General features: G+C 43.8%; 50 protein-coding genes and 1 tRNA gene (2 of these 51 cut by a window edge). 27 read left to right on the forward strand and 24 right to left on the reverse strand.

Features of this window, described 5'->3' with window-relative positions; translation table 11 throughout:
• From KXQ82_RS08490 to KXQ82_RS08515, 6 genes are all read left to right on the forward strand, one after another.
• Positions 1 to 776, forward strand: the 3' portion of a protein-coding gene (locus KXQ82_RS08490) for a family 43 glycosylhydrolase (RefSeq protein WP_219487754.1). Its footprint begins 229 nt before the window's first position; the window shows 776 of its 1,005 coding nt (coding positions 230-1,005); its start codon lies off the left edge, out of view; the stop codon is at positions 774 to 776.
• A 72-nt stretch (positions 777 to 848) separates the two neighbouring features.
• Positions 849 to 2,333, forward strand: coding sequence for a glycosyl hydrolase family 28 protein (locus KXQ82_RS08495; RefSeq protein ID WP_219487755.1), 1,485 nt, complete (start codon positions 849 to 851; stop codon positions 2,331 to 2,333).
• A gap of 219 nt (positions 2,334 to 2,552) precedes the next feature.
• The gene (locus KXQ82_RS08500; protein ID WP_219487756.1) at positions 2,553 to 5,882 is read left to right on the forward strand and encodes a SusC/RagA family TonB-linked outer membrane protein; all 3,330 of its coding nucleotides are present in this window, start codon (positions 2,553 to 2,555) and stop codon (positions 5,880 to 5,882) included.
• Positions 5,883 to 5,891: 9 nt separating this feature from the next.
• On the forward strand, positions 5,892 to 7,703 hold the full coding sequence (locus KXQ82_RS08505; RefSeq protein ID WP_219487757.1) for a RagB/SusD family nutrient uptake outer membrane protein: 1,812 nt from the start codon (positions 5,892 to 5,894) through the stop codon (positions 7,701 to 7,703).
• Between the two features lie 480 nt (positions 7,704 to 8,183).
• A complete protein-coding gene (locus KXQ82_RS08510) occupies positions 8,184 to 9,023 on the forward strand; it encodes a glycoside hydrolase family 16 protein (RefSeq protein WP_219487758.1) in 840 nt (279 codons plus the stop codon).
• A 297-nt stretch (positions 9,024 to 9,320) separates the two neighbouring features.
• Positions 9,321 to 15,485 carry a glycosyl hydrolase gene (locus KXQ82_RS08515; protein ID WP_219487759.1) on the forward strand — a complete coding sequence of 2,055 codons (6,165 nt, stop codon included), beginning with the start codon at positions 9,321 to 9,323 and terminating at the stop codon, positions 15,483 to 15,485.
• A gap of 269 nt (positions 15,486 to 15,754) precedes the next feature.
• Here KXQ82_RS08515 and KXQ82_RS08520 read toward each other — a convergent pair whose 3' ends face one another.
• The 4 genes from KXQ82_RS08520 to KXQ82_RS08535 form a co-directional block, all read right to left on the reverse strand.
• On the reverse strand, positions 15,755 to 17,695 hold the full coding sequence (locus KXQ82_RS08520; RefSeq protein ID WP_219487760.1) for an OmpA family protein: 1,941 nt from the start codon (positions 17,693 to 17,695) through the stop codon (positions 15,755 to 15,757).
• Between the two features lie 69 nt (positions 17,696 to 17,764).
• On the reverse strand, positions 17,765 to 19,900 hold the full coding sequence (locus KXQ82_RS08525) for an InlB B-repeat-containing protein (RefSeq protein WP_219487761.1): 2,136 nt from the start codon (positions 19,898 to 19,900) through the stop codon (positions 17,765 to 17,767).
• Positions 19,901 to 20,038: 138 nt separating this feature from the next.
• Positions 20,039 to 20,506, reverse strand: coding sequence for a helix-turn-helix domain-containing protein (locus tag KXQ82_RS08530; protein WP_255563539.1), 468 nt, complete (start codon positions 20,504 to 20,506; stop codon positions 20,039 to 20,041).
• 373 nt (positions 20,507 to 20,879) lie between these two features.
• Positions 20,880 to 20,961 (reverse strand) — tRNA-Leu (locus KXQ82_RS08535).
• Between the two features lie 132 nt (positions 20,962 to 21,093).
• Here KXQ82_RS08535 and KXQ82_RS08540 point away from each other — a divergent pair.
• From KXQ82_RS08540 to KXQ82_RS08550, 3 genes are all read left to right on the forward strand, one after another.
• Positions 21,094 to 22,479 carry a 3-keto-disaccharide hydrolase gene (locus KXQ82_RS08540; protein WP_219487762.1) on the forward strand — a complete coding sequence of 462 codons (1,386 nt, stop codon included), beginning with the start codon at positions 21,094 to 21,096 and terminating at the stop codon, positions 22,477 to 22,479.
• Positions 22,480 to 22,490: 11 nt separating this feature from the next.
• Positions 22,491 to 23,846 (forward strand): Gfo/Idh/MocA family protein, encoded by a 1,356-nt coding sequence (locus KXQ82_RS08545; protein WP_219487763.1) that lies wholly within the window; start codon positions 22,491 to 22,493, stop codon positions 23,844 to 23,846.
• Positions 23,847 to 23,999: 153 nt separating this feature from the next.
• Positions 24,000 to 25,070, forward strand: coding sequence for a DUF6807 domain-containing protein (locus KXQ82_RS08550; RefSeq protein WP_219487764.1), 1,071 nt, complete (start codon positions 24,000 to 24,002; stop codon positions 25,068 to 25,070).
• A 123-nt stretch (positions 25,071 to 25,193) separates the two neighbouring features.
• Here the strand turns inward: KXQ82_RS08550 and KXQ82_RS08555 are convergent, their stop codons facing one another.
• A complete protein-coding gene (locus KXQ82_RS08555) occupies positions 25,194 to 25,652 on the reverse strand; it encodes a cupin domain-containing protein (protein WP_219487765.1) in 459 nt (152 codons plus the stop codon).
• Positions 25,653 to 25,814: 162 nt separating this feature from the next.
• Between KXQ82_RS08555 and KXQ82_RS08560 the strand changes: the two genes are divergently transcribed.
• The 5 genes from KXQ82_RS08560 to KXQ82_RS08580 all read left to right on the forward strand — a co-directional run bounded on the left by KXQ82_RS08560 (position 25,815) and on the right by KXQ82_RS08580 (position 29,877).
• On the forward strand, positions 25,815 to 26,093 hold the full coding sequence (locus KXQ82_RS08560) for a hypothetical protein (protein WP_219487766.1): 279 nt from the start codon (positions 25,815 to 25,817) through the stop codon (positions 26,091 to 26,093).
• 248 nt (positions 26,094 to 26,341) lie between these two features.
• Positions 26,342 to 27,466, forward strand: coding sequence for a CofH family radical SAM protein (locus tag KXQ82_RS08565; protein WP_219487767.1), 1,125 nt, complete (start codon positions 26,342 to 26,344; stop codon positions 27,464 to 27,466).
• Positions 27,467 to 27,764: 298 nt separating this feature from the next.
• Entirely contained in the window at positions 27,765 to 28,325 is a 561-nt protein-coding gene (gene scpB / locus KXQ82_RS08570) for an SMC-Scp complex subunit ScpB (protein WP_219487768.1), read from the forward strand.
• 154 nt (positions 28,326 to 28,479) lie between these two features.
• Positions 28,480 to 28,680, forward strand: a complete 201-nt coding sequence (locus tag KXQ82_RS08575) for a hypothetical protein (RefSeq protein ID WP_219487769.1) — start codon at positions 28,480 to 28,482, stop codon at positions 28,678 to 28,680.
• 78 nt (positions 28,681 to 28,758) lie between these two features.
• Entirely contained in the window at positions 28,759 to 29,877 is a 1,119-nt protein-coding gene (locus KXQ82_RS08580) for a GNAT family N-acetyltransferase (protein ID WP_219487770.1), read from the forward strand.
• Between the two features lie 41 nt (positions 29,878 to 29,918).
• Here the strand turns inward: KXQ82_RS08580 and KXQ82_RS08585 are convergent, their stop codons facing one another.
• The 8 genes from KXQ82_RS08585 to mce all read right to left on the reverse strand — a co-directional run bounded on the left by KXQ82_RS08585 (position 29,919) and on the right by mce (position 36,402).
• Positions 29,919 to 30,260 carry a helix-turn-helix domain-containing protein gene (locus tag KXQ82_RS08585; RefSeq protein ID WP_219487771.1) on the reverse strand — a complete coding sequence of 114 codons (342 nt, stop codon included), beginning with the start codon at positions 30,258 to 30,260 and terminating at the stop codon, positions 29,919 to 29,921.
• An 81-nt stretch (positions 30,261 to 30,341) separates the two neighbouring features.
• Entirely contained in the window at positions 30,342 to 31,709 is a 1,368-nt protein-coding gene (locus KXQ82_RS08590) for a UDP-N-acetylmuramate--L-alanine ligase (protein ID WP_219487772.1), read from the reverse strand.
• Between the two features lie 126 nt (positions 31,710 to 31,835).
• The gene (gene prmA / locus KXQ82_RS08595) at positions 31,836 to 32,672 is read right to left on the reverse strand and encodes a 50S ribosomal protein L11 methyltransferase (RefSeq protein ID WP_219487773.1); all 837 of its coding nucleotides are present in this window, start codon (positions 32,670 to 32,672) and stop codon (positions 31,836 to 31,838) included.
• Positions 32,673 to 32,690: 18 nt separating this feature from the next.
• Positions 32,691 to 33,149, reverse strand: coding sequence for a hypothetical protein (locus tag KXQ82_RS08600; protein WP_219487774.1), 459 nt, complete (start codon positions 33,147 to 33,149; stop codon positions 32,691 to 32,693).
• Between the two features lie 155 nt (positions 33,150 to 33,304).
• The gene (gene tpiA / locus KXQ82_RS08605) at positions 33,305 to 34,069 is read right to left on the reverse strand and encodes a triose-phosphate isomerase (RefSeq protein WP_219487775.1); all 765 of its coding nucleotides are present in this window, start codon (positions 34,067 to 34,069) and stop codon (positions 33,305 to 33,307) included.
• A 24-nt stretch (positions 34,070 to 34,093) separates the two neighbouring features.
• Positions 34,094 to 35,281, reverse strand: a complete 1,188-nt coding sequence (locus tag KXQ82_RS08610; protein WP_219487776.1) for a putative sugar nucleotidyl transferase — start codon at positions 35,279 to 35,281, stop codon at positions 34,094 to 34,096.
• Positions 35,282 to 35,347: 66 nt separating this feature from the next.
• A complete protein-coding gene (locus KXQ82_RS08615; RefSeq protein ID WP_219487777.1) occupies positions 35,348 to 35,593 on the reverse strand; it encodes a type B 50S ribosomal protein L31 in 246 nt (81 codons plus the stop codon).
• Positions 35,594 to 35,997: 404 nt separating this feature from the next.
• The gene (gene mce / locus KXQ82_RS08620; protein WP_219487778.1) at positions 35,998 to 36,402 is read right to left on the reverse strand and encodes a methylmalonyl-CoA epimerase; all 405 of its coding nucleotides are present in this window, start codon (positions 36,400 to 36,402) and stop codon (positions 35,998 to 36,000) included.
• Positions 36,403 to 36,520: 118 nt separating this feature from the next.
• Between mce and KXQ82_RS08625 the strand changes: the two genes are divergently transcribed.
• The 3 genes from KXQ82_RS08625 to KXQ82_RS08635 all read left to right on the forward strand — a co-directional run bounded on the left by KXQ82_RS08625 (position 36,521) and on the right by KXQ82_RS08635 (position 38,850).
• On the forward strand, positions 36,521 to 37,732 hold the full coding sequence (locus KXQ82_RS08625; RefSeq protein ID WP_219487779.1) for an IscS subfamily cysteine desulfurase: 1,212 nt from the start codon (positions 36,521 to 36,523) through the stop codon (positions 37,730 to 37,732).
• Positions 37,733 to 37,915: 183 nt separating this feature from the next.
• Positions 37,916 to 38,329 (forward strand): Fe-S cluster assembly scaffold IscU, encoded by a 414-nt coding sequence (gene iscU, locus KXQ82_RS08630; RefSeq protein WP_219487780.1) that lies wholly within the window; start codon positions 37,916 to 37,918, stop codon positions 38,327 to 38,329.
• A 194-nt stretch (positions 38,330 to 38,523) separates the two neighbouring features.
• A complete protein-coding gene (locus KXQ82_RS08635) occupies positions 38,524 to 38,850 on the forward strand; it encodes a HesB/IscA family protein (protein WP_219487781.1) in 327 nt (108 codons plus the stop codon).
• An 83-nt stretch (positions 38,851 to 38,933) separates the two neighbouring features.
• On the opposite strand, the gene KXQ82_RS08640 is transcribed toward KXQ82_RS08635, so the two are convergent.
• Complete coding sequence (locus KXQ82_RS08640) at positions 38,934 to 39,923, reverse strand: hypothetical protein (RefSeq protein WP_219487782.1); 990 nt, start codon at positions 39,921 to 39,923, stop codon at positions 38,934 to 38,936.
• A gap of 90 nt (positions 39,924 to 40,013) precedes the next feature.
• Between KXQ82_RS08640 and KXQ82_RS08645 the strand changes: the two genes are divergently transcribed.
• The 5 genes from KXQ82_RS08645 to KXQ82_RS08665 all read left to right on the forward strand — a co-directional run bounded on the left by KXQ82_RS08645 (position 40,014) and on the right by KXQ82_RS08665 (position 42,446).
• Entirely contained in the window at positions 40,014 to 40,442 is a 429-nt protein-coding gene (locus tag KXQ82_RS08645; protein ID WP_219487783.1) for a VOC family protein, read from the forward strand.
• Between the two features lie 21 nt (positions 40,443 to 40,463).
• Complete coding sequence (locus KXQ82_RS08650) at positions 40,464 to 41,111, forward strand: Pr6Pr family membrane protein (RefSeq protein WP_219487784.1); 648 nt, start codon at positions 40,464 to 40,466, stop codon at positions 41,109 to 41,111.
• Positions 41,112 to 41,177: 66 nt separating this feature from the next.
• Positions 41,178 to 41,468 carry a hypothetical protein gene (locus tag KXQ82_RS08655; RefSeq protein WP_219487785.1) on the forward strand — a complete coding sequence of 97 codons (291 nt, stop codon included), beginning with the start codon at positions 41,178 to 41,180 and terminating at the stop codon, positions 41,466 to 41,468.
• Between the two features lie 67 nt (positions 41,469 to 41,535).
• A complete protein-coding gene (locus tag KXQ82_RS08660) occupies positions 41,536 to 41,967 on the forward strand; it encodes an SRPBCC family protein (RefSeq protein ID WP_219487786.1) in 432 nt (143 codons plus the stop codon).
• Positions 41,968 to 42,020: 53 nt separating this feature from the next.
• Positions 42,021 to 42,446: a DUF1801 domain-containing protein gene (locus KXQ82_RS08665; RefSeq protein ID WP_219487787.1), complete on the forward strand. Its 426-nt coding sequence runs from the start codon at positions 42,021 to 42,023 to the stop codon at positions 42,444 to 42,446.
• Between the two features lie 2 nt (positions 42,447 to 42,448).
• Here KXQ82_RS08665 and KXQ82_RS08670 read toward each other — a convergent pair whose 3' ends face one another.
• Both KXQ82_RS08670 and KXQ82_RS08675 read right to left on the reverse strand, forming a co-directional pair.
• A complete protein-coding gene (locus tag KXQ82_RS08670) occupies positions 42,449 to 42,877 on the reverse strand; it encodes a DUF983 domain-containing protein (RefSeq protein WP_219487788.1) in 429 nt (142 codons plus the stop codon).
• Positions 42,878 to 42,884: 7 nt separating this feature from the next.
• Positions 42,885 to 43,757: an AraC family transcriptional regulator gene (locus KXQ82_RS08675; RefSeq protein WP_219487789.1), complete on the reverse strand. Its 873-nt coding sequence runs from the start codon at positions 43,755 to 43,757 to the stop codon at positions 42,885 to 42,887.
• Between the two features lie 163 nt (positions 43,758 to 43,920).
• Between KXQ82_RS08675 and KXQ82_RS08680 the strand changes: the two genes are divergently transcribed.
• The gene (locus KXQ82_RS08680; RefSeq protein WP_219487790.1) at positions 43,921 to 44,646 is read left to right on the forward strand and encodes a DsbA family oxidoreductase; all 726 of its coding nucleotides are present in this window, start codon (positions 43,921 to 43,923) and stop codon (positions 44,644 to 44,646) included.
• Here the strand turns inward: KXQ82_RS08680 and KXQ82_RS08685 are convergent.
• From KXQ82_RS08685 to rpoN, 4 genes are all read right to left on the reverse strand, one after another.
• Positions 44,643 to 45,242 carry an alpha-ketoglutarate-dependent dioxygenase AlkB family protein gene (locus KXQ82_RS08685; RefSeq protein WP_219487791.1) on the reverse strand — a complete coding sequence of 200 codons (600 nt, stop codon included), beginning with the start codon at positions 45,240 to 45,242 and terminating at the stop codon, positions 44,643 to 44,645. The genes KXQ82_RS08680 and KXQ82_RS08685 overlap by 4 nt on opposite strands.
• Position 45,243: 1 nt before the next feature.
• The gene (locus KXQ82_RS08690) at positions 45,244 to 46,104 is read right to left on the reverse strand and encodes a bifunctional helix-turn-helix domain-containing protein/methylated-DNA--[protein]-cysteine S-methyltransferase (protein ID WP_219487792.1); all 861 of its coding nucleotides are present in this window, start codon (positions 46,102 to 46,104) and stop codon (positions 45,244 to 45,246) included.
• A 72-nt stretch (positions 46,105 to 46,176) separates the two neighbouring features.
• A complete protein-coding gene (locus KXQ82_RS08695; RefSeq protein WP_219487793.1) occupies positions 46,177 to 46,398 on the reverse strand; it encodes a hypothetical protein in 222 nt (73 codons plus the stop codon).
• 48 nt (positions 46,399 to 46,446) lie between these two features.
• Positions 46,447 to 47,928 (reverse strand): RNA polymerase factor sigma-54, encoded by a 1,482-nt coding sequence (rpoN, locus tag KXQ82_RS08700; protein ID WP_219487794.1) that lies wholly within the window; start codon positions 47,926 to 47,928, stop codon positions 46,447 to 46,449.
• 191 nt (positions 47,929 to 48,119) lie between these two features.
• Here rpoN and mscL point away from each other — a divergent pair, with 191 nt between their 5' ends.
• Positions 48,120 to 48,533 carry a large-conductance mechanosensitive channel protein MscL gene (gene mscL / locus KXQ82_RS08705; RefSeq protein ID WP_219487795.1) on the forward strand — a complete coding sequence of 138 codons (414 nt, stop codon included), beginning with the start codon at positions 48,120 to 48,122 and terminating at the stop codon, positions 48,531 to 48,533.
• Positions 48,534 to 48,701: 168 nt separating this feature from the next.
• Here the strand turns inward: mscL and mutS are convergent, their stop codons facing one another.
• Positions 48,702 to 51,311, reverse strand: a complete 2,610-nt coding sequence (mutS, locus tag KXQ82_RS08710) for a DNA mismatch repair protein MutS (protein ID WP_219487796.1) — start codon at positions 51,309 to 51,311, stop codon at positions 48,702 to 48,704.
• 139 nt (positions 51,312 to 51,450) lie between these two features.
• On the opposite strand from mutS, the gene KXQ82_RS08715 reads away from it, so the two are divergent.
• A complete protein-coding gene (locus KXQ82_RS08715; RefSeq protein ID WP_219487797.1) occupies positions 51,451 to 52,092 on the forward strand; it encodes a hypothetical protein in 642 nt (213 codons plus the stop codon).
• 80 nt (positions 52,093 to 52,172) lie between these two features.
• Positions 52,173 to 52,730, forward strand: coding sequence for a hypothetical protein (locus KXQ82_RS08720; RefSeq protein WP_219487798.1), 558 nt, complete (start codon positions 52,173 to 52,175; stop codon positions 52,728 to 52,730).
• Here KXQ82_RS08720 and KXQ82_RS08725 read toward each other — a convergent pair.
• Positions 52,727 to 53,503 carry a rhamnogalacturonan acetylesterase gene (locus KXQ82_RS08725; RefSeq protein ID WP_219487799.1) on the reverse strand — a complete coding sequence of 259 codons (777 nt, stop codon included), beginning with the start codon at positions 53,501 to 53,503 and terminating at the stop codon, positions 52,727 to 52,729. The two genes, KXQ82_RS08720 and KXQ82_RS08725, sit on opposite strands and share 4 nt — an antisense overlap.
• 143 nt (positions 53,504 to 53,646) lie before the next feature.
• Between KXQ82_RS08725 and KXQ82_RS08730 the strand changes: the two genes are divergently transcribed.
• Positions 53,647 to 54,729, forward strand: coding sequence for a hypothetical protein (locus KXQ82_RS08730; protein ID WP_219487800.1), 1,083 nt, complete (start codon positions 53,647 to 53,649; stop codon positions 54,727 to 54,729).
• A 90-nt stretch (positions 54,730 to 54,819) separates the two neighbouring features.
• Here the strand turns inward: KXQ82_RS08730 and KXQ82_RS08735 are convergent, their stop codons facing one another.
• Positions 54,820 to 57,387 (reverse strand): ABC transporter permease, encoded by a 2,568-nt coding sequence (locus tag KXQ82_RS08735; RefSeq protein WP_255563544.1) that lies wholly within the window; start codon positions 57,385 to 57,387, stop codon positions 54,820 to 54,822.
• 37 nt (positions 57,388 to 57,424) lie between these two features.
• Positions 57,425 to 57,671: the 3' end of an ABC transporter ATP-binding protein gene (locus tag KXQ82_RS08740; protein ID WP_255563546.1), read on the reverse strand. The gene runs 521 nt beyond the window's last position; only the last 247 of its 768 coding nucleotides appear in the window; its start codon lies off the right edge, out of view; its stop codon occupies positions 57,425 to 57,427.

The raw sequence follows: 57,671 nt of genomic DNA on the forward strand, positions 1-57,671 counted from the left end.
TAAGCTGCTACTCATCTACAGATCTGATAAACTGGAGTTTTAAAGGCGATGTTGTACAAATGACAGACCCGGAAAATTTAGGGCCAAAATGGATATTAGAAAGGCCCAAAGTTTACTACAATAAAAAAAGCAGGCAATATGTAATGTATTTCCATTTGGATGACAAAAAATACAAAGTTGCCAAAGTGGGTATAGCCGTATGTGATAAACCCGACGGAGAGTTTAAATATTTAAAAAGCTTTAGGCCATTAGACCATGAAAGCCGTGATATCGGGCAATTTATTGATGATGATGGAACCGCTTACCTGGTGTTTGAAGACCGGCCTTTAGGTTTCCACATTGCCAAACTTGCCGATGATTATTTAAGCCTGGAAAAAGAAATGTGCCTGATCCCGGAGCATATGGAAGGTGGTGCTATTGTTCATTACCAGGGCTTGTATTATGCCATAGGCTCGGCGCTAACCGGCTGGCGTGCTAATCCCAATAAATACGCTACCGCAAAATCTTTAGCGGGCCCATGGTCTGCTTTTAAAGATATCGCACCACCCGAAACCAATACCTACGGCTCGCAATCAACCATGATATTAAAAGTAGTGGGCGAAAAATCTACAACGGTTATTTTCATGGGCGATATTTGGCGACCAGCCGCACAGTGGGACTCCAGGTATTTATGGATGCCCCTTGAGTTAGGTAATGGAAATTTGAAGCTCCCTGCTCCAAAACCATGGACCTTGGACATTAAAAGCGGGCAATGGCATTACCTGTATAATAACTAACACCTGTTTTAAAAAACTGTTGGCCTAACGCGGCTTTAATGCAGTGTAATACTTATTCTTCCCCCATCTGCAATGAAAATTAAAGGATTGTTTACTTGTTTGTTTATACTTTTAGCCCAACTCGTTTTTGCAAATATCATCACCTACCCGGCCCCCCAAAGTGCCTTTGCCAATACCGCCTACAGTATTAGGGTAAGAGAAGCCGCAGATGCCTGGCAAAAAGTAGATGTTTATAGTGCCAAGGTTGCTAAAGTAATCAATGCTAAAACCAGCGTACATAAATCGGCGTTCGCTTACTTTGATTGTGATGGAAAGGTAGAAGTTGAGGTTACTTTAAATAACGCGTTGGCTAAAACAGTAAAAGTAAGGCCGGCTTCGTTCGGTATTAAGCCTGTCATCAGTGGTAAAACCATTCGTTTTTTCATGTCGGTATCTCAGTATATCTCCATAGAGGTTAACGGCGAAGTGTATAAAAACCTGCAGCTGTTTGCCAACCCTATCCAAAAAAACATCCCCCTGGCTACGGATACCAATGTGCTTTATTATGGCCCGGGGATACACCACATTGGCCGCTTAAATATCCCGTCAAACAAAACCATTTATATTGCCGGTGGTGCCATTGTTCAGGGTAGTTTGATTACAGATCATGCCAAAAACATACGCATATGCGGACGGGGTATATTAACGCAATTAGAGCTTGATGATGTATCGGGTGGTAAAAATACCGGCAATGCCGGTAAACAGAGGTCCCCGCGTAATGATGCGTTATCAGTTAAGTTTTCAAGCAATGTTAAGATAGAGGGTATTGTTGTTTTGCCCCATAAGTATTCTGTTTTAATAGGCCAATCTGCTGATATATCAATAAGCGATCTTAAATCCTTCAGTTCTGAAGGTAATGCCGATGGGATAGATATTTTTTGCAGTTCCAATATTGATATCAACCACATTTATATGCGTAACTCTGATGATTGCATAGCCATATATGGGCACAGGTGGGATTTTTATGGCAATACCCGTAATGTAAACATAAAAAACGCGATACTTTGGGCAGATGTTGCCCACCCACTGCTTATTGGCACCCACGGCGACTCCATCCATCCGGATACATTGGAGAATATAAATTTTACCGGTATCAACATTCTTGAACAAAATGAAATGCAAATGGACTACCAGGGCTGCATAGCCTTAAACGCGGGCGATTCCAATTTGCTTCGAAAAATAGCTTTCGATGGCGTTACCGTCGATCACATCAACAAAGGGCAATTGATCAACATTCGTGTAATGTTCAATCAAAAATATAATACATCTCCAGGCAAAGGTATTTATGATGTGTACTTTAAAAACATAACCTATAACAGCCCTGCAGAAAAGCTTTCATTAATTACCGGGTACGATGATACAAGACTTGTAAAAAATATTTTTTTCGAGAATTTGAGCATAGGGGGGAAATTAATTACCGACAATATGGATGGCAAACCCAGTTTCTATAAAACCGGCGATATGGCTGGTATGTACGTAGGTGAGCACGTTCAAAACATAAAATTTGTTAAAAGATAGTACATTTTTAAAAGGAATAAACCTGTTGATATCCCTCCTTTTTATTCCGCTACAGCATAATATCAAAAAAAACAGGTAAATGAGTATGAAAGCCCCGGGCAATTGTCTTATATACAATTATAGCCAATTATAGCTTTGCCAACAGCCCTAACCAAGCCATTTGGCCTTGCAAACAGTATTTAGGATTTAAACCAATTTTAACCCTTAATTTTAATAATTATGATTTTTTTTACTCAAAAAAAATGGAAGGTAAAGCGGCTGCTCGCGCTACTTTTAATTACATTTTGTAGTCATGTTTTACTGGCACAATCTCAACAGCAGGTTACAGGTAAAATTATCGATGCAGTCACAAACGAACCGATCATCGGTACGAGCATTCATGTTGTGGGATCTGCCGTTGGCGTAGCAGCAGACGTGAACGGCTCTTTTAAGATCAGCGTTCCTGATGGAGGGAGCCTCGAATTTAAAAACATAGGTTACATTACCTCAACCCAAAAGGCAACTTTTAATAAGCCGATGCTGGTAAAATTATCACCATCTGCAGCCAACCTCAACGAAGTTGTAGTTGTAGGTTACGGCACCCAGAAACTGGCTACCGTAACCGGTGCTATAGCTACCGTAACAGCTAAAGAATTTCAGGATAGGGGCCCTACAAATAACCCCATAGCAAATTTACAGGGCCAGGTTCCGGGAGTTGTAGTTACGCGCACATCGGCCCAACCGGGGCGCGAGAACTGGAATTTCCAGATCCGTGGTGCAACATCTGTGAACAATGCCGATCCGCTGGTTATCCTTGACGGTGTGGCTATCAACAATAACAATGAGCTAAACTCTCTTAATCCCGATGATATTGACAACATTTCTTTTCTGAAAGACGCTTCCGCTGCTATATATGGATCAAGAGCTGCTTATGGCGTGGTACTCATCACTACCAAAAAGGGGAAAAACGGAAAGCTAATTGTGCAGTATAGTCCATCCGTATCCGAAAAACTACTTGGCCTGCAGCCTAAGATGACTAATATATCCGAATGGGCCAACGGTTTAAAAGAAGCAAAAATCAATGATAATTATGGCGTAGTACCAACAACAGACCTGTGGTACCAGATGGCTAATTTCGCTATCGCTAATGATGGCACAGTGGTTTTGGCATCGCAGATTCCCGGCTATGCCGGTTCTTTATCAGCTACACCACAACTGGTTTATAATGGATTACCGGTACCCCAGTTTGGCGATGTAAAGGAACTCGATTTCATTGGTCAGCCTATGTCAAGCGTATTGTGGGGCAGGGCTACATCCACACAACAAAATTTAAATTTTTCAGGCGGATCTGATAGAAATGCTTTTCGTGTTTCGCTGGGTTACCTAAATGATGGCAGCCAGTTACAGTATGGTAATAATGGCAACCAACGCTATAATTTACGTTTTAATAACCAATATAAATTTAGCGATAAAGTAGAGCTGTCAACAAATATATCGTTGGAAAGGAACAACATACAACAACCAACACTATATACCACAGGAAGCTACAGCGCACTGGGCAATGGTTTCCAACCCGGTATACCAGCCTTTACCCAATCAGGCAAACCATACCAGTGGGGTGGCGTTATCAGCCCTCCGGGCCAACTTCGCGATGGCGGGGATAACCTGGAAAACAATACCAGGGCAATGCTGAACAGTATTTTAACCTATAAATTTTTAAAGCATTTAACATTTACAGGCACCGCCGGTTACAACCTGTGGTACCAGGATGATGCGGTACAAACCAAAGCTATCCAATTTTTTTCGTACGATGATAAATACCTCATATCTACAACGCCAAGTGTTGGTACTGCAGGCAACACATCAGGTAATGAAAATTACTATCGACAAAACATTGTTGATCCCTATTACAATTTAATTGCGCAGGTTAGCTATGCAAATACATTCAAAAAAGATCATGATGTAATGCTGATGCTGGGAGCATCATATGAGCGTGATGAATATGACATGACCAATTCACGGACTTATAACCTGGGCAGCGATGATGTACCATCTTTAAGTAATGGTTTATCAAGCGGCACAGCAGGTTTTGTATCAAATGGTGAGGTGCGTAATCACTTTGCCCTGGCATCTTATCTTGGCAGGTTTACCTATGCGTTTAAGGGGAAATACCTGTTAGAAGCTACAGGAAGGTATGATGGAACATCAAATTTTATCGACTATAAAAGGTGGCACCCTTTTGGTAGTTTGCAATTAGGATGGCGCATTTCAGAAGAGGCGGCCGTTAAAAAATTAAATATTTTTGATAATCTTAAGTTGCGCGCGTCTTATGGTACCACCGGTAACCAAAGCGGCATTAAATATTACGATTATATCCAGCAGTTAATTGCCAGTAGCAGTAATACCCTGCTGGGTTCCAGCATTGCTACAAAAGTGGCAACAGATGGTTCGCTGGTATCTTTAGATAGAACCTGGGAAACCGTAAAAAAGACCAATATTGGTTTGGATTTTTCGGTTTTGAGAAACCGTTTATCAGGCACATTCGATCTGTTTAAAAACTATAATAATAACATGCTTATCAGTGTCACCTATCCGGGTGTACTTGGGGCATCGGCTCCGCAAAGTAACAACGGTAACCTGGAAACATGGGGATGGGAAGGTATGTTAACCTGGAAAGATCGCGTTGGGCAGCTGGGTTACTCCATTTCTGCAAATATTACAGATAGTCAAAATAAACTGATTTATTACAACGGCTCGCCTTTATTAGGATCTGGCTACAACGGCGCAGTAGAAGGTTATCCACTGGGGTCGTATTTTGGTTTGCAATATGCCGGCAGGCTTCAAACACAGGAGCAGGTAGATAATTATAACAAATACTATAGCGTTGGTGGTGTTATTAACAATATTGGTATACCTGTTGCCACTCCGCTAACTAACCTTCCGGGCCAAAACTCGGGCCTGCGCCCGGGTGATAATTCTTTTGCTGATGTTAATGGCGATGGAAAACTAAGCACCGGCACATCTGCTAAAGATATGGGAGATCTTGTTTATCTTGGTAGCGATGTACCGCGTTATACCTTTGGGTTAAACATAGGTTTACAATGGAAAGGTTTTGACTTTTACAGTATCTTTCAGGGCGTAGGTAAAAGAACCATTTTCAGAGCAAATGGAAGCGCTAACAACTGGCGTACTCCATATACAGCCCTTGGCCAGGCACAAGCCGAAGCATGGGTAGGCAAAACATGGTCGCCAACCAATACCGATGCTTATTTTCCTAACCTGCATACCAATGGTATCAATGCATATAACTATCAGGCCTCTACCTGGTCGGTTGAGAGCGGAGCTTACGTTCGCTTAAAAAACGTTGTATTGGGTTATACCCTACCTAAAGCATTGCTTGAAAGAACAAAAGCTATCAGCGCATTGAGAGTTTATATTTCAGGAAGCGACCTCTGGGAAATCAGCGGCATTCATGATGGCTGGGACCCGGAAACAACCCGTACTACACAGGGAAATGAGCGGTATCCATTCTATCGATACCTGACATTAGGCGCTAACATCACTTTTTAATTAACGAACATGAAAACTATCAATAGTAAATTTATATATTTATTAGCCTCGGTATTGATCCTTACTGTGGGTTGTAATAAGATAACAGATCTGAAACCGCTGGACACACTTTCTGATGCGGCCTACTGGACTAAACCTAGCGATTTTAAAACTTTTGCAAACCAGTATTATGGTTATCTACATAACTTTGGTAATTCCTTTGCGGATAATGCCCATTATGATGGCCGGGCAGATGTATTTGGTGGCGGAGGGGCATATGGTGCAGGCACCAATACAGTTCCGGCTACGGATGGCAACTGGACAAATAATTATAACAATATTAGGGCCTGCAATTACCTGCTGGAAAAGGCGGCTGATTATAGCGACAAAGCCGGCATAGCGCAATATGTTGCTGAAGCAAAATTTTTCAGGGCGTATTGTTATTTTGAGCTGTTGGAAATATATGGCGGCGTACCGCTAATTACCAAAACGCTTGATCTAAACTCACCCGAGCTTATGGGCACAAGGGCAACCAGGGATGAAGTTGCTGACCAGATCATAGCCGATCTGCAAGCTGCCATACCCGATCTGCCTGCTTCAATATTGGCCAGTTCAGCTGATTTTGGCAGGGTATCACGCACTGCGGCTCAGGCTTTTTTAGGCCGCGTGGCATTGTACGAAGCCACCTGGCAAAAATTCAGAAGTGGTAATGCAACCAGGTACAATGCCTTATTTGATATATCTTCAGCAGCATCAGCAGCAGTTATCGCTTCTAACCAATACGCTCTTTTTGGCACAGCTGCATCAAACGCATTGGGCGGTAACAGCACCATCCTCGGCGATTCCTGCCAGAAATACCTGTTTATCCTGGAAAATCCAAAATCCAATCCGGCAGGGGTAACCAAATCGGCAAATCACGAGTATATATTATCTTACAGATATGATGATGTTATTAAAACAATCGGCACCAACATTAGCCGCCAGGGTACCCAGATAGGGCCACAACATAAATATGTTAATGCTTTTCTTTGCCAGGATGGCCTGCCTATCGAAAAATCGCCACTTTTCCAGGGATTTCAAACTTACGGATCAGAATTTGCTAATCGCGATAACCGCTTAAAATACACCATCAAAATAATGAATATGTATTACTGGTATGGTAATATCAATTTCAGAATTACCTGGGTAAATGATGCTGCAGATAACGCCAATGCATATGGTCCAAAAGTAACACAGATAGGTGGTTACAGCAATCAAAAATGGGTAACCGAGCGCAATTGTCCGGATACAAAGGAATCTGAAGATTACCCGGTAATAAGGTATGCCGAAGTTTTGTTAAACTATGCCGAGGCCGTGTACGAACGTACCGAAACCATTACCGATGTTGACCTGAATAAATCCATCAACCTGGTACGCTTGCGTGTAAATAAAACTATGCCACCATTAACCAACGCGTTTGTTGCTGCAAATGGATTAGATTTCCGCACCGAGATAAGAAGGGAACGTTTTATTGAACTATACTATGAAGGTTTCAGGTTTGATGATATTAAGCGTTGGCACAGTGCTGCAACAGATTTGGTGACTAATGTAGGCGGCACCGCTTATGGTAACGCCAGCGCATTTGTTAGCCCATGGCCCGTAGGTATTAAATATGTAGGCACCCAGGCGCAAATTGGCCCCAATGCCCTGGTGCCGGCTCCAACCAATGCAAAAGATGCCAACGGCGCACTGATACTGGATAATACAGGACGCTTATTTTCTGAAAAAAATTATTTATACCCAATACCTACACAACAAATTACGTTAAACCCCAACCTGGTTCAAAATCCTGGTTGGCAGTAATTAAAATCCTAAAAAGCCGTCTCATCATCAAAATATGAGGCGGCTTTTTAATTGGGGGATAAGCATGTTTGTACAGATCAGCACTCCCTTTATCAACCACCGCCTCATCAACTATAAAAAGCAAATTCTCAATAGTCGCTAAGGCGCTTTTAAATGCTTAGTCTTGTTCCATCATACCATTGCAAAAAAAAGCCGCTATCTATTCAGTTAGCGGCTTTTTTAAATATGCGAAAGAAAATACCAGCTTAAACTAATTTATATTAAATTACTGATTATCAATACAGTAACAAATAATAAAAATTAATATTCATAGCTACCCAATATACATCCGTATTTGCCTGACTTTTCCTGATTTGGCCCTTTTATTTAGCGGGTTTATCCCCTATCGGCCTGGGTATTTTGACTTTACTTTGCTTTTACCAAAACACCTACCAAGAATTTAGGGAAAGCAAAACCAATTGTCTATCTAAAAATTTAATTATGAAAAAACTACATTTAATTTATCTGGCCTGTTCAATCGCGGCATTTTCATCGTGCCAAAAAGAGCCGGCTCAGCAAAGCAGCGATTCTGCTTCAGTTGCATTAAAAAACAATGCGATATCGACAAGTTTCGCTGCTTCTGCCGTATCGTGGGTAAATGTTATCCCCACCAGTTCGTTCAGTAACTACAGCACGTACTGGAATGATCTGTATCCCTGGGGATCAGACCATAACGGAACAGCGCGCATGAGGTCGCAAAATATCTCGGTTTCCGGGGGCGTTCTTACGTTAACCAGCGCTCCAACCAGTGGCGTAGGTAGCAGCAGCAAATCGCCTTATCTTACAATCGACTATTATTCAGGAACCGTTTATGCCAAAGTGGTTCCGGTTGTTGATGCCTCATGGCCCAAGTGGCATTTTAAAGGCGAGTTCCAGTGCGAATCACAACGCGGAACCTGGCCTGCATTTTGGGTAACCGGATCAACTTCATGGCCTCCGGAAAGCGATTTTATGGAATTTAAGGGCAGTGCAACCTGTTGGACCAATACCTACAAAAATGCAAGCGGAGGATGGTCAAGTGTTGGAACAGCAATATCCAGTCCCGGAAACTGGCATACCTATTCTGTATATATGACCAAGACCAATACAACCGATGTTTCTATAGAGTACTGGATCGATGGGTCGTTAAAAAGCACACAAACCGGTGCTAACTTTGTCGGGAAGCCTATGAACATCATTATCGACTATCAAATGGAGGGCTCTTCCGGCTCTCCCGGCCCTACAGGAACTACCTACATGCGCGCAAGAAATGTTTTGGTTGAAAAAAGCGCCACTTTATAAGAAGAACATTTAAGTAATGTGCTTTCCCTATATCTTGGTTAATTTAAGCAATAAGCATAACGCCGGTCATCCAATTATTGCTGATACGCCCCCTATAAATGGAAGATATGCCCCCGCTATGTCGCCTGATTTTTTGTTCACTTAGCCCCGATTATAAACCGATTTTAAACCAAATTCTACCATGTTAACAAAATTTCCTAAATGGGGAATGATCATGCTGTTGATCACCTCCAGGGATGGAACATGATTTTTTTTCTTTATCAGTCATCATTATAACCAACTAACCTATATCAAACCATGAAAAGATTTTTACAATTTATTGCGATAGCGAGCTGCTTTTGCCCGTTAAAAGCTATAGCTCAAGCCCCTAACCTCCCCACAAAAGGCACACTGGGCCAAACCATTGTTTCTTCAAGGGCATTCTCCAATTCCACACAGGTGGATACTGCAGTAAAATACCCGGGCACGCTTAATGCATATACGCTCGAAATTGTGGGTAAGGTTAATTCTGCAACCGGCAGGGGGCTTGATATTGATGCCCGCAACGCCAAAGGGACAGGGTTCCGCTTGTCGCTTGATGCTACCAACCTCAAGCAATCATCATCGTTAAATGCTATAAGCAACCTTACGTCTTCCAAAGCCGGAACGGACCAAATCATACGCATCGCCGTAAGGAATGACTCGGCACATATTTACCAAAATGGCGCTTATATCCAATCGCAGCCACTTGCAGTTATTAACGATATTGTGGGCGGTACTGAAAGCTCCGTGATCCAGGGAACTGCACCGGGCCCTAACCTGGCACCGGGATGGGCAGGTACATCCGCAGCGGGTTTTACCGGCAAACCAAGTGACTATGGATGGGCTTATAACGGAACCGCAGTAAGCACCCTGTTTAATACCGCCAACTCAACCTCTGGGTCGCGCTATATAGATGTAAACGCAACGTCCAATACGCATACTTATAATGGTACTACCTATAATGGCCGCACCCTTTACATCCGGTGGGACGATAATTCGTATTCCAATGCCGTATATACTTACCCGGTAACCCTGGAAGCCAATACAACATATGATTTTTCGATGCTTTATGCTTATGTTTCCAATGCTACCGGATCAAAAAGCTTAACCGTAGGTATCGGAACCAGTACCGATGTATCCGGCCGATATGCATCACACACCTTTACCCCCGCAGGTACCAGAGACCTTAAACGGGAAAGCTTTGTTTTTACATCGCAAGCCGCAGGCACTTATTACCTTACCTTTACCGGTAGCTGGGGTTTATACTCCATTGCCGAATTATCCTGCAACAAATACAGTGCGGGTTCCCTCCTGCCCAATTGGGCGGGTATAGCACCCATCAACTCAGGCTATCCCAGCGATTATAGCTGGGCTTATACCGGCGCAACTACCACAACGCTTTTTAATACTGCTAATGGTGGCTCAGGCGTACGTTATCTTGATGTGAACGCCTCATCAGGTTCAAATGTTCATACCTACAATGGCAGCCCATATGTGGGGCGGCTGCTCTATATTCGTTGGGATGGCAGCCCTGTTCAAAACACTGTTTACAGCTACCCGATGGTACTGGAGGCAAATACAGTGTATACTTTTTCCATGCTCCACGATTACATCTCCAATGCCACCGCAGGGAAAACCATAACAGTTGGTATCGGCACTACAACAGCTATCGCCGGCCGTATCGCCTCGCGTGTATTTTCAAATAGCGGCACAAGAGCACTGGTACAAGAATCATTTACTTTTACCTCGCAGAACGCAGGTTTATATTACCTGACCGTTAATGGCGATTGGGCCCTTTTTGCCATCGGCGATTTATCGTTGACCAAGACCGCCATTAAACCCCGTTTTATTTTTGGTAAAAACTATCCTGCCGGCGCGGTGGATATGAACATTACTTCGGTTACCTATGATAACGGGGCTTACGCCCCCTCGGGCATACAAACTCAAGCCCGGCAGGATGTAACAGTCACCGGGGCTACCGCAAGTTTTTTGCCTACTTTCAATACCAACTTTATTGTACCCGGAAAAACGGATATGCACCTAACCGGCGCACCTTCTCCATTGATCAATTCAACTGTACAGTTGAACGCTAACGACTCCTGGCTGTTCTTTGATAATGTAAAGCCATCGGTAGTGACAGCTAACTGGCTTAGCGCTATTACCATTAATGGCGTACCTGCGGTAAATAACCCCAGCTTACGGGTATCTGTTTATGGAAACGGCACGGTGCTTATCCCTAACGGAAACCTCACATCCGGCCAGGCCTTGCAGGTTTATACCGGCACCAATCTAAGTGGCTCAACTACAAGTTATGCGATCAATACGTATCAGGATAGCCTGGGCTCATTTAACAATGCGATCAGGTCATTTACGTTGAAACGGGGTTACATGGCTACGTTTGCCAACAACCCCGACGGCTCCGGCTATAGCCGGGTATTTATAGCAAATGATGCCGACCTGGTGGTTAACACCATGCCTGCGGGCCTGGACGCTACAGTTTCATTTATCCGCGTATTCAAATGGGATTGGGTAAGCAAAAAAGGGAAAGCCGGGTGGTCGCCTGACCAAGTTGGCGCTACCTGGTATTATGACTGGAACATCGGCGGCGGGCCGGGTACCAACTACAATTACGCGATCATAAGGCAAAACGGCGGATGGCCATCATGGACAGATATCCACAACAAACAAAACGTAAATCATTTACTTGGATTTAATGAGCCAGATCAAACAAATCAATCCAACCTTACGGTAGAGCAGGCTGCACAGCAATGGCCGGAAATGATGAAATCGGGTTTACGCATTGGTTCACCTGCACCGGCAAATCCGGAAAGCAGCTGGATCACCAAATTTTTGGCCAAAACAGATTCGTTAAACCTCCGTGTTGATTTTGTGGCTATACATTGTTATTGGGGCAACACCACACCGCAAAATTGGTACAACAGGTTAAAAGCAATACACGACAGGGTAAAGCGCCCGCTGTGGATAACGGAATGGAACAATGGCGCCAACTGGACGGGTGAATCATGGCCATCAGACACCACCCAGGCGCTGCAGAAACAACTGAACGACCTGAAAGGGATACTTACTGTTTTAGATACAGCCTCGTTTGTTGAACGTTACGCCGAGTATGATTGGGTAGAGTATAAACGTTCGCTTGTTTTGGCAGATACATTAACCCCGGCCGGTAAGTATTATTATGCCAATAAGTCGGCACTTGCCTATAATGCAGCATTGGCTCCGGTGCACAACTGGCAACTGGCCGCCCCGCAAATCTATAGCTCCATCAACACGGATAACTATTTCCGGGCCACACTCAGCTGGCTGGACCTTAACGGAGAGTTAGGCTCCAAATATGTTCTTGAACGAAAAATAAACGGTGTGGATGCTGATTTCACAACGCTTCAGGAGGTTACGGGATATGCCAATGGCAAAACCATGACCTATGTGGACAGCGTTTATACAAAGGCAAGTTACCGCATCAAGGCTTATAACCTTGCCGGGACGCAATTTGTTTACGGGGCCGTACTGGATGTAGGAAAGGATGCAAGCCCTGTAGCGCCAACCACACTAACCGGTACTGTACTGTCATCTACCACTACTACCCTTGCCTGGAATACCAATACTACCGCAAGATCATATAACCTTAAGCGCGCTGCAAATGCGGCCGGGCCATTCACTACCCTTATGGCAAGAACGACCAGCCTGCAATACCGCGACACCACCTTAAACCCGGGTACCGATTATTACTACGTAGTTACTTCACTGAACTCTGCCGGCGAAAGCCCGAACTCGACGGTGTTGCAGTTAAGAACGAAGGATCTGACTACACCTGCCGCTGTGGTTAATCCACATGTTGCTTCCGGCGATCAGAAAATTACGCTAACCTGGGACTTTATTTATGATGCCCGTTACGAAATAAGCCGTTCGGAAACAGCTAATGGCACTTATACCGTGATCGCGACAAATATAAACGACCTCCGTTATGAAGATCTAAATAAAGCTAACGGCACTACTTATTACTATAAAATTGTGGCTTTCAATGCTGCCGGCCGCAGCCCTGCCACAGCGGTGCTACAGGGCACTCCGGTATTGGGCCAATATTTGCACATTGCCTTTAATGAGAATACCGGTACTTTTACCGAAGATACCTGGGGAGGTTATAATGGTACCATTACCAATGCTGCTACCTGGACCGCCGGGAAAGACGGACCGGCAGGTGCCCTTAATTTAGTTAAAGCAAACAGTGCATACGTGCAGTTGCCCAAAGGCGTAGTGAGCAGGCTTAACGACTTTACGGTGGCCGCCTGGGTTAAACTACCTGCAACACTGGCAAACAATACCCGTATTTTTGATTTCGGAACAGGGACAAATAACTTCATGATATTTATTCCGATGTCGGGGGGGACAAATGTCCGCTATAAGATCACAGGGGCTACCGGTACCAATGACAGGATTATACCTTACGTGCTGCCTTTAACGCAGTGGGTGCACATCACCATATCGCAGCAAGGTAAAACCTTCAAATTTTATGTAAACGGGGCAATACAATATTCTGATACAGCTTCTACCGTTAAGCCTTCCGATCTGGGTGTGACCACTAATAATTTTCTCGGAAAATCACAATATGGAACCGACCCGTACAGCGACCATATTTATGATGACTTCAGGATCTATAACTATGCCTTAACAGATCAGGGGGTTGCCGCATTAGCAGGAGGCACGGCCACAGCACAAACTCAAACCATTAACTTTAATACATTGTCAGCAAAAGCAATAGGCAGTGCCGATTTTGATGCCGGAGCTACAACAAATTCGGGCTTGGCGGTAAGTTATAGCAGTAGCGATACTACCGTGGCAACTATTGTTAATGCTAAAATACACCTGGTTGGCTTAGGCACTACAGTGATAATCGCCACCCAGGCAGGCGATAATACCTGGCTGCCTGCACGTGCAAGCCAAACCCTTTCAGTAACCGATCAAACACCGCCCGTGGTAATAACAAGTGATGTTACCCTGTCTTTAGATGCTTCGGGCAATGCTGTTTTAACAGCCGCGCAGGTTAATAACGGATCAAGCGACAACATCGGGATAACCGGCTTATCCATTGATAAAGCCGGCTTTACCTGCGCAAATATTGGACCCAACACCGTAACCTTAACCGCTACAGATGCTAATGGCAATACATCAAGCGCTACCGCTACGGTAACGGTTAAAGATGTAACCGCACCCGTGGCGCCGGTGCTGGCCGATGTTACCGGCCAATGCTCGGCAACGGCAACCGTGCCCACCGCAACAGATAATTGTGCCGGCGTAGTTAGGGGCACAACAGCCGATGCGCTGACTTATACGGCACAGGGCAGTTATGTAATCCACTGGAGCTTTAGCGATGGCAACGGAAACACCTCAACAGCAGAGCAAAATGTGATCATTAAAGACGATGTTGCGCCGACGGTTTTAACTAAAAACATTTCGGTAAGCTTAGTTAACGGAGCTGCATCAATTACTGCCGACCAGGTTAACAATGGCAGCTATGATAATTGCAGCGGGATTAAAACCATGAGTGTTAGCCCGGCCAGCTTTACCTGCGGCCAGTATGGTGCTAACACCGTTACCTTAACAGCAACAGATAATAATGGCAATACAGCAACTCAAACAGCTACAGTAAATGTAGTTGGCCTGGCCCCTGCCCCTTATATTACCATTAGCCGTACAGATAATACTTATACCGGTTTACCGGATAATACCATTGCCCTGGGTTATGGAGCCCAAAGTGTGATTTTAGGGGCCAATAACAGCACATCGGCGCCGGAGGCAAGCAATTATGCATGGAGCCCGGCTACGGGCCTTAGCAACACTACTATTGCAAACCCTGTATTTACACCAACAGCCGCGGGTACCTATACCTTTAATGTAACAGTTACCAACGAGTTTGGCTGCACAACTACAACACCGGTCACTATTATAGTTACCGATGTTCGTTGTGGTAATAAGGTAGTGGTTTGCCATAAAACCGGCAGCAGCTCAAACGAATTGTGCATTAACGCCAACGCAGTTAACGCTCATTTAAAACATGGCGATAAGTTAGGCCCCTGCAACGCCGTGGCCACTTATGCTGCCGGAGCAAGCAGCAATGCTTATGCTGCTTCAATAAATAGCAACGAAGTAGCCGAAATACCTGCGGCTAAACTGTTGGCCTATCCCAACCCGTTTGGCAAAAAAACAACCGTTAGTTTCTCATTACCCAAAACAGAAGATATGGTTTCTGTAGAGGTGTTTAGCCTGTATGGTGCCAGGGTAGCTACTTTATATACCGGTAAAATTGAAGGGGGTAAAACCAATTCATTCCTTTTTGATGGAACGAAACTTGCTGCCGGAACCTATATGGTAAGGCTCACCACATCTGCTGGTGTTCAAAGCTTCAGGATCATCATGGCTGAATAAGGAACAATAGTAATTTTACTGATAAAGGCCGCATCACAAATAAAATGATGCGGCCTTTTTTATACGCTCTATTCTTAATAACTCATAAAAGTTATTCCCCGTCAAGGAGAAGAGCCTGCATTTTAACCACAACTTTTATAACATAAAAAAGCCGTTAACTAAAGAGCTAACGGCTTCAATAGAACACCTTGATGGTATTTTATTGATAATTAATAAAATAACAGGCCATTAATTTTTTAAATACAAATCATATTCAAAACCTTAAAAGATTATTTTATCGGGATGATATCTACGATAACAGTTCTATTGTAAAAACGCTCTTCGGGCAAACTATTATCGAATGGTGCATGGCTTGCATCTTCACCAAAACCTAAAGTCTCAAACTTAACGTGGGTTTTACCCGACGCCACCAAAGCATGTTCAAGTATGGTTTGTACTTCGGCAGCACGCTGTTGCGATAACTTCATGTTATGATCTTCTTCGCCGATAATATCGGTATGCCCATGAATGATCACTGTTGAGCCATCTATGATTGATGCCGCCACTGTGCCTGTTAAAAACTTTTCGTAGGATGCAATCGCATTTGATTTGTCGAAATCGAACAGGATGCTATAACGGTACCCTTTAACTACCACATTATCATTGCGAACTAAGTGTACCGAGCTTTCTTTTTTAACAGACAAGCCACTTTTAGTAATACCAATCATTGTGATTTTATAATCACCTTCGGGACGTGCGCCAACAATGTGAGTACCGGCGATTCCTTGCTGATCGGTAGTATAAGGGCCGTAATGTTGGCTGATACCTTTATCATCGGTAATATCTACCGACCATGATTGTAGCAAGTCTTTAGCTCCGTCAACATTTAAAATAACCTGGCTGTCCATCGGATCAACCTGCGTAGCCACTATTTGTACTGGTTTCATCATGCCGCCGCCCACTTCGAGCAATAATGCAGGCGAAGAGCTTTCAATATCAACCCTACGGTCGCCTGCACGTAATAAAACAAGCTCTTTATTACCACCAGGCTGTTCTGACGCAACCACCGGTTTAATACGACCAACTGTTGTAATTCTATTGCCATCAATTCCAAAATTTACCACCAGGTATCTTTTGATCGATTCGGCCATCGCCTTACCATCAACAATACCTCTGCCCGATGCGCCGGTAAGCGTAATAACTGCATCCGGGTTTGAACGTAAACGGTCGCCCAAAATATTCAATATATTGTGATATACATTTAACTGCCGTGATGAACGGCCAGTCGTGCTTACCGACTGTTCACTTTGTAATTCGTGTTCGCGGAAACTGCTTGCCTGGCTGGTTGATAACATAACATAACGAACAGGAATATCGGATGAACCGTCGTCAAAAAACACAGAGTTACGCAACGGTAAAGTTTCGCTAACCTGGCGTTTAGCCGGTATGCTTATAGGTGCGCGCACAGTAAATACAACCTCGCGTACAGGTAAAGCTACAGATGATGGTGTTTGTTTTGCAACGGCTTTTGAGCCTTTACCAAATTTAAGCGCTATACCTACTCTTACAGTCGTCATCGACCAGCTTTCGATACTGCGAGGATCCTGACCAAAGTACGGTTGATAAGAAACGAATGGTGAAAGATCGATTTTGGTAGCGCTTTTTGGCGAAGATACCAGGAAATCGTATCCCACTCCCGCCTGCCCCGAAAAGATAGTTTTGTTAATGTTGCTTAGATTGGCATTGGTATTAGGTTGTTTAAGCTGCGTATATTCAAAACTATTGTTAATGTTAAATGCTACACGCGGCCCTGCAAAAAAGTAAAGACCTGTTTTTGGTATGCCTAAACGCAGGCTTGGTTCAATAGCAATATAGCTTGCATTTACTTCCAGATCGGCCGGGCAATTACAAGGGGCTACAACTTCTTTAAATTTTCCGCCGCGGCCATCATAAGCTACGTTAAGGCTTACTCCTAAAATACCCAAAGGGCGGTATTCAACCAATACGGAGCCATAAGGACGTATCCCGGTACCTTTGTGAAAAGCCGCCGGAACAATAAGGTTATCGTTTAACCTTTGGGTTGTACCATCATAAAAATTAAAGTTGGCTGCGCCCGATACACCAAACCACCATGTGGGCTGTGTATTTTGAGCCTGCGCTGTAGTATAGGCTATAACCATCAGCAAACAAGCTGCAATGGATTTTTTAATGAGTTTATTTATAGGTAACATAATGAATATCGATTAAATTAAAATTTGGTTTGTTGTAAATCCCCCGCCTTGGGCGGGGGATAAATGGTGCTATTGTACGTTAATTACTGTGTTAACCATTGTAACCGATGAAACCAGGGATATAGCCCGGCCATTAAGTACAGTTTGAACCAGCGCATTGGTGCTGTTAGCCGGGTTAGACAAGGTTACTCCTGAATTGGCAATGATTGTTCCAACCATAACGCCACCACCTGCGTAGTTAATTACGGCAGTGCTGCCTACATACCAGTATACATTTTGTGCTAATGCACCACCTATCAGCTTAACGCTATGGGCACCGGTACCTGTTGAACCTACGGTTAGTGATGCTGCAGTCTGGAATATCCATGTTGCATTCGGATCGCCTTTGGCATCAAGTACCAGATCGAGGTTGGTGATTTTAAATGTACCACCGGCAGCCATATATACGCCAGGGCCTAAGGTTAAACCACCTAATTCGCCGGCGCCTGGGTCAGTACCACCTGGTTTGTTGGCCGGTGATATGCTGTTATAAAAAGCCGTAGCAGCGGTCAGGCCATTATCGGCTATTACCTTAGTGGCAGCATTACCACCAAATGGGCCACCCGGGCCAAATATTGTAGGTGGCGGAGCATAGGTATAGATCCGGCCTGCCGCAACATTACCTACGTTAAGCGGTGTTTCGGTATATTTATCACCTGTGATATCGTGAAAACCGGTTACCAGCGTAGATGCACCGGTTGTACCGATACTGCCATTATTGATCACCGTAAACAATCCCTGGTTGGTTATACCCGCGTTTCCGCCAAAGGCACCAAATATTGAAGTGAACAATGCCGGAGCAACAGGTATAGGTGCAAAATTTGCAACCAATGTTCGGTTACCCGTCATGGTAAACTGGTAGCTCGCGTTCGTCGATACGATATTCCCGGCTTCCGTCCAATTAACAAAAAGGGAACCTGCATTTGGTGTGGCTGTGGCTGTAACGATGCTACCTGCCGTATAAGGGCCCGAACCGTTTGTTGTACCGTTAGCCGCCGGCGTTGCCGATAAAGCCAAATTATAAGTATTGATCAGGAAGTTTGCAACCAATGTTCGGTTGGCATTTAATGCGAATGTATAAACCGGGCTTGTTGAAACAATAGTGCCGTTTTCTGTCCAGCTAACAAATGAGTAGCCTATATTAGGTGTTGCCGTTGCGGTTACAGATGTTCCGGTTGGATAGGAATTTGAACCATTGGTGGTTCCGCCGATAGGTGGGCTTGAAATTAGCAGTAAAGCTACCTGCGATGCCGGTATGATCTTAAAATTTGCAACCAGCGTACGGTTACTCGCCAATACAAACTGATAGCTCGTACTTGTTGAAACTGGTACACCGGCATCTGTCCAGTTAACAAAGGTATAACCGGCGTTTGGTGTTGCCGTTACTGTTATTAACGAGCCCGTTGCAAATGAGCCTGCTCCTGCGGTTGTTCCGCCAGCTGCCGGGCTTGATGATAAGTTTACGGCGAAATTGCCGGCAGGTATGGCAGCAAAGTTTGCAACCAATGCCTTATTACCAGCCATGGTAAACTGGTAACTTGAACTGGTAGAAACTATAACGCCGTTTACCGTCCAGTTGGTAAAGGTAAAACCTGTATTAGGGGTTGCCGTTACTGTGTTTACAGAACCCTGAGCAAATGTACCCGCGCCCGCAGTTGTACCGCCTAATACCGGGTTGGATACTGTTGTTACCTGGGGGATGGTTGTAAATGTCCAAACATAATCGGCCAGAGTTGCCGTATGGAACCTATCAACAGATGACGTTGTAATAGTACCCGTATAGGTAACAAACGGTACTAAGGGTACATCGGGTTTAAAAGTATAAACTTTGGCATCGGCAGTTGTAGCAACCGTGCCTGCTACTGTTGCCCCACTCTGTGAAATGGTAAATGTTGCTTTGGTGATGGATGTCGAATCCATCTCGGTATTAAAAGTTACAGATATAACTTTGGTGAGTGCCACATCGATCGCTTTATCAAGAGGATCGGTTGAAACGATTATCGGACAAAGCCCCACAACCTCGCCAGCATACTTATCCTTTTTACACGCCGGCATAAAAACAATAAGCAGTAATGCAACCGACCAAATGGTATTGAAAATTTTTGTATAGCTCCTGCTTTTCAGTACAGGGGTACTATCCTTGGTTGTAGTAAATTTTTTGAACATGATTCCTTATTTTAAGTGATAGAAATATTTCCCTGAAAGCCCAAAAAAAATTACAAGACTTGAGGAGATACAAACCTAGCCTGATAATGAGGCCCGCATGTTACATAACTATCGTAATAAGTTCTATAATTCACACATTTAGGGACGCAATGGTTTATTGCAATCTATGTGCTTATATTGCGAAGGGGTAATACCGGTTACTTTTTTAAACTGGGTAGATAAGTGCGCGACGCTGCTAAAATGTAGTTGCCAGGATATTTCGGTCAGATTCAGATCATTATGGCAAATTAGTTGTTTTACCTTTTGAATTCTATTTTGAATGATAAACTGTTCTATTGTAATTCCTTGAGTTTCGGAAAACACGTTGGCCATATAAGTGTAGTCGAGATTTAGCTTTTTACTCAGATGGTATGAAAAATTTGTTTTTATCACCACTTCAGAGTGGTTGATCATCTCACAAATAACATTGATGATCTTATCGATCAAAATATTCTTCCTGTTATCAACCAACTCTAAATCTGCCTCCTTCAAAGCAAGTTTAAAAAGCTCCAACTGCTTAACAGACATTTCTTCAAAAATTTCTACTCTACCAGCTTCCACGTTCATTAACTTGATGCCAAGTTTTTCCAACTCGTATCTCACTACCATTTGACAACGGACGCAAATCATATTTTTTATCAGGAGGATCATTATATTAACAAGTACAAAGGCAATGCCGTGTTATCAAATTGCAGGTATTGTTCTTTATTAATCAATGACTTTACATCAGTGCTCAATTTTTAGTTGTAACTGATGATTTGAGGGCGTATTGTACTCACTTATTATATTTAAGAATAATCTCCGCAAGCAACCGCCTGTGTAAAAAAAATCAACAATAACGATCACTATTAGGGAATAAGTGTAGTATATTAACTCAAGGTTAATTTAGGTCTATATAATCAAAAAGCCGCTAACTTATTCAGTTAACGGCTTTAAGCAGTGCGGAAGAAGGGACTCGAACCCCCACGCCTCGCGGCGCCAGATCCTAAGTCTGGTGCGGCTACCAATTACGCCACTTCCGCGTTTTATTGGACCGCAAAGGTAACCGAAAATCCGGAAAACAAAAATCCAATTTCAAAAAAATTATTTTACCGCTAATTTTCTTTGATTATTCTGCTACCTTTAAAACATAAACCTCTTGTAAATCTGCTTTCATGAAAAACCCCTTGCTCACGGCTTGCTGTGCTGTTTTTGTTGTCGCGATATTAGGTACAACCGAAAACGTTGCGGCCCAATCGCGAATAAAAACCATCAACCTGTTTGATGGTAAGACACTTAAGGGCTGGCACCAGGTTACCGGCAACGCCACTTATAAGGTTGAGCATGGCGCCATAGTAGGCACTACCGTGGCGGGCAACGGTGGCAACAGCTTTTTGGTAACCGAAAAAGAGTACGGCGATTTTGTGTTGGATGCCGATGTAATGATAGAAAGCACATTAAGCAACTCCGGCATACAAACCCGCAGCCATTTTAATACACCGGGCCATGCCAACAGGGTTTACGGCAGGCAGGTGGAGATCGACCCATCCGACCGTGCATGGAGCGGCGGGATATACGATGAAGGCCGCCGCGAATGGCTCTACACCGGCGACCTACACCCCGAAACCAAAAACGCGTTTAAGGTTGGCGTTTACAACCATATCAAAGTAGCTTGCAAAGGCGATGAGATGAAAACCTGGGTAAACGGCATCCCCGTAGCTTATGTGGTAGATACGGTTGACCGCAGCGGCTTCATTGGTCTGCAGGTACATGCCGTGAGCAAACCGGAGCAGGAAGGCAAAAAAGTATATTTTAAGAATATTAAACTAAGCACAGGCGCCATCAGCGCTCCCCCCTTCCCTGCCGATATTTATGTGGTGAATAACCGGCCCAACTTTTTAACTCCTTACGAAAAATTGCACGGCTGGAAACTGCTGTTCGATGGTAAAACAAATACAGGCTGGCGTAGCGCGGCGGCAAACCATTTCCCTGCCAAAGGATGGGAAGTAACCAAAGGCACCATGACCGTCGAATCATCCGAAGGAAAAGAAGCGCAAAACGGCGGCGACATTATAACTTACAAAGAGTATGGCGCGTTCGACCTGTCATTCGAATTTAAACTGACACCCGGCGCCAACAGCGGGGTAAAATACTTTGTAACCCTTAACGAAAAAACGCAAGGTTCGGCCATTGGCTTAGAGTACCAGGTATTGGATGATGAACTGCACCCCGATGCCAAACTGGGCCGCTTTGGCAACCGTAAGCTGGCTTCGCTGTACGATCTTATACCCGCGCAAAAACAAAAACGCTTTATCCGCCCTGTAGGTGCCTGGAACCAGGGGCGTGTGGTGGTAACAAAAGACAACCATGTTACGCACTACCTAAATGGGATAAAAGTTTTGGAATATGTACGCAAATCATCTGCTTTCCGCGATTCTGTCGCGATAAGCAAATTTAAGGTATGGCCAAACTTTGGCGAAGCCAATCAGGGCCACATTCTTTTACAAGACCATGGCAACGCGGTATCATATCGCAGCATAAAAATTAAAGAACTTAACTAATCATCATCAATATGAGCAATTCGCGTCGTAAATTCATTCAGCAGTCGGCATTGGTAGGCGCCGGTGTTTTGGCAAGCAAGGTTAGCTGGAGCGCCAGCAGTTACAAGCGCATCATTGGCGCAAACGACAGGGTGCGTGTGGGCGTTGTCGGCTTTTCCGACAGGCACCGCAGTTCGCATATCCCGAGCTTTATGAACCATTACAAGGAGCTTAATTTTGAGGTTACCGCCGTGTCCGACATCTGGAAACGTCGCCGCGAAGAAGGCTCCGCTACCTGGAAAGAAAAGATGCAGCACGATGTGATAGCCTGCCGCAATAACGAGGAGATGTATGATAAAAAATTAGTGGATGCCGTGTTTGTAAGCACAGCCGATTTTCAGCATGCCATACACGCTGCCGAAGCCGTTAAAGCAGGTTGCGATGTGTATTGCGAAAAGCCCTTTGCCGAAACCATGGAAGATAACCGCATGGCACTAAAAGTAATTAAAGCGTCAGACAGGATAGTGCAGATAGGCTCGCAACGCCGCAGTGGCAATAACTACCACGCTGCTTATGATTTTATAAACTCAGGCAAGTTTGGACCGATCACCATGGTTGAATTGACCTGGAATGTTAACCAACCCGGCCGCTGGCGCAGGCCCGACCTGCTTGGCCAGTTAAAAGAAGAAGATACCGATTGGAAACGCTTTTTGCTGAACCGTCCGCACGATACCTTCGACCCGAGGAAATACCTGGAGTTCCGCCTGTTTTGGCCATATTCTTCCGGTTTACCGGGCCAATGGATGAGCCACCAGATTGATACCGTGCACTGGTTTAGCGGCATACAGCACCCGCGCAGCGTGGTAGCCAACGGCGGTATTTACCAATGGCACGATGGCCGTAAAAACTGGGATACCATTACCGCTGTATTTGATTACGGCCCGGTGAATGATATGAGCAAAGGCTTCCAGGTTACATTTGGCTCGCGCATGCATAACGGCGATGAAAGCCCCGCGGAAATTTACTACTCCAATGGCGGCGAGCTTAATTTGGTAACTAATAAAGTTTCGCCGAAAGGTGGCCTGACTCAAAAACTGGCAGGCGCAATGGGCATGCAGGCTAATTTATTGCCCGAGCTATCGCTGGCTAATACCGAAAAAGTAGTGGCATCGGCAAATACCGGTGGCGATGTGCTTACATCAAACCACGTACGCAACTGGATGGAATGTGTGCGCAGCCGTAAACAGCCACACGCGCCTGTTGAGGCAGGTTACAGCCACTCAATAGCTACCATTATGGCAAACGCGGCGGTACACACCGGGCAAAAGGTTACATTTGATGAAGCCACGCAGGAAGTAATGGCTGGCGGTAAACCGTTTAAATATTAAGATAAAAAACTAAACCATGTCATTTCGAAACGAGGTACGAGTGAGAAATCTTTACAAAATGAGTGTAGCGCCAATGTATTAGCGTTTATGCCAAATTCGTAAAGATTTCTCCTCGTTATCGCTCGTTCGAAATGACAATTTTTATAAGATATCATGAAATATAAATTTATTACTGCTATCATCCTTTCTGGAGTAGCTTTATCTGCCACAGCGCAAAAAGCTCAATTGGTAACGGTTACCCGTGTACCTAACCAAAACAAGGTTGATATTCTTGTAGCTGGCAAACCCTTCACCAGCTTTTTGTATCCCGATAGCTTAGAAAAGCCCGTACTGTACCCTGTACACGCGGCCAATGGCACTGTGGTAACCCGCGGTTTTCCGCTTGACCCTAAGCCGCTCGACCCGATTGATCACCCGCACCATATCGGTATCTGGTTTAATTATGAGAACGTGAACGGCCTTGATTTTTGGAATAATAGCTATGCTATTAAACCGGATAAAAAAAGCCAGTACGGCTGGATAAAAACTGATAAAATATTAGGTATCACCAGCGGTAAAAAAGGTACCCTGACCTATCATGCCACATGGACCAACCAAAAAAATGAGATACTATTACATGAGCGTACCCGGTTTACGTTTAGCGGCACGGCTAACCAACGTATTCTTGACCGCGTAACCGTGCTTACAGCAAATACTGATGTTAAGTTCAATGATTCGAAAGATGGATTACTTGGCATGCGTTTAGCGCACGAATTGCAGATACCAACCAAAGAGCCGCAAAAATTTACCGATAATAAAGGCAATGTAACTATTGTAGCCGGTGGCAGCGATAATATCCCTACGGGCACCTACCTCACCAGCGAAGGCAAGCAAGGCGATGCTGCATGGAGTACACGTGGTAAATGGTGCAAGGTTTATGGTAAAATGGGCGATGATTCGATCAGCATCGCAATCATTGATCATCCTAAAAATGTAAACTACCCTACCTTTTGGCATGCACGCGGGTATGGTTTATTTGCAGCCAACCCACTGGGAGAAAAGGCGCTGACCAAAGCTAAAACTACTACTGATGTGCATTTGACCAAGGGGCAGTCGGTAACATTCAGGTACAGGGTTGTGGTGCAGAATGGAGCCACTACCATCACACCTAAAGAAACAAACGTATTGGCTGAAGAGTTTGCCATGGCGCAACCTGGTGCTGTGGTGGTTAAAAAGAAGAAGTAAAACAAGTGCCCCACCCAATTCGTCTTTGCGGGGCACGAAGCAATCTTCGATAGATATGTAAGCTACGTGCATAAAACGAATAAATAGTTTAGGATTGCTTCGTTCCTCGCAATGACGTGATCTTTATTTGGCCACAGGTACGGGCGTCAAATCCGTCTTCCACTTTATCGCGTGATAAATCGCCACATCTTTACCCACATTCTTAATATTATGCAGGTCGTTTGATGATTGAAAGATCACCGATCCGGGGCCGCAGCGTTTCAACTCGCCGTTAACCAATACTTCAACAGTTCCTTGTCGCAGTACGGTAAGTTCTTCTTCGGGGTGCTGGTGCGGCGGGTGGGCTATCTCGCCGGGGTTAAGACTGCTTTCATGTATCTCCAGGTTTTGCAGTGTTTTGGTGGGATTATCGCAAAACTGGCGCTTCTCTCCCACCTTGGTTGGTGTGGATTTTATTGCACTATAATCAAACACTGTGGAGGGTAATTGGGGCGCGGCGTTCCGGTGTGCAATAATTACTATCGGGATACACATCAATAAAACGGTGGAGGCTACAAGCCCAATTTCACGTTTGGTTAACATATTGCTAATATTTAGGTGGTTATAAACTGTTGGTTTGTCAAATTTAAATTATTTGATGATATTTTAATACTGAAGCAACATTAAAGCCCTATACTCGTGCAATATGGCATCCGATTTGTATTACAAAGCGTATATCAACGAAAAACATTAACACAACGTATCATGACAATTTTTTTATCTACCAATATCGGCGACGGCAAACAAAGCCTGTTTTTTCAAAAACTTAACGAAGTTGAACAAAGACATATTGACTGGTTTAAAAAACGCCCTGCTATTTTTGATTCGCAGGAATATGATTCTATCCAAAACCACACCTTTAGCGAAGAAGATGGCGAGGCTGTCCGTTTCAACTTCTGGAAATACTCTGAATTACCTGAGGATATCAAAACCGAGTGCCTGGTAGCTTTTGAACAGGTTTATGGCTATAAGGCGTCGGCGTAGTTGGTTAATTAGTTCAATCGTTCATTAGTTGATTGGTGATTAGTCAAGGTAGTTAAGTATCTTGGTGTATAAATGATTGTTTTAAATGAGCTGGGCGTTACCCTGCGGCCCGCGCTATCCGTTACAAGTCCTCAGTGCTGATAGAAGCGCTTCCGGGCTTTCCACTGCTATCGCTAACGCGGGTGTCTTTGTAAACTTTTGACTTTTAACTTATAACTTTTAACTCAACTACTCCGTATCTTTACGGCATGAATACTGCCGACCTGTTACAGCGCGCCCTCAACTTCGAGTTTTTGAGTATTGAAGAAGGTTTGTTTTTATACGAGCATGCATCAACCCCCGAGTTAATGTATGTAGCCAACGAACTGCGTAAGATACAGGTGCCGCATGGCAAGGTTACCTGGCAGATAGACCGTAATGTGAATACCACTAACGTTTGTATTGCCAATTGCAAGTTCTGTAATTTCTTTCGCCGCCCGGGGCACGAGGATAGCTACATTACCGATATTGATACTTACAAACAAAAGATAGAAGAAACTTTCCGCTATGGTGGCGACCAGCTGCTGCTGCAGGGTGGCCACCACCCCGACCTGGGTTTAAAGTTTTATACCGACCTCTTCAAACAACTCAAAGACCTGTACCCTACCCTTAAACTACACTCGCTTGGCCCGCCCGAGATAGCCCACGTAGCTAAATTGGAAAACATGAGCCATATTGACGTGCTGAGGGCCATGAAAGAGTCGGGATTAGATTCGTTACCCGGCGCAGGTGCCGAGATACTGAACGACCGTGTACGCCGCCTGATATCAAAAGGTAAATGCGGCGGTAAAGAGTGGCTGGATGTAATGCGCGCGGCGCACCAGTTAAACCTTCCAACATCTGCAACGATGATGTTTGGGCACGTGGAAACATTGTACGAACGTTTTGAGCATTTAGTGTGGATACGCGAAGTGCAAGCCGAAAAACCCAAAGGGCATTATGGCTTTGTGGCCTTTATACCATGGCCCTTCCAGGATGATGGTACGTTGTTGCGTAAGGTTCGTGGCATTACCAATAATGTAAGTGGCGATGAGTATATCCGCATGATAGCCTTAAGCCGTATTATGCTCCCTAATATCAAAAATATACAGGCATCATGGTTAACTGTGGGTAAAGCCGTAGCTCAAATATGTTTACATGCAGGCGCCAATGATTTTGGTTCGATCATGATCGAGGAGAACGTGGTATCGGCAGCGGGTGCACCTCACCGTTTTACCGCGAAAGGCATCCAGGATTCTATCCGCGAAGCGGGCTTTGAGCCACAAATGCGTACACAGAAATATGAGTGGCGCGAGATACCTGCACAAATCGAGGAACAGGTTATTAATTATTAAGCATAAAAAAGGGCCGGTTACTCTCGCAGCTTCCGGACCCTACATCTACCTATGAAAAACAGTCCTCAAAAAGATTCGAGGACGCTAAGCCTTATTCAAAGCACGTGCCAACGGAACAAAGTGGCTGTAAGCGGCATCCTTTAGTTAAACTAAATTTATCACACCAAAAATTGAGGAAATAATTACAGGCTGTCGAGGTATATTTTACCCATAGTTTACATACTGTTCCACAGCATTTATTTGCTACAGCAAGCTATTGAAGCATTGGGTAAAAAAATTATATTTGTGATTGAGCAACATGGAAAACCCCGAACTATATATCGAAGCGCTGATATTCGCATCAGAGAACAGCATCAGGCTGGAAGAGATCACCTATTGCCTCCAATTAAGCTTCGACCAGGATTTTAGTGAAGATGATATAAGGGCCGCTATCCAAAACATCAAACAAAAATATGATGCACCGGGCTTTGCCATGCATTTGGTACACATTAGCAATGGCTACCAGTTTTTAACCAAACCTGATTACCATAACGTGATCAAACAATTGCAGATACAGCGCTCCAAAAAGAAACTGAGCCAGGCTGCTTTGGAAACCCTCGCTATTATAGCTTACCAACAACCCGTAACCAAACTGGATGTAGAACAGATACGCGGTGTAAACTGTGATTACTCGGTACAAAAGCTGCTGGAAAAAGAGTTAATTGTGATAGCAGGTAAGGCCGAAAGCGTTGGAAAACCCATTCTATATGCTACCAGTCCATTTTTTATGGATTATTTTGGCATTAACAACATTAACCAATTACCTCAATTAAAAGAACTTACCTCAGCAGAATCAGCCGTGGGTGAACAGCAGGAATAATTTTAAAAATACCTGTTTTATAAAAAACCGATTTTCGTTATTTTTGGATGAACAGAGCAGGGATAAAAAAATTATCTCAAAAAACTCTTTGTTATTAATTTCTTAGTAAATTTAAATTAGAGAAACAGGATCAATAAACGCTAATCTATTTTCGATGGAAACTCCAAGGAAACCGGTAAAAAAGAAGAGTGCGGCTACTAAGCCTGGGGCGGTAAAAAAATCAGCTCCATCAGCTGCAGCGAAACCCAAAAGCAAGTTTTTGGACGACGATGATGATGACGAATTTGATGCTCCTATTGATGACCTGGGTTCTTTTGACCACCTGGATGGCCTGGAAGATGATGATGATTATTAACTAAACAATTTCTTTTTTATATACGTTATTACATAAGCATCCGGCTTAGCCGGGTGCTTTTTTCATAAACAGACCCGCATGACCGTTAGCGAAGTAAAAAGTAAAACCGATAAAAAAGCATTCCTGGATGTAGCCCGTGAGCTCTATAAAAATGATGATGTATGGGTTTGCCCGCTCGATAATGATATTGAGGCCGTGTTTGACCCGGCTAAAAACAGTTTCCACAAACACGGGCAAATTACCCGTTGGGTATTGCGCGATGATAGCGGCAAGATGGCAGGCCGTGTAGCCGCTTTTATCAACGATGAAAAGGCTTATAAGACAGAAGTCCCCACGGGCGGCATGGGCTTTTTTGAATGTATTAATGATGAAAAAGCAGCTTTTTTATTATTTGATACGGCTAAAGCATGGTTGCAGGCCAAAGGTATGGAAGCCATGGACGGCCCCATAAACTTTGGTGAAAACGATAAATTCTGGGGCTTGCTGGTTGAGGGTTTTACACACCCGAGTTACGGCATGAACTATAATCCACCATACTATAAGGCTTTTTTTGATAACTATGGCTTTAAAACCGAGTATCAGCAAATAACCAACCACCTGCAGGTATACAACCCCTTCCCCGAAAGGTTTACCAAAATTGCGGAATGGGTAGCCAAAAAGCCGGGCTATGAGTTTAAGCACCTGGAGGCTAAAAAGATAGCGCAGTTTGCCGAAGACTTTATGGAGATCTACAACGATGCCTGGAAAGACTTTGAAAACTTTGTCCCTATTACCCGCGACGTAATAATGGAGAGCTTTAAACAAATGCAAACCATTATGGACGAGAACCTGATATGGTTTGCGTATGTGAATGGCGAGCCGGCCTCATTCGTTATTATTTTGCCCGATGCCAACCAAATGATAAAACCGCTTAAGGGCAAGCTTGACCTGATAGGCAAGCTTAAATTTTTATATTATCGTTGGAAAGGCGTATCGCGCATGAGGGCCATTGTAATGGGAACGAAAGAGAAGTTTCAAAAACACGGGCTGGAATCGGCAATGTTTATTAAGCTGAAAGAATATACCTATCCCCTGAATCAATATTTTGAGCTCGAGCTATCATGGGTTGGTGATTTTAATGATAAGATGCTGGCCATACACGAAGCTACCGGGGCAACCTTCGGTAAGAAGCACTTAACGATGCGAAAGGTATTTTGAACAAAAAAGCGATGGATTTAATACCCATCGCTTTTTATATATTATGCAGTAACTTTATTTAAACGCAGTTCTTCGTAAAGTTCTATCACCTTTTTTTGCAGGTCTATCACTTCCGTTTCGCGGTCGCTTAATTTTTTGATTACGGTATCCAGTTCAGAGTTGTACTTGTTTTCCTGTTCAAGATCATTGAAAGTGAGCAATTGCACGACAGACATTTCGAACAAGATTGATATTTGCTCCAGGCGCGATAAATTGATATCGGTAATGCCTGTTTCAATTTTAGAAAAAGCCGGAATTGAAATGTCTAAACGTTTTGCAACATCTTCCTGGCTCCATCCCCTTTGGTGGCGGAGAAGCCTGATTTTTTTACCAAGTGTTTTCATGCATATAATTAATTAAGGATTAGGGTCTTGCTACTGGCTTATAAAGTTAGGATATTTTTTTAATTAAAAAGCGTGTATTTTTTAAGTCTTTTGTAATAATTTTTCCGTTAGCTTCCCCAAATCAATCCCGCCAAAGTTACCTGAGCTCATTAAAAGCAGGTTTGCGTTGCTAATATCAATATTTTCAAGGTATTTTAATAATTCGGCTGATTGATTGAACATAATCATATCGCTTCTCAAAAATGCTTGCTTTACCGTTTCGGCCGGGTATGGTTCCATCTTCTTTTGCTCAAAAGTATGCTTATCAATAAATACGATAGCGTCATCGGCAATATCCATGGTACCTGCATACTCGCTTAAAAAATCTTTATTCAGGCTGCTGAAGGTGTGCAGCTCTATGAGTGCGATCAGTTTCCTGCCCGGAAATTGTGTTTTTACAGCATGTATGGTAGCCGTTAGCTTTGATGGCGAATGGGCAAAATCTTTGTAAATGTTACCTGTTGGGGTATGTGCCAATACCTCCAGTCTGCGTGCAGCACCTTTAAACGTGCTGATGGCTTTATAAAAAGCATTAGTCTCAACACCTAACTGCTCGCAAATTAAACGGGCGGCTTCGGCATTCATCAGGTTATGGTCGCCGAAGATCTGTAATGGGTATTTAGTTCCATCGGCAGCTATCAGGCTGGTTACGCCGTGATCAATTTCATGCAACGGTAAATTATAGGGGATTTTTTTAATGTCGCCAATTTTTTGCTCCACTACTCTTTTCAATACTTTATCTGCCGCGCAATACGCTACGGTGCCACCGGGTTGTATGGTATCTAAAAATATGCTGAACTGTTGTGTATACCCCTCAAATGTTGGGAATACGTTGATATGATCCCAGGCTATACCACTTAATACCGCGATGTTGGCTTTATATAAATGAAATTTAGGGCGTCTGTCAATCGGCGAAGCCAGGTACTCATCCCCTTCAATAACAATAACAGGGGCTTCGGCGGTAAGCTTAACCATTGTATCAAAACCCTCAAGCTGAGCGCCTACCATGTAATCAAAATCTAGACCGGCGGCTTTTAAAACATGCAATATCATGCTGGTAATGGTTGTTTTACCATGGCTGCCGCCTATAACCACACGTATTTTATCTTTACTTTGCTCATAAATATATTCGGGGTACGAGTATATTTTGAGGCCAAGTTGCTGCGCTTTTAATAATTCGGGATTATCTATGCGGGCATGCATACCCAAAATGATGGCATCAATATCCGTGGTTACCTTTTCGGGATACCAGCCGTTTTGCCGGGGTAAGATACCGTGTTTTGACAGGCGCGATACAGAAGGCTCAAACAACACATCATCAGAGCCACTTACCGCGAACCCTTTTTTGTGCAGCGCAATAGCGAGGTTATGCATTGCGCTCCCGCCGATAGCTATAAAATGTACCCTCATTTAAGTTTATTAGCTTTTAAGCAAATATTGAAGTACAAATAAACAAAATTGCCTTGTAAATTAGTTATAAGATGTAACTATTGTTTTGAACATTGAAAAATGTGGAAAACTATAGGCAACAGCCTGTTACTTTACAAACTTTGTGGCAACCCAATCCTTGTCTTTTTTGTGCGCAACATACTTAAGGCCATATTTAGCAGCTTCAGTGGTAATAATGTCAAGATCAGGCGACTCATAAAATCCGCTGAAATAGATCTCGCCGCCGGGTTTCAATACCCGTGCATAGCAATCCATCTGGTCAATTAATATATTGCGGTTAATATTGGCCAGTATAATATCATATTTATCAGCAGGTATGGCTTCTTTTGAGCCACAAAGGGGTATAATATTGGTAATATTGTTCAGTTCTGAATTTTCGATGGTGCTATCGTAGCATACATCATCATAATCAATAGCCGTAGCCTGCTTCGCTCCCATTTTTAATGCGAGGATAGCTAGAATGCCTGTACCACAGCCCATATCCAGTACATTCTTTCCGGTAAAATCAGTTTCGAGCATCCATTGCATTACCATGGCTGTGGTTTGATGATGCCCTGTGCCAAATGCCATTTTAGGATCTATCACGATCTCGTATTCAAACTCCGGCTTTGGTTGGTGAAAGGTTGCACGGACGTAGATCTTATCCAAAACCTTAATCGGTTCAAAATTACTTTCCCATACCTCGTTCCAGTTTTTTTGTGGGATGAGCGCTGGCTTGTACGAGAATCTGAACATTGCCGCGTAAGGCTCCAGTACTTCATCCAAAGCCTCGAGGAAGAAACCATCTTCGGGGATGTAAGCTTTAAAGCCGCCTTCCGTTTCTTCAAAGGTATCAAAGCCAAACTCAGCCAAAGCGTTAATGAGCAGGTCTTGCTGGTAATCTTCGGTGGTTTGGAGGCTGAATTGGAGTTCGTAATAGTTCATTTTGTATAGTAGTAAGTATCAGGTATCAAGGCCTTCTTTGGGTGGTTCTGCTTTTTGGATGGCGCTTAGCAATGTCAGTACGGTTATATCTATCAGCCAGAATGCCAGTTGGATGATGGTAATGGTAAATATTGAATTTTGCAGCCCGACAGCACCGGTAGCTTCATCCCAAATGGCATAACTAATGCCTGCAGCTATAACGATGCAAAATAATATGAGCAAGCTAAATAATATAACTTTGCGTACCCAATCCCCGGCAAGGGCCTTGTTCCACAACGGTACAATAATGAGGTATTGCATAATAACCGCGATAATAAACAGTACAGGCATCATGTGGCGGTAATAAAAAATGAGGCTGTGCAGTAAATTACCATCGCCGCCATCAACATCGCGGTATTGCTTCGCGATAAGCGAAAACACCAGCATAGGGATGAATGACGGCAGAAGTATTTTCAGTAATTTAATGAACGCTTTCATTTAATTCGTGTCAGTTTCTTGATGGTGACAACACCAGCAAGGGCGATTTTGTTATTAACCGTTATTGTGAGGTACGAAGCAGTCCTAAACTATGCATCTTGCAAACTGTTCTATCGAAGATTGCTTCGTGCCTCGCAATGACGTGGTGTTTAAGCTTAATTAAACGCCTTTAAAATATCCACAAAATCGCGTGCTTTTAGCGATGCGCCGCCGATGAGGCCACCATCGATATCATGTTTAGCGAATAATTCGTGGGCGTTTTTAGGGTTACAACTGCCACCGTACAATATGGTGATGCCATCGGCAACAGCCTTACCGTATTTAGCTGCTATTTCTTTGCGGATAAAGGCGTGGATCTCTTGTGCCTGATCTGCGCTGGCAGTTACGCCCGTACCTATTGCCCAAACCGGCTCGTATGCCAAAATAAGTTTGCTAAAATCGGCCGCAGACAGGTGGAACACAGATTCAACCAGCTGCTTTTTTATTACATCAAAATGCTTGTGGCTTTCGCGCTCTTTCAGCGTTTCGCCTATGCAATATATGGGGGTAAGATGGTGAGCCAAAGCGATATCTACTTTTTTGGTTAGTAGGGCGCCATCTTCGGCAAAATACTGGCGTCGCTCCGAATGGCCCAGTATAACATACTCTGCACCAACCGAGTGAATCATTTTAGCTGATATTTCGCCGGTAAAAGCTCCAGCTTCTGCATGGTGAGCATTTTGTGCACCTACAGATACTTTCTCCGTATCTATAACCAGGTTGGCTAATGCATGTAAATGAATATACGGACTGCATATAATGGCCTCTTGCTTGCCTGTAACTTCTTGTTTAATTAAGGTTACAATTTCGTTAAAAAGGTTTAGTCCCTCGAAATAATCAAGATTCATTTTCCAGTTTCCGGCTACAATTTTTGTTCTCATGATGGGTAAGGTTTAAGGTAGATGTTAAAATCGTCTGTATAGTTTTGTTAATTCAAATACGGTTTGGAGGATGGCTTTTTCGTTAGCATCAAACTCGCGGCCTTCGCGGCGGTCGTACACGCGCTGGGCTGTTTCCATCATTTTATCAAGCTGGTACAATTCCATGTGGTTTTTGCCCCCCCAGCCAAAATCGGGGATAAAATTGGGCGGGTACCCGCCACCAAAAACATTGGCCCCCACGCCTACCACTGTACCGGTATTAAACATGGTATTGATGCCGCATTTGGCATGATCGGCCATGATGAGGCCACAAAACTGCAGGCCCGTTTTACGAAAATGCTGCGTGGCGTAATCCCACAGCTTTACTTCGGTATAATTGTTCTTCAGGTTGGAGTTATTGGTATCGGCCCCTATGTTGCACCACTCGCCAAGTACGGAGTTACCTAAGTAACCTTCGTGCCCTTTTGATGAGTATCCCCACAGCACGGCATTGTTTACCTCGCCGCCAACACGACAAAACGGACCAATGGTAGTACCGCTGTATATTTTAGATCCCATTTTCACCTGCGAATTATCGCAGAGCGCAAATGAGCCGCGAATAGCGCTGGCTTCCCATACCTGCGAGTTTTTGCCCAGGTATATGGGGCCAATGGTGGTATTAAATATAGAGCAATCTGCCGTGGCGCCTTCTTCCACAAAAATATCATCGCCCATGATGGTATTGGTGCTGCTGATACCGGCACTGCTGCGGCCTTTGGTTACGAGGGTAAAATCCTTACGGATCTCAGCCGGGTTATGTTTAAAAATATCTTCGGGGTATTTAATCGATATAAAATTACCGCTGTAATTTACCGGTTTATAGTCCGACAGGTTATTCGCGTCAAAGCTTTTGGCATCTGTTCCGTTTAGTTTTACGGCAATGAATAGGCCATCTTTTATCAAAGCTTCGTTACCATGCAGTTTTTCGATAGCCTCCAGCAGATCATCATCCGGGCAAACCGAACCATTGATAAACAGGTTGCGCTCTTCGATATGAATAGGAAACTTGCCTTGTAAATAAGCTTGTGTGTGGAACGAATGACTTAAACTTAACCGCTTGGTCCATTTTTCGGCAATGGTAAGTATGCCTATGCGCATATCGGCTACAGGACGGGTAAAACTAAGCGGCTGTAAGGTTTGGTGCGCGTTATCGTCGAAAAGGATGATTGCCATGGCGCAAAAATAAAAAAAGTCCCGACTGGTAAGCCGGGACTTTGAAATATTATTTTGTACAGCCGCTTAGCGGTTGTAACGGTTTTTGAATTTATCGATACGGCCGGCAGTATCTACCAGTTTCATCTTACCTGTATAGAACGGGTGCGAAGTGTGCGAAATCTCTAATTTTATCAATGGATATTCGTTACCATCTTCCCATTTAATGGATTCTTTGGTTTCGATACAAGATTTAGTTACAAAAGCGTAATCGTTTGATAAGTCTTTAAATACAACTAATCTATAATTTTTTGGATGCAGGTCTTTCTTCATTGTCTTAATCTTTCCTTTCAAAAGAGGCGCAAATATAGTGTTTTGTTTTACAAGTGTAAAGTAAAAGTGTAAAATATTTTACACCATGTAAAATGGAAGATTAAAAAAGGAAGATGTGGTTGTTTTATGCTGCGTTCTCTGTGGTTTTCTCTCAGTGCACTTCGTGGTTAAAATTGGTCTGTTATATTTCTTAACCACAGAGTTAACAGAGGTTCCACAGAGAGCACAGAAAAAACAGCATTATTAACTCAAGAACGATTTGGGAGTTGCCTGCGGCCCGGGCTATCCGTTGCAAGTCCTCATTCGGCTGATAGAAGCCTCATTCCGGGCTTTCCACTGCTATCCCTAACTCGGCATCGGGATAATAATAAATCCGAAATCGAACATCCGAAATCTGAAATTATCTACTCATTAACACTCTGACAGAGTTCAATCAACACCCCATTCGTCCCCTTCGGGTGTACAAAGCAAACCAGTTTATTGTCGGCACCGCGCTTGGGTTCCTCATTCAATAAAATAAAACCTTCAGCTTTGAGGCGGGCCATTTCGGCATGGATATCGATTACGTCGAAAGCGATGTGGTGGATACCCTCGCCCTTTTTTTCAATAAATTTAGCAATGGCGCTATCGGCCGATGTGGCTTCGAGCAGTTCAATTTTATTGGGGCCCGTTTGCAAAAAAGCCGTTGTTACATGCTCGCTGGCCACACTTTCAGTTTTATAAACTTTGGTTTTCAGCAGCGCCTCGTAAATGGTGGTAGCGGCGGTTATGTCTTTTACGGCAATGCCTATGTGCTCTATCTTATTCATCACCCAAATATTGCAAATTAATGACTACCCTGATCACATTTCTGGCTTGTTTATAACAATTTTAAATAAAAGTATTCTGTATATTTGCAGTGTTATTTATAATAATGCTTAAAAAGCTATGAATCTTCCAATATATTTAGACAATAATGCCACTACACCCATGGATCCAAGGGTGCTTGAAGCAATGCTGCCTTACTTTACCAATAAGTTTGGTAATGCTGCAAGCCGTAACCACCCTTTTGGCTGGGTAGCCGAAGAAGCTGTTGATTATGCCCGTGAGCAGGTTGCCAAACTGATTGGCGCCAACGAAAAAGAGATCATCTTCACATCAGGCGCTACCGAAAGTGATAACTTAGGTATTAAAGGCGTTTTTGAAATGTATAAAGAAAAAGGTAATCATATCATTACCTGTACTACCGAACATAAGGCTGTTTTAGATACCTGCAAGCACCTCGAAAAACAAGGCGCGCGTGTTACTTATTTGCCTGTACAAAGCGATGGTTTATTAGACCTTGCCCTGTTAGAGCAACACATGACCAACGAAACCATTTTGGTTTGTATTATGTATGGCAATAACGAAATAGGCGTTATTCAGCCGGTTAAAGAAATTGCTGCTATAGCCCATAAATTTGGCGCTTTGTTTATGACAGACGCTACTCAGGCCGTTGGTAAAATACCTGTTGACGTTATTAAAGACGGCATTGATATTTTAGCAATGAGCGCTCACAAAATGTACGGCCCTAAAGGTATTGGCGCGTTATACGTTCGCCGTAAAAACCCAAGGGTTAAAGTTACCGCCCAGATGGACGGTGGCGGCCATGAACGCGGTATGCGCTCGGGTACGTTAAATGTACCGGGCATTGTTGGTTTAGGCAAAGCCTGCGAATTGTGTTTACAGGATATGGAAGCCGATACCATCCGTTTATCTGCTTTGCGCGATAAATTAGAAGCTGCGCTTACCGTAATGGAAGAAAGCTATGTAAACGGTAACGTAAACCACCGTTTGCCGCATGTAGCCAATATATCATTCAAATATGTTGAGGGCGAAGGTTTGATGATGGCGATGAAAGACTTGGCCGTATCATCGGGCTCGGCTTGTACTTCGGCATCTTTGGAGCCATCGTACGTACTGAAAAGCTTAGGCTTATCGGATGACCTGGCACACTCTTCTATCCGTTTTGGCCTTGGTCGTTTTACTACCGAAGAGGAAGTTGACTACGCCGTTAAAGTAACTATGGACGCGGTTAACCACCTGCGCGAACTAAGCCCGCTATGGGAAATGTTTAAAGAAGGCATTGACCTGGATTCGATAGAGTGGGCAGAACATTAAGATATTTCGGATGTTCAATTTCGAATTTATTTTTGAATGTCCGATTTAATAAAAAGAATAAAATAGTTAAAGAGTTAATAACTTAGTAACTTAATAACAAAAAACTTAAAGCAAACCTGGAATAGAAAATTCGATATTCAAAATCCGAAATCGAAAATTCGAAATCCGAAATAAAAAAAAATCATGGCTTATTCAGATAAAGTAATTGATCATTATACCCACCCGCGCAACGTTGGTACTTTAGATAAAAGTAAAAACACTGTGGGTACCGGCCTTGTTGGCGCACCTGAGTGCGGCGACGTAATGCGCCTGCAAATTGAAGTGAATGCCGATAACGTGATAACCGATGCTAAGTTTAAAACTTTTGGCTGCGGTAGCGCTATCGCATCATCATCATTAGCTACCGAATGGCTAAAAGGCAAAAGCATTGACGATGCCATGAAGATTGACAACATGGATATTGTTGAAGAATTAGCTTTACCACCGGTAAAAATCCACTGCTCGGTATTAGCAGAGGACGCTATCAAAGCCGCCATAAACGATTACCGTGTTAAAAACGGTATGGAAGCTTTAGTAAGCGAGAAAGCGCACCACTAAAAAGCAGAAGCAAGAATCGAGAGTCAAGATGCAAGACATTATTTTGCATACTTAACTCTTGATTCTTGACTTAATAAATAAACAGGAGGTAGTTTCTGTATTTTTTTAAACTATCTCTTTAAAATTAGTCTTAATAAAGAGCGGTATTGTGTCAGTCTTGATTCTTGCCTCTCACATCTTGATTCTAAACGAAAATGGTAACTATAACCGATAAAGCAAAAAACAAGATAGGCCACCTGATGCAGGATGCGGAGATGGATAGTTCGTATTTTTTGCGGGTATCTGTACAGGGCGGCGGCTGTTCGGGGCTGTCCTATAATCTTGATTTTGATAACGAAGAAAAAAAGGGCGACCAGTTCTTCGAAGATAATGGTGTTAAAATTTGCCTGGACATGAAATCGTTTTTATACCTGGCGGGTACCGAGCTTGATTTTAGCGACGGACTTAACGGCAAGGGCTTTAACTTTCATAACCCTAATGCTACGCGTACTTGTGGTTGCGGTGAAAGTTTTTCGGTATAAGTTTTACAAGTGTTTTAAATAGGTAAGCAGGGCATCAAGTAATTGGTGCCCTGTTTGCGTTTACGGGCAGATTAAACCTGTAATTATTTCAACTTATACACCATATCAAACGAAAATGGATTGGTATTACCTGTAGGACGCTCATTATAGGCCGAAAAGATGATGAGCTTATTATCATGATCAATACCGGGGAGGGCTTGCCCTATGGCTTTTTTTACACCTTCAAACTCCTGCTTCAGGGCAACAGTATCTCGTACATCAACCTTAGTTACATATTTTACCGTAGGGACATATCCTCCACCCTTTTGCGTTTGTGTCATAATACGGAATATCTGCGGTTTTGATGGGATAGGTATCAATATCGGAAACTTGAACTTCTGGTATGCTTCGGCCGATACCAGGCTGTAATAATCGCCAATCTGTTTCTCGTTGGGATATTCCCATATTTGCGATGGGCGCAGGCATTTGGTAGCCAGTTCCATATTGTTCACGGCATTTACCAGGTAACCTTTTTTATACTGCTCGTTAGCAAAAGCCAGCAACTCGGGCGCATTTTTGCCGTTAATACTGTAATGGCCAATATCAAGGCTGGTTATCTTCCAGCCATAATCCAGCTTGCTATAGGCAACGTTAAGCAACCATTTATCATCGCCGTTTTCAAGCAGCATTAATGATAGGTAGCTTTCGCTGGTTACGGAGTGGTAACCCAATTTATAGGCCTTATTGGCGGGTTTGATCTCATCGTTATGGCCCGGGTTGGTGTTGTGTATATAGTATTCGTCCAGCAGGGTATATTTACCGCTTTTGGTGTTGTTGCCAATCTGGTCGGCTGTTCTTTTATAGTCATTATTTTCGAGCATTTCTTTAGCCATCAATGCTTCTATGTCCTGTAGTTTACCATCTTTGGCGGCAGCAAAAAGCTGATCGTCCAACTGGTGTATCTTATCACGTGTACTGCTGTTTATCTTGTCGTTTTGATAGATGCCCGGCGGCTGGCTGCTTTCGCATCCCGGCAAGGTAAATATAAGGGTTAACAAGGTAAGCAATTGAAACAAGGGAGTTCTCAGGTTCATGAGCTAATGGTTTTTAGTTAATCAAATATGTATATATTTTTGTTATTTTGGCATAATGGCTACTACAATTTTCAAACATAATTATAAACAATGAGTACCCTACAACCCTTCCACATTGCTATACCTGTTCATGACCTGGAAGCGGCACGAAAATTTTACCGCGAGGTGCTCAACTGCCCCGAGGGCCGCAGCGATACTTTATGGACCGATTTTAACCTGTACGGCCACCAACTGGTTATCCACTATAAACCTAAACCCGCAGTTGAGGTACCGCAACACCATAACCCGGTTGATGGGCACGATGTGCCTATCCCCCATTATGGTGTTGTTTTAACATGGGATGCCTGGCACGAGTTGGAGGCACGGTTAAGGCAGCACAATATTAAATTTGTAATAGAGCCCGGTATACGCTTTAAAGGTAAGCCCGGCGAACAGGCGACGATGTTTTTTTTAGACCCGAGCGGCAACGCGCTGGAGTTTAAGGCTTTTAAAGACATAAGTCAGTTGTTCGCAGTTTAAATTAATAAAACCTACAATGTGATGAACATACAACCAGGCCCTAACAAAAAATTCTTAGCCGCTATAGTACTCATCAGTATATTTGCTTTGATAGCGCAATTATGCCTGAGTATACAAAACCGGCCCCATTCGGTTTCTCTTACCGAAGCCGTTATACGCTACTTCAGTTTTTTTACCATCGAGAGCAATATTTTGGTATCGCTTTGTTGTTGCGCGGTGTTGCTCGCCCCGGTATCTGCTTGGGGCAGATTCTTTTACAAGTCCAATACGCAATCGGCAGTGGCAGTTTACATTTTTGTGGTGGGACTGGTATACAATACCGTACTGAGACAGATATGGAATCCTACCGGCTTGCAAAAACTTGTAGATGAACTGCTGCATGTTGGCGTGCCGGTGTTATTTGTGATGTACTGGTTTTTTTACGTGCCGAAAGATACGCTGAAATGGAACATTACTTTATGGCTCATATTTCCGACTGCATATGCGGTTTACAGTTTTATACGCGGTGCTTTTACAGGCTATTACCCTTATCCGTTTATGGATGTAAATAAGCTGGGCACACAGACGGTAATACTGAATACCTGCGGCCTGGTATTAGGGTTTATGGTGGTCTGTTTGCTGGCGGTTGCCATCGGGAAGTTCATCGCACCTAAAAATATACCAGGTTAAATAATCGAAACAATACCGCTCCGCTCCTGTTGTCTTATCATTAGTATACCTAATAAACAAAATGTTATGGATAAGATAAGGAAATTTGATTTGATGGAGAAGATTGTCCACGAATTAGAGGATTTAAAGAACAGCCAGACCGCCTTGGTGCAAAAGCTGGCCAAAATAGAAGTGGACAATATTGAACTGGGCGACAAGCGCCTGGATAAAGACCTGCCGGATATGCACCAGCGTGTAGCCGACAACCTTGATGCTGTTAAAGGCATACTGGAGTACTTTGCCGGGCAAACCGAGGAGTATAACAACAAGAACAACATTGCTGCCCTTAAAGAGCAGGAAACAATAAACAACTTATAATATCCCTGTAGTTGATAAGGGGCTCCGTGCCTATGCGGAGCCTTATGTTAAACTTAAAACTGATGCCATGGCAAGCAACATGATAGCAGAAACCCACATTAGCATAAACGCCCCGGCAGCTAAAGTTTGGGAAGCGATAACCACCCCATCGCAAATAAAGAAATACCTGATGGGTACCAATGTAAAAACCGACTGGAAAGAAGGTAGCCCAATTGAATACGAGGGTGAGTACAATGGCAAAAAATATCATGATAAGGGTATGATCAAGAATATCATCCCCGAAAGCCTGTTTCAAAGTACCTACTGGAGTTCAATGGGCGGTAAAGAAGATAAGCCCGAAAACTACAACCTGGTAACCTACATGCTATCTCAAAAAAGTGGTAAAACTACGGTTACGCTCACGCAGGATAACGTGCACTCGGCAAAAGAAAAGGAACATGCTACACAAAACTGGGCCATGGTTTTAAAAAAGCTTAAAGAGGTGGTTGAAACAGAATAAACCATTGTAAATGTGATAGAGATAGGCTATTTTTAACTATCAATCCCATTACAATGGCCAAAAACAAAACCACCGAAACCGAGGTAAGTGTTGACGACTTTATCAGCGATATACCCGATGAGCGTAAACGTGCCGATAGTTACAAGATGATAGCCATGTGCAAAGAGGTTACCGGCTTTGATGCGAAAATGTGGGGACCAAGCATCATCGGCTTTGGCACGTACCATTACAAATATGAAAGCGGCCATGAGGGTGATATGCCCATAGCCGCGTTCTCACCACGTAAAGATGCCATCAGTATTTACTTGTGTTCTGGCTTTAAGCGCCGCCAGGAACTGTCTGCACAACTGGGTAAGTACAAAGACAAAGGCGGCCGTGGCTGTATCTACATCAAAAAGTTGGATGATGTAAATATGGATATACTTAAAGAAATGTACATAGCTTCAATGAAACAGGTACTCGAAGAGTTTCGCGGATAGCTTTACTGCAAGTACGGGTTTCTATAATTTACATCGGCCCTTTTTGGGTCAAAGTGCAGGTTTGGTGTTAACCAATATAATAAGATCACCCTTGAATACCTGAAGTTAATTGGTGATAACGCAAAGGCCGAACCCAACAACACTACAATGTAAAACCATGGGTTTTCACTTTGGGTTAGTGTGTAAGTGGCTACTGCGAGCGTAACAAGCAGCGCTACATTCATTGCATAACTAACAAACATGGCCACATAAAAATAACCCGGCTCTGTTTCAAACTTAAAGCCGCAGTGCGGGCAATTATCATTCATTTTTTGGCCTTTAAAACCATATATACTATTGGCAAACATATTGCCTGTTCTGCATTTGGGGCATTTGGCATGTATAGCGGCTTTCCATTCTGAGTTAACTAAACTGAGTTCCTGAGTTTTCATGGTATTATTATTTTAGTGCTTGTTTCTTAAATTCTTCGGGGGTTAGCCCTGTTTGTTTTTTGAAAAATTTAGTAAAGTAAGAGTTATCGGCAAAGTTGAGTTTGCCTGCAATCTCGGCAATGCTGAGGCTGTGGTTCACCAACATCCGTTTAGCTTCGAGGGCTATGCGGTTACGTATCACTTCGCCTGCAGGTATGCCCAATACATTATTGCAAAGGGCATTTAAATGGTTGGGCGTAATATAGAGCAACGCGGCATACTCTTTTGGCAGCTTTAGGGTTGTGTAGTTCTGCTCTATCAGTTTTTGGAAGCTTTTAAGTAAGGTATAATTGTAAGAAGTAACATCGCCGGGTTGCTGCCCTTTGTTAAGCCTGCCAATGGTAATAAACAATTGCAGCATTAACGCCTTAACCATATCTAAACCTAAATGTTGGTTGTTTTCACTTTCGTGGATGATATGCTCAAAGATGTTTTTTATTGGTGTGTGCAGCTCGGTTGGGATATCTACCACGGCATCATTAAGCGTACCGCTGAAGAAGGAAAACTGCTCCAGGTAGTCGGGCTTTAACAAAAATGAATGAAAGAAAGGCACCGAAAAGTTGATGACATAGCCATCAACTTTGCCTTCAAAGCTCCAGCTGTGCACCTGCCCGGGTATCATAAAATAAACCTGATAAGGCCTTACAACAAAGCTTTGAAAATCGATAGCATGCGTGCCGCCACCCTCTGTAAAAAGCACCAGGTGGTAAAAGGTATGCTTATGAGCCATGTGCAGGTTTTTATGAACCTGCAGGTATGGGGCAAACCTGCTGATGAGGATATCCTCCTGCTTAAATTGGGATAAGGTACAGATGTCGTATACAGGAAAATCTTTCTTCATAACACAACAAAGGTAAGTAAGTATGTGGTTACCTGAATGGTATTAGATGTGTGATTTATGGTACTATTTACTGATTGCAAAAATTAACTGTATAATTTAATCTTACAACTGCACGACATTTATCCTCCCCTGCTATCCTACCTTTGTGCAAAACAAACAAGCAATGGCATCAGCAAAAATGAAGGTAGAGGTATGGAGTGATATTATGTGCCCCTTCTGCTATATAGGTAAACGGAATTATGAAAGTGCACTGGCACAATTTGCAGGCAGTAAGGATATAGAAATAGAATGGAAAAGCTTCCAGCTTGACCCTACTATACCCGAGCAAACAGGCGAAAAACAGAATGTTTACGAATACCTTGCCGAGCGCAAAGGGATGAGTTATGAACAATCGGTTAAGATGCATGAGAATGTGGTGGAGATAGCCAAACACGCCGGACTGGCCTATAATTTTGATAAGGCCATTGTTGCCAACTCGTTCAGCGCGCATAAAATGATACAACTTGCTAAAACCAAAAGCTTAGGCGATGCCGCCGAAGAACGCCTGTTTTATGCCTACTTTACTGAAGGTAAAGACTTTGGCGATATTGAAACCCTGGTACAATTAGGTACCGAAATTGGCCTTGATGAAGCTGCCATCCGCACAGCCGTAAACAGCGAAGATTATGCTAAAAAAGTACGGGCCGATGTTGCTGAAGCACGTAACCTTGGCGGTGGCGGTGTGCCGTTCTTTGTGTTTAACCGCAAATATGCCATATCGGGTGCTCAGCCGCCAGAAGCTTTCCTGCAAACGCTGGATAAATCATTCGGCGAATGGCGGGCGGATAATCCGGCAAGCCCTTTTGAAGTAAGCGAGGGCCCGAGCTGCACGCCGGAAGGTTGTGATTAAACCATAGTACGAAAAGTAAGGTTCACCCTCGGTGTTGTTACCTTTTTGGTTTTAGGTAACGAATGTAACCAATGAGTTTGTGTAGTACCTTTCATCACCAATAGGCTGCCATGTTCTAACATAAGCGACACACCCTCCTTTGTTTCGCGATGCTTAAGCGCGAATTTACGTTCGGCACCAAAGCTTAACGAAGCTATGGTACTATCCTTACCCAACGACTTTTCATCATCACTATGCCAGGCCATACCTTCATCACCATTATGGTACAGGTTAAGCAGGCATGAGTTATAGATGGTAGTGGTATGTTGTTCAACAATGGCTTTCAGTTCAAGCAATTCCTTCGTCCAGGGTAAAGCATGGCGTGTAGTGCCCGAGTAAGCGTAAGAGTAATTCGCATTGCCATACCAGGCCACTTTACGTTTGGTAATAATGTGCTTGCCGAATATGATGGCTTCGTCGTTTTTCCAGGCTATATCGGTGAGCAGTTTTTTTAAATAATAATCAGCATGTAGTTTATCCACCATTTTGCCATAATAATTTACTTCGCCACCATAGGGCAGCAGGTTAGCAATTGTTTCTGCAGCGAATAGATCCATCTTATGCCTGCTGTTGAAAGTTAGATACCCGTGCCGCTTCCCAACCAATAATGGCCGTTTTGCGTGGGCTTCCCCAATGGTACTCTCCTATCTCGCCGGTCGAGCGTATCACACGGTGACAAGGGATAAGCAATGCCACAGGGTTATCGGCCACGGCGGACCCTACCGCACGTGATGCACGGGGATTATCAACCTTGCCTGCCAATTGCGAGTAGGTGGTCAATCCCCCCATGGGTACTTTAAGCAAAGTTTCCCATACTTTAAGTTGAAAGGCAGTACCCTTAAGGTGTAGTTTTATTTCGCCCAGCTTCTCCCAATCCTGCGTGAAGATAAAGATGGCATTTTGTTGTATGGTATCTGTTAATTGCTGGTAGACGGCGTTGGGGAAACGTTTTTTCAAATCCGCGAAAGCATCCTCGTCACCCTTATCGGCAAAAGCCATGTGGCAAATTCCCTTGGTGGTTGATGCTACGATGAGCGTGCCGAAAGGACTTTCTACAAAACTGTAATTGATGTTAAGCTCCTGCCCGCCATTTTTATATTCGCCGGGCGTCATTCCTTCAACTTTAATGAAAAGGTCATGCAGGCGGCCGGTACCTGATAAACCCGTTTCGTAAGCAGCATCAAACAGCGATGCCTGCTGTTCTTTCAGGATGGTTTTGGCATGCTCAACACTCAGGTATTGCAGAAATTGCTTAGGCGTAACGCCCGCCCAATCTTTAAACATCCGCTGAAAGTGAAAGGGGCTAAGGTTAACATGAGCTGCCGCCTCATCCAAACTGGGTTGACGTTTATAGTTGAGCTTCAGGTAATCTATAGCTTGCGCTATGCGATGATAATCCATATGCTGTTGTGTTTCCATATCCTTATTGTTTATGGTAACAAAAGTACTGCGGGTGTGGTTAGGTTAAAACCCGATTCTTGCGGAGTTGGATTACGGTTTGCTATTCGTTTGGTGGTATATTGAATACCTACCGGCAGTTTCAGCACTTGCGTGGGGACTAAACGGTTTATGAGTAATAATAGCCTTGCTCATAGTCATCTGTACTTTATACAGCCGGGTAGCCATTTCAAAACGTTCCTTATAAGTACGCTTTAAAGCTTCTTTTAAAAGCTCAATTTCGGCTTCATCAAAAGTTTTGTCCGTTTTATCCATAATGCAAGTGCTTATAGCTATCTCAAACTTACAAAAAAGACCGCTCTTTTATAACTCCTTCCTCAACCTCGCTACCGGTATATTCATTTGCTCACGGTATTTGGCTACGGTGCGGCGGGCTATGTTGTAGCCGTGCTCTTTCAATATGTCGGTCAGCTTTTCGTCGGCAAGGGGGTGGTGTTTGTCTTCGGCGCCGATGAAGTCTTCCAGTATTTTTTTTACCTCTTTGTTTGATACCTCTTCGCCACTGTCCATTTGTATGGCCTCGCTGAAGAATGATTTTAGTAGGAAGGTACCAAACTCGGTCTGCACATATTTAGAATTTGCCACACGCGATACGGTGGAGATATCCATGCCTATCTTATCGGCAATATCCTTTAAGATCATCGGGCGCAGGTTACGCTCATCGCCGGTAAGGAAAAAATCATACTGATAATGCATAATAGCATTCATGGTTTTGAGCAGCGTTTGCTGGCGCTGTTTAATGGCATCTATAAACCATTTTGCCGAGTCGAGCTTTTGCTTAACAAATTGTACGGCTTCTTTCAGTTTTTTATCCTTTTGCGATGCCTTATCATAATGCTGGAACATATCCTGATATGAGCGGCTTACACGTAATTCGGGTGCATTTTTGGAATTAAGTGTTAATATAAGCACCCCATCGTTATTGCTGATATGAAAATCAGGGATCACCTGCATTTGCTTAGTGTTTATCTCGTTACTGTCGCCAGGCTTTGGGTTGAGTTTCAATATCTCGTTAACAATCCCTTTTAGTTCATCGGGTGCCAGGTTAAGCGATTTCTCCAGTTTATCATAATGCTTGCGGGTAAACTCGTCCAGGTATTCTTCAACAACCAGCATCGCTTTTTTGATGATGGGTTCGTTCACATCCTTTTTACGCAATTGTATCAGCAAACATTCCTGCAGATCGCGGGCACCAACGCCGGGAGGATCAAACTGTTGGATCAGCTTCAGCATCTCCTCTACCTCATCATCTTCGGCCATTACGTTTTGTGAGAAAGCGAGATCATCGGTTATCGACATGATGGGCCTGCGCAGGTAACCATCGTCATCCAAGCTGCCTATAATTTGCTGCCCTATCCTAAAATCCTTATCCGAAAGCGGAACAAGATCCAACTGATTCTGCAAACTCTCGAAAAACGAGCTTTGAACGGCAATGGGTATCTCTTTCCTTTCTTCGTCATCATCACCGTTCTGGTCATATCGCGAACCATAATCGTTCACGTTATCATCCTGCAGGTAATCGTCTATATTAAACTCGTCAAACTCGCTTTGTTCATTATTATCGTCGCTGTTAAAGTTATCATCATCCGGGTCACGGTCGGGATAAGCTTCTTCGGGCTCGTTCATGTTGGATAAACTCAAATCTTCGAGGGCCGGGTTCTCTTCCAACTCCTCTTTTATTCGGGTATCTAATGATACAGTAGGCACCTGCAGCAACTTAATAAACTGTATTTGCTGCGGCGATAATTTTTGAAGGAGTTTCTGTTGTAGATTCTGACGTAACATATATTAGATGAACAAAAATACACTAATTACGCCGAACAAAAAAGCCAGCTTAAATAAGCAGCCCTTAATTATCCGGTAAGTAATAATGATCTTTCCGTTGGGTTTTCGGGGTAATAAACCATACTATTCTCAATTTGTTCTGTATAATTTAAAATATTACTAACTTCGGTATAAACCAAACACACAGTAATATGAGTATAGTTAAAGAGTTTAAAGAGTTTGCGATGAAAGGCAACGTTGTTGACCTTGCTGTTGGTGTTATCATTGGCGGCGCCTTTGGCAAAATTGTTTCATCTTTGGTTACCGACGTAATAATGCCGCCAATAGGTTTACTTTTAGGTGGTTTAGATTTTAAAGACCTGAAAATTCATTTAAAACCTGCAGTTGGTAAAAACCCCGAGGTAACCATGAATATTGGCGTTTTTATAAATACCGCTATCGATTTCCTGATTGTAGCTTTTGTGATATTTATGGTGATAAAAGGTATTAATGCCTTAAAACGTAAAGAAGAGGCCGCACCTGCCGAACCCGAAGCAGCACCTGCACCAACTAAAGAAGAAGTATTGCTGACCGAGATAAGGGATTTACTGGCAGCCAAAAAATAAAACTCAACCGTCATTGCGAGGCACGAAGCAATCTTCGATAGGCATTTATGCGATATACAAAGCGCGAATGCAAAGTTTAGGATTGCTTCGTACCTCGCAATGACGCGTTTTTGATATCAGGGTAAAATCCATCTTACCTCTCTCATCTTCCATGCCCTTAAAGGGCGTTTAGCTCTTTATCATTCGCTGTATCTCGTCCAGCTTCATCATGGCTTCAACGGGTGTGAGGGTATTTACATCGAGGTTGTTCAGCATATCGCGTATCTTCACCAGTACCGGGTCATCAATACTGAACATTTGCATTTGAACGGCCTGCTTTTGTACCTTTTTGATGCTTTCTTTAATACTTTCGCCGCCGGTGCGTTCGTGCTCCAGTTTTTTGAGTATCTCGTTGGCGCGGGTCAATACCTTTGGCGGCATGCCGGCCAGCTTGGCTACGTGGATACCAAAACTATGCTCGCTGCCACCAGGCACCAGCTTGCGTAAAAAGATGATCTTATGCCCTATTTCCTTTACGGTGACGTTGTAATTCTTCACCCGGGGAAACATATTGCTCAATTCGTTCAACTCGTGATAGTGCGTAGCGAACAGGGTTTTGGCTTTCGCCGATGGATGGTTATGCAGGTACTCGGCAATGGCCCATGCTATTGATATACCATCGTAAGTTGATGTACCGCGGCCTATCTCATCCAACAGGATCAAACTCCTGTCGCTCAGGTTATTCAAAATGCTGGCAGTTTCGTTCATCTCCACCATAAAGGTCGATTCGCCTGACGACAGGTTATCCGATGCACCAACCCTCGTAAATATCTTATCCACCAAACCAATGGTGGCTTCCTTTGCGGGGACAAAGCATCCCATCTGCGCCATCAGCACAATCAAACCTGTTTGTCTTAATAAAGCCGACTTACCAGCCATGTTGGGGCCGGTAATAATGATGATCTGCTGCGTATCCGAATCCAAAAAAACATCGTTGGTAATGTATTCTTCGCCCAAAGGCAAATTCTTTTCAATTACCGGGTGGCGGCCACCTTTAATATCGAGGATACGTGTATCATCTATCTTAGGCTTAACGTAATAGTTTTTAATGGCGATGGTTGCAAAATTTAGCAACACATCCAACTGCGCCACCAAATGCGCATTCAGTTGTACCGGCTTGATGTAACTCATCAAGGCATACAGCAATTCGTTGTATAAGCGGGTTTCCAGTGCCAGTATCTTTTCTTCGGCGCCTAATATCTGCTCTTCGTATTCCTTCAGTTCGGGCGTAATGTACCGCTCGGCATTAACGAGTGTTTGCTTGCGGATCCATTCGGCAGGAACCTTATCCTTGTGAGCATTACTTACCTCGAGGTAATAACCGAAAACGTTATTAAAGGCCACTTTTAGCGATGGTATCCGGGTTAACTCGGCTTCGCGCTTTTGTATTTCCAACAAATAGCCTTTACCGCCAAAAGCAATCTTGCGCAGGCGGTCCAGTTCTTCATCCAAACCTTCGGATATTACACCTCCTTTTATTACCATTACCGGTGGGTCAGGTTGTATTTCAGTTTCTATACGCTCTTTTATCAGCGTACAGGGGTTTAGTTGCTCTGCAATAGTTTGCAATGCCTTGTTTTGGCTTTGGCTGCAAATATTTTTAATAACTTCTATACTCTGCAAAGCTTTTTTTAATTGCCATACTTCGCGCGGATTCGCCTTTTGTAACCCTATTTTTGATATCAGCCTTTCCAGATCGCCAATATGGCGAATGTGTTGCTTTAGTTCTTCGCGCAGCTCTTCATAATTAATAAGGTGCTCCACAACGTTCAACCGGTCTTCAATAGGCTTGCGCTCTTTCAAAGGCATTACTATCCAGCGGCGCAACAGCCTCGCTCCCATTGGCGACGAGGTTTGGTCGAGCACATCAACCAGCGTAATGGCATTTTCGTTATTAGAACCAACCAGTTCCAGGTTACGGATGCTGTATCGGTCCATCCACAAAAATCTGTCCTCTTCTATCCGGCTTATCGCCGAAATATGCTGCAGGTTGCGGTGCTCGGTCTCGTTCAAATAATGCAAAGCCACACCCGCGGCTACGATGCCAAGGTTCAGCTTTTCGATGCCAAAACCTTTAAGCGATTTTACCTCAAAATGTTTTAATAGCGTTTCGGTAGCGTAATCGCCGCTGTAGGGCCATTCATCCAAAGTGTAAGTATAAAACCTGTCGCCAAAGGTTTCTTTAAAGTCGGCATTGCGACTTTTGGGGTAGATCACCTCGCTCGGGTTAAAGCTTTGCAGCAGCTTGTCGATATAATCGCTATTACCCTGCGCTGTTAAAAATTCGCCTGTCGAAATATCCAGCAGCGCTATTCCAACGCTGTTCTTCTCAAAATAAAGCGAAGCCAAATAGTTATTGGTTTTTTGCTGAACGATGTTATCGCCATAAGCAACACCGGGCGTAACCAGTTCGGTAACGCCACGCTTAACTATGGTTTTGGTGGTTTTAGGGTCTTCCAGCTGATCGCATATCGCTACACGCTGCCCTGCCCTTACGAGTTTTGGCAAATAGGTATCCAGCGAATGGTGCGGGAAACCCGCCAGTTCCTGGTGCATGGCCGCGCCGTTGGCACGCTTGGTAAGCACAATGCCCAGTATGCCCGCGGCCCTAATGGCATCCTCGCCAAAGGTTTCGTAAAAATCGCCTACGCGGAACAACAGCAGCGCACCCGGGTATTTTACCTTGATGGCATTGTATTGTTGCATTAAGGGCGTTTCTTTTGTTGCTGTAGCTGCCAAGTATGTTGTACTTATTGTTAAACGGCTAAGTTAACCCATTGCCCTGTTATACCGCAATTTGTTGAAAAGTTGCCCTTTTGTGGATTACAAAATTTAAGACCTGCTGCACTATCAAAAAAAATAAGCTTACTTTTAATACATGGTATTTATATATGGGTCCAATTTTTATGGTAAAGTAGCCCAGGTGAACCATCAATGGATCGAGACCAAGTTTGCTACATTTATGTTTTTTCCAATTTTCCCGATTGGTTCAATACTTGTTACTTCATCAAGTTTCAGGGAGCGGCAGGGCATTAACATCAGTACCTATAAAAAAAGTGTAGCAGCCACCTATGCCAGGATATTTAGCCTGCTATTTGCCATATGGTTCATTTATGATTTGTTTAGCTCTTACTCTTTCGGCAAACTTAACGACCTGGTCTGGGCGCTCATCTTCTCGGCTTTATGGGTTTATTTCTATTTTTTTTATGGCCGCCCCACTGCCGATGAGCTAACCATAAGAAACAAGGTTGGCACTGTTACCGGTATGTATGCTTTGCCTAACTGGTTTGATTTTTCATACAGGCGTAATAAACTGCGCGATTATGAAAACCTTTACAAAACAAAATACCCGGATAATGATTGGAAAACAGACTTGCGGGATAACCACACCGACCCTGAAAAACTACCGTTGCTATATATTATTGCGCTTTATAATTGCACGGTATATGACATTCCGGAAAATGATGAGCTATATAACAAAGCCGATTTGATGTATAACCCGGTAGCCAAACAGCCTTAACTGTTAATTAATTATTGTTGTACATTATTTGCACCGGTAAAAATAATAGCTAACTTTAAGTATAATACCTTTTATACCCTATGGCTTTCTTTAAACTACCCGCAATAATATGTGCGTTATTGCTAACCTGCATATGTGTTAAAACACGTGCGCAAGCCCAAAGCGATGATACTACCCAGCGCAGCTATTGGGCCAGCGTTGGCTACGGCGCCGGTACCTTTGCCGAAAACCAAACCGAATTTACCGTTGCAACCGAGTTAAAGAACAACTGGGTACTTGCAGGCAATGTACAGGCTGAGCTTGATGCCCGTAAAAGCTATGTACAAATGCATGTTGCCGAAGTATCTACCTATAACCTGTTAGCGGGTAAGCTACACCATCTTAAAACCTCTTTTTTTACTACATCTGTTGGCCTGGGTGTGGTGCACCGTAATTCGTTTGATACCAACGGCACACAAGGCGTGCAGCTAAATGAAACCGACGAGAATACCATAGGCGTACCCATAACTGTTCAGGGTTTCATTTTACCTTTAAAATGGCTGGGGCTGGGTTTAAGCGCTTATGTTAATTTAAACACGGTGCAAACCATTGCAGGCATCAACTTTTCTATTGCTATTGGTAAAATGGGTACCCGCTAATTAAGCAGGTATTTTTTAAAGGGTTGCTTTTTTAAACCTCTAAGTCCTTCAACCACGCAGGCGGCATTAAACTTTGCCCCGGCTTCTATCGTATGGGTATGGTCTTTCACGGTAAAGTAATCGGCCATCACTTTGGCTTCGCCAAGTTCATCGTAATGGTCGGCAATGATCTTGTTCAGGTCAATAAAATCAACACCCTTTTGTGTGGCTACTTCTTTATCAATAGCCACATACTCGGCGCCTACCCTATCTACCTTACCATCTTTCCAGATGTTGCGCGGCACCAGCGAAAGTACGATCGGGATACCGCCCATAGCCTTTGTTTCATCAATATACTTGCGGATATTATAGCCAAAAGAGTGTGCCATTACACTTTTTTGAGTTTTAGGGTTGGTAACCATGGTTGAATCATCGCCGTTACCTTTTAGGGTTGTCGGGTTCCCATCGTTATGGCCAAACTGGATCAATACGTAATCGCCTTTTTTAATATTTGGCCTTACCTTTTCCCAAAAGCCGCCTGTAACGAAGCTAAGGCTGCTGGTGCCACCAAAGGCTTTGTTTTGGATAGATATTTTGGTGGTATCGAACAACTCATGGATAAAATGCCCCCAACCCCATAAACCGCCATCGCCACGATCATATGTACCATTGCGCACGGTCGAATCGCCAATGAGCCAGAGGGTGGGTTTGTTATTCTCGCGCGTTTTGTAAATGGTAAACGAACTGAGCAGCACAAAGAGCACAATAAGCAAGGGCTGGTTGTATTTTTCCATGATGATAAATTGAACGGACCAGTAACGGTCCGGCATATAATTGGTTATGAATACTAATTTACGTGCTGATATCCTAACTTCAAACATAACATCGCAAATGTTACACGGTGCATTTTTGTATATTTAGGCTTCAAAACCTGAACTTGAAAAATCCAATTATCAAAATTACTGTTAGCCTTTGCTGCCTGGTGGTATTTTCCTGTGTTTCTCTCCCTGCTCACAGCCAGACGATCGATAGCGTCAAACGCAGCTATTGGCTGGGTTTTGGTTATGGTGGGGCAACCAATAAGCAAAGTATCAGCGGGTTTATTAACAACATCAACCTCAATTACCAGCTCCGGGGGAACCACCTTATCACCTTAAACGCGCAGGGCGATCTTGGCGAGCAGGCATTTTATACTCCTAAGCATGTTACCAATATATCTACCTTCGATATCCTTGGCGGGAAGATCTATTCACACAACTCCTCTATGTTCACATTACAGGCGGGCCTGGGCCTGGTGCACCTCCATGCGTACGACCGTACCAATATCCCATCCGATATCATTTACAATGAAAGCAACCGGTTCTCTGTTGGCATACCTGTTTCAGCACAAGCCTATCTTGTAGGTTTTAAAGCCATTGGTATAGGTGTGGGCGCGTGGGCAAACCTTAACCTGCTGCAACCTGTGGCGGGCGTTAATTTCAATTATGCCTTTGGCAGGATCATTACCCCCGGCAGGATACGAAACCACCATTTGAATGATAGCCTGAGAACGCCATCCAGCCTCTGGCTTTCCTTTGGTGTTGGGTCGAACAGCATTACCGATGCATGGGGCCGTTTTGATATGAATGTTGAAATAGCACACCGCTGGCTGTTAACCGGTAATGTAGCGGGTAGTATTGCTGAGCATATCATTAATGTTCCGACCCATGTAGCACGTCATGGTACTGCCGACCTGCTTTTTGGCAGGTTGTACAAAAAAGGCCAATGTCTGTTCAGCGCTTCGGCGGGGCTTGGCCTTACGCATTTTAACAGTTATGATACCGATGGCACCGGATCTTACCTTAACCAGCACATTCAAAACACTATCGGCATACCTGTTTTAGTGCAAGGCTATTTGGTTGGATTTAACACCCTTGGGGTAGGTATTGGCGGGTATGCTAATTTTAATACGGTACGCAACGAAGTTGGTTTAAGTTTGAGTTTTGCTTTTGGGAAAATGGTTACGGTGAAGAAATATTAGTGTGGTGGTTTTGGCTGTCGCAGATAAGCATGGCGTATCGTCCTCATAACCGGGCGGGTATAGCGGATTGGATTAGTTAAGATTTGACAATTACACATCCCTCCTCAACACCTCCAACGGAGGCTTGTTCAATACCCCACGGCTGTTCAACAATCCTATCAGCACCGTTAATAAGCTAATACCTAATAATATGCCCAGCACAGGTAATACTTGCGGATGAAACGCCGTATCGAACACATTACTTGCCAGCGCCCAGCTTCCCGCTAAGGAGAGCAATACACCGGTTGAAGATGCCAGGAAGCCTAAAAAGAAGTATTCCAGCGCGGTAATAGTTAGTATCTGGTTGCGGCTTGCGCCAAGGGTGCGCAGCAGCACACTCTCCTGCATGCGCTGGTATTTACTGATGCGCACAGAGGCAATGAGCACAATGATGCCTGTAATGATGCTGAACATAGCCATAAAGCGGATAACGAAACCTATTTTGCTCATCAGTTCATCAACTACGCTGATGATCAAACCCAGATCGACCACGGAAACATTCGGAAACTTATCTACCACCTTACTTTGAAAGGCTGCCGATATTTTGCTGCCTGGCACGCGGCTCAGCAATACGTAAAACTGCGGCGCCTGCTCCAATACCCCCGCCGGGAACACCACCAAAAAGTTAGTTTGTATCCTGTTAAAGTTAACCGTGCGGAAGCTCTTTATTACCGTATTAACCAACAGCCCCTGCACATTGAACAGCAAGTAATCGCCAATTTTAAGGCGCATGCTTTTGGCATAACGGTCTTCGACCGAGATAGGTATATCGCCATTAGCAGGTGCTTTGCCTATCCACTCCCCTTCTTTTAAGCGTTCGGTTCCGGTGAGCGTATCGCGGTAAGTAACCCGGTACTCACGACCAATAGCCCGTATAGATGGGCCTTTACCCAAAGTATCTTTTTTAAGTTGTACGCCTGTTTTACCGTTAATGTTCACCAAACTCATGGTCACTATCGGCACTTGCGATATTACCGGTAAGCCTTGTTTGCGGGTTAATTCGGCAACGCCTGCTTTCTGGCTGGCTTGTATATCAAACAGGATGAGGTTAGGCTGGCTGCCGCTGGATGAGAGTGCTACCCTTTGCATTAACAAACCCTGTATAAAAAACAAAGTACATATTAGCGCCGTACCCAAACCAATACTAACAATAAGTATTACCGACTGGTTATTGGGCCTGTACAGGTTAGAAAAGCCTTGCCGCCAAAGGTAACTCCATGAGAAGGGGAAGAATTTTTTCACCATAAACATGAGCAGGCGGGCTATCAGCGTCAGTATTAAAAAGGCAAGTAAAATAGCGATAACAAAGGCTATGGTTTGGCCGATATCTTTTAATTGCAGGTATGTAAAGCCTGCTATAAATGCCAGTATCAGCAAATACACCAGCCATTTCAGCGGATCGCGGGTTAGGCGGGTTTCCTCGAACGACATGCGCAGCGTATTGAGCGGCGATACGTTTCGTACCGATATCAGCGGAAGCAAAGCAAATAATATAGAGATGAGCACACCTAAAACAATACCCTGAATTATAGCTCCCCACGAAGTAGTAATATCAATAGCGAAAGGCAAAAAGTCTTTGAGCACCCAGGGTAATACCTGTTGGATGAACGTACCTAAAAGAGCCCCAACTACCGAACCGATAAAACCAACGCCAACTATCTGTATCAGGTAAATTAAAAAGGCCTGCCAGCCGTTTACACCCAGGCAGCGCAGTACAGCAATGGTATTTATCTTTTCGCGCACATAAATATGGATGGCGCTTGCCACGCCAATACAGCCCAATAGCAGGGCTATAAAGCCTACAAGCGACAAAAACCTTGTCAGGTCTTCGAACGAGCGCCCTGTTTGTTCTTTTTGGGTTTTGATGGTTTGGTAGTTTACCGCATCTCTATCCAGCTTTGGCTCAAGTCTTTTGATGAGCGCCTCCATATCCACCTTTTTATCGAATTTGAAGTAATAGCTCGACTGGATACGACTACCCGCCTGCGATAAGCCTGTTTTTTCGAGGTACCGCATAGGGATATAAACTATTGGCGCAATGCTGGATTGTATGCCTACCGAACCGGGTGCTTTATTAAGCGTACCCGCAACACGGAAAGTTACCTGCCCTACCTTAACCGAATCGCCCACCTTAACGCCAAATTGCAGCATCAGCGTTTTATCAACCAGAGCTTCTTTACCTTTTCGGAAATCAACGCCCGCGGCAGCGGGCACGGTTTCTATCGTACCATAGTATGGAAAATCACCTTCAAGCGCTCTCACCATGGTTAAGCGGGTGCCGTTTCCTTTCGGGAACAATACCATGGAAACAAAATTGCGCTCCTGCGATTTACGGGCGTCCAGGCTATCAACAATTTTTTGCACATCTGGGGTAATGGGTTTATTGGAATTGAACACCAAATCGGCTCCAATTAGCGTGGCGGCCTGGTCGTCGATGTTCTGCCGCAGGTTATCCCCAAAGGAATAGATGGCTACCAATGCAGCTATACCCAAAATGATAGATGATATGAATAAAAACAAGCGCGAACGGTTACGCCTGCTATCGCGCCATGCCATCAGGAAAAGCCATGGGAGGTTTAGTTTTCTTTTGGTCGGGTTTGTCATTGGGTCATTTGTCATTGAGTCATTTTTTCTTTAGGATGCGATATACAATGACTTAATGACCAATGACTAATGATTGCGCAGCATCTGATACAATATGCCCGCCTTTTATCCTGATGATCCGCTGTGTTTTAGCAGCAAGCTCCAGATCGTGGGTAACAAGGATGAGCGTTGTACCCGCTTCGCGGTTAAGATCGAAGATGAGTTTTACTACCTTTTCGCTGGTTTCAGCATCGAGGTTACCGGTGGGTTCATCGGCAAATAATATCTTGGGCGCATTGCTGAATGCCCTTGCCAGCGAT

The organism is Mucilaginibacter rivuli, assembly GCF_019391655.1.
In the GTDB taxonomy this organism is placed as follows: domain Bacteria; phylum Bacteroidota; class Bacteroidia; order Sphingobacteriales; family Sphingobacteriaceae; genus Mucilaginibacter; species Mucilaginibacter rivuli.

What these genes read in the sequence shown, in the direction of transcription:
- KXQ82_RS08495 (WP_219487755.1), top strand. Translation starts at nt 849, where the DNA reads ATGAAAATTAAAGGATTGTTTACTTGTTTGTTTATACTTTTAGCCCAA.
- KXQ82_RS08500 (WP_219487756.1), top strand. Translation starts at nt 2,553, where the DNA reads ATGATTTTTTTTACTCAAAAAAAATGGAAGGTAAAGCGGCTGCTCGCG.
- KXQ82_RS08505 (WP_219487757.1), top strand. Translation starts at nt 5,892, where the DNA reads ATGAAAACTATCAATAGTAAATTTATATATTTATTAGCCTCGGTATTG.
- KXQ82_RS08510 (WP_219487758.1), top strand. Translation starts at nt 8,184, where the DNA reads ATGAAAAAACTACATTTAATTTATCTGGCCTGTTCAATCGCGGCATTT.
- KXQ82_RS08515 (WP_219487759.1), top strand. Translation starts at nt 9,321, where the DNA reads ATGAAAAGATTTTTACAATTTATTGCGATAGCGAGCTGCTTTTGCCCG.
- KXQ82_RS08520 (WP_219487760.1), bottom strand. Translation starts at nt 17,695, where the DNA reads ATGTTACCTATAAATAAACTCATTAAAAAATCCATTGCAGCTTGTTTG.
- KXQ82_RS08525 (WP_219487761.1), bottom strand. Translation starts at nt 19,900, where the DNA reads ATGTTCAAAAAATTTACTACAACCAAGGATAGTACCCCTGTACTGAAA.
- KXQ82_RS08530 (WP_255563539.1), bottom strand. Translation starts at nt 20,506, where the DNA reads ATGAACGTGGAAGCTGGTAGAGTAGAAATTTTTGAAGAAATGTCTGTT.
- KXQ82_RS08540 (WP_219487762.1), top strand. Translation starts at nt 21,094, where the DNA reads ATGAAAAACCCCTTGCTCACGGCTTGCTGTGCTGTTTTTGTTGTCGCG.
- KXQ82_RS08545 (WP_219487763.1), top strand. Translation starts at nt 22,491, where the DNA reads ATGAGCAATTCGCGTCGTAAATTCATTCAGCAGTCGGCATTGGTAGGC.
- KXQ82_RS08550 (WP_219487764.1), top strand. Translation starts at nt 24,000, where the DNA reads ATGAAATATAAATTTATTACTGCTATCATCCTTTCTGGAGTAGCTTTA.
- KXQ82_RS08555 (WP_219487765.1), bottom strand. Translation starts at nt 25,652, where the DNA reads ATGTTAACCAAACGTGAAATTGGGCTTGTAGCCTCCACCGTTTTATTG.
- KXQ82_RS08560 (WP_219487766.1), top strand. Translation starts at nt 25,815, where the DNA reads ATGACAATTTTTTTATCTACCAATATCGGCGACGGCAAACAAAGCCTG.
- KXQ82_RS08565 (WP_219487767.1), top strand. Translation starts at nt 26,342, where the DNA reads ATGAATACTGCCGACCTGTTACAGCGCGCCCTCAACTTCGAGTTTTTG.
- scpB (WP_219487768.1), top strand. Translation starts at nt 27,765, where the DNA reads ATGGAAAACCCCGAACTATATATCGAAGCGCTGATATTCGCATCAGAG.
- KXQ82_RS08575 (WP_219487769.1), top strand. Translation starts at nt 28,480, where the DNA reads ATGGAAACTCCAAGGAAACCGGTAAAAAAGAAGAGTGCGGCTACTAAG.
- KXQ82_RS08580 (WP_219487770.1), top strand. Translation starts at nt 28,759, where the DNA reads ATGACCGTTAGCGAAGTAAAAAGTAAAACCGATAAAAAAGCATTCCTG.
- KXQ82_RS08585 (WP_219487771.1), bottom strand. Translation starts at nt 30,260, where the DNA reads ATGAAAACACTTGGTAAAAAAATCAGGCTTCTCCGCCACCAAAGGGGA.
- KXQ82_RS08590 (WP_219487772.1), bottom strand. Translation starts at nt 31,709, where the DNA reads ATGAGGGTACATTTTATAGCTATCGGCGGGAGCGCAATGCATAACCTC.
- prmA (WP_219487773.1), bottom strand. Translation starts at nt 32,672, where the DNA reads ATGAACTATTACGAACTCCAATTCAGCCTCCAAACCACCGAAGATTAC.
- KXQ82_RS08600 (WP_219487774.1), bottom strand. Translation starts at nt 33,149, where the DNA reads ATGAAAGCGTTCATTAAATTACTGAAAATACTTCTGCCGTCATTCATC.
- tpiA (WP_219487775.1), bottom strand. Translation starts at nt 34,069, where the DNA reads ATGAGAACAAAAATTGTAGCCGGAAACTGGAAAATGAATCTTGATTAT.
- KXQ82_RS08610 (WP_219487776.1), bottom strand. Translation starts at nt 35,281, where the DNA reads ATGGCAATCATCCTTTTCGACGATAACGCGCACCAAACCTTACAGCCG.
- KXQ82_RS08615 (WP_219487777.1), bottom strand. Translation starts at nt 35,593, where the DNA reads ATGAAGAAAGACCTGCATCCAAAAAATTATAGATTAGTTGTATTTAAA.
- mce (WP_219487778.1), bottom strand. Translation starts at nt 36,402, where the DNA reads ATGAATAAGATAGAGCACATAGGCATTGCCGTAAAAGACATAACCGCC.
- KXQ82_RS08625 (WP_219487779.1), top strand. Translation starts at nt 36,521, where the DNA reads ATGAATCTTCCAATATATTTAGACAATAATGCCACTACACCCATGGAT.
- iscU (WP_219487780.1), top strand. Translation starts at nt 37,916, where the DNA reads ATGGCTTATTCAGATAAAGTAATTGATCATTATACCCACCCGCGCAAC.
- KXQ82_RS08635 (WP_219487781.1), top strand. Translation starts at nt 38,524, where the DNA reads ATGGTAACTATAACCGATAAAGCAAAAAACAAGATAGGCCACCTGATG.
- KXQ82_RS08640 (WP_219487782.1), bottom strand. Translation starts at nt 39,923, where the DNA reads ATGAACCTGAGAACTCCCTTGTTTCAATTGCTTACCTTGTTAACCCTT.
- KXQ82_RS08645 (WP_219487783.1), top strand. Translation starts at nt 40,014, where the DNA reads ATGAGTACCCTACAACCCTTCCACATTGCTATACCTGTTCATGACCTG.
- KXQ82_RS08650 (WP_219487784.1), top strand. Translation starts at nt 40,464, where the DNA reads ATGAACATACAACCAGGCCCTAACAAAAAATTCTTAGCCGCTATAGTA.
- KXQ82_RS08655 (WP_219487785.1), top strand. Translation starts at nt 41,178, where the DNA reads ATGGATAAGATAAGGAAATTTGATTTGATGGAGAAGATTGTCCACGAA.
- KXQ82_RS08660 (WP_219487786.1), top strand. Translation starts at nt 41,536, where the DNA reads ATGGCAAGCAACATGATAGCAGAAACCCACATTAGCATAAACGCCCCG.
- KXQ82_RS08665 (WP_219487787.1), top strand. Translation starts at nt 42,021, where the DNA reads ATGGCCAAAAACAAAACCACCGAAACCGAGGTAAGTGTTGACGACTTT.
- KXQ82_RS08670 (WP_219487788.1), bottom strand. Translation starts at nt 42,877, where the DNA reads ATGAAAACTCAGGAACTCAGTTTAGTTAACTCAGAATGGAAAGCCGCT.
- KXQ82_RS08675 (WP_219487789.1), bottom strand. Translation starts at nt 43,757, where the DNA reads ATGAAGAAAGATTTTCCTGTATACGACATCTGTACCTTATCCCAATTT.
- KXQ82_RS08680 (WP_219487790.1), top strand. Translation starts at nt 43,921, where the DNA reads ATGGCATCAGCAAAAATGAAGGTAGAGGTATGGAGTGATATTATGTGC.
- KXQ82_RS08685 (WP_219487791.1), bottom strand. Translation starts at nt 45,242, where the DNA reads ATGGATCTATTCGCTGCAGAAACAATTGCTAACCTGCTGCCCTATGGT.
- KXQ82_RS08690 (WP_219487792.1), bottom strand. Translation starts at nt 46,104, where the DNA reads ATGGAAACACAACAGCATATGGATTATCATCGCATAGCGCAAGCTATA.
- KXQ82_RS08695 (WP_219487793.1), bottom strand. Translation starts at nt 46,398, where the DNA reads ATGGATAAAACGGACAAAACTTTTGATGAAGCCGAAATTGAGCTTTTA.
- rpoN (WP_219487794.1), bottom strand. Translation starts at nt 47,928, where the DNA reads ATGTTACGTCAGAATCTACAACAGAAACTCCTTCAAAAATTATCGCCG.
- mscL (WP_219487795.1), top strand. Translation starts at nt 48,120, where the DNA reads ATGAGTATAGTTAAAGAGTTTAAAGAGTTTGCGATGAAAGGCAACGTT.
- KXQ82_RS08715 (WP_219487797.1), top strand. Translation starts at nt 51,451, where the DNA reads ATGGTATTTATATATGGGTCCAATTTTTATGGTAAAGTAGCCCAGGTG.
- KXQ82_RS08720 (WP_219487798.1), top strand. Translation starts at nt 52,173, where the DNA reads ATGGCTTTCTTTAAACTACCCGCAATAATATGTGCGTTATTGCTAACC.
- KXQ82_RS08725 (WP_219487799.1), bottom strand. Translation starts at nt 53,503, where the DNA reads ATGGAAAAATACAACCAGCCCTTGCTTATTGTGCTCTTTGTGCTGCTC.
- KXQ82_RS08735 (WP_255563544.1), bottom strand. Translation starts at nt 57,387, where the DNA reads ATGACAAATGACCCAATGACAAACCCGACCAAAAGAAAACTAAACCTC.